The sequence below is a fragment of the Achromobacter sp. genome (assembly GCF_050285565.1).
In the GTDB taxonomy this organism is placed as follows: Bacteria; Pseudomonadota; Gammaproteobacteria; order Burkholderiales; family Burkholderiaceae_B; genus Achromobacter.
In genome coordinates this window covers 170,883-226,646 of record NZ_JBLZXG010000007.1, presented here as the reverse complement: position 1 = coordinate 226,646, position 55,764 = coordinate 170,883, and the positions used below count along the sequence as shown (strand labels likewise).

At 68.6% G+C, this 55,764-nt stretch carries 52 protein-coding genes (2 of these 52 running past the window's edge); 17 read left to right on the top strand and 35 right to left on the bottom strand.

All coding sequences use genetic code 11. The features are described 5' to 3' along the window. From prmC to ACN6O8_RS16605, 3 genes are all read left to right on the top strand, one after another. Positions 1-665: the 3' portion of a peptide chain release factor N(5)-glutamine methyltransferase gene (gene prmC, locus ACN6O8_RS16615; RefSeq protein ID WP_427992127.1), read on the top strand. 163 nt of this gene lie to the left of the window's left edge; the window shows 665 of its 828 coding nt (coding positions 164-828); the start codon falls outside the window, past its left edge; the stop codon is at positions 663-665. Positions 666-804: 139 nt separating this feature from the next. After that, positions 805-1,131, top strand: a complete 327-nt coding sequence (gene grxD / locus ACN6O8_RS16610) for a Grx4 family monothiol glutaredoxin (protein WP_020926055.1) — start codon at positions 805-807, stop codon at positions 1,129-1,131. A 4-nt stretch (positions 1,132-1,135) separates the two neighbouring features. After that, on the top strand, positions 1,136-1,699 hold the full coding sequence (locus ACN6O8_RS16605; protein ID WP_427992126.1) for a UbiX family flavin prenyltransferase: 564 nt from the start codon (positions 1,136-1,138) through the stop codon (positions 1,697-1,699). A 122-nt stretch (positions 1,700-1,821) separates the two neighbouring features. Here ACN6O8_RS16605 and ACN6O8_RS16600 read toward each other — a convergent pair whose 3' ends face one another. Further along, complete coding sequence (locus tag ACN6O8_RS16600) at positions 1,822-2,895, bottom strand: DUF6817 domain-containing protein (RefSeq protein ID WP_427992125.1); 1,074 nt, start codon at positions 2,893-2,895, stop codon at positions 1,822-1,824. Positions 2,896-3,075: 180 nt separating this feature from the next. On the opposite strand from ACN6O8_RS16600, the gene ACN6O8_RS16595 reads away from it, so the two are divergent. Next, the gene (locus tag ACN6O8_RS16595; protein WP_427992124.1) at positions 3,076-3,873 is read left to right on the top strand and encodes a MetQ/NlpA family ABC transporter substrate-binding protein; all 798 of its coding nucleotides are present in this window, start codon (positions 3,076-3,078) and stop codon (positions 3,871-3,873) included. Positions 3,874-3,876: 3 nt separating this feature from the next. Then, positions 3,877-4,416, top strand: coding sequence for a 1,2-dihydroxy-3-keto-5-methylthiopentene dioxygenase (locus ACN6O8_RS16590; RefSeq protein ID WP_427992123.1), 540 nt, complete (start codon positions 3,877-3,879; stop codon positions 4,414-4,416). A gap of 103 nt (positions 4,417-4,519) precedes the next feature. Here the strand turns inward: ACN6O8_RS16590 and ACN6O8_RS16585 are convergent, their stop codons facing one another. The 4 genes from ACN6O8_RS16585 to ACN6O8_RS16570 are packed head-to-tail and all read right to left on the bottom strand — an operon-like array spanning position 4,520 to position 8,623. Beyond that, positions 4,520-5,335: an SDR family NAD(P)-dependent oxidoreductase gene (locus tag ACN6O8_RS16585; protein WP_427992122.1), complete on the bottom strand. Its 816-nt coding sequence runs from the start codon at positions 5,333-5,335 to the stop codon at positions 4,520-4,522. Then, the gene (locus ACN6O8_RS16580) at positions 5,332-6,120 is read right to left on the bottom strand and encodes a citryl-CoA lyase (RefSeq protein ID WP_427992121.1); all 789 of its coding nucleotides are present in this window, start codon (positions 6,118-6,120) and stop codon (positions 5,332-5,334) included. Before ACN6O8_RS16580 ends, ACN6O8_RS16585 begins: the two co-directional genes overlap by 4 nt. Further along, positions 6,117-7,622, bottom strand: a complete 1,506-nt coding sequence (locus ACN6O8_RS16575; protein WP_427992120.1) for a class I adenylate-forming enzyme family protein — start codon at positions 7,620-7,622, stop codon at positions 6,117-6,119. The genes ACN6O8_RS16580 and ACN6O8_RS16575 overlap by 4 nt, the downstream gene beginning before the upstream one ends. An 11-nt stretch (positions 7,623-7,633) precedes the next feature. After that, positions 7,634-8,623 (bottom strand): Bug family tripartite tricarboxylate transporter substrate binding protein, encoded by a 990-nt coding sequence (locus ACN6O8_RS16570; protein WP_427992119.1) that lies wholly within the window; start codon positions 8,621-8,623, stop codon positions 7,634-7,636. Between the two features lie 102 nt (positions 8,624-8,725). Here ACN6O8_RS16570 and ACN6O8_RS16565 point away from each other — a divergent pair, with 102 nt between their 5' ends. Further along, entirely contained in the window at positions 8,726-9,520 is a 795-nt protein-coding gene (locus ACN6O8_RS16565) for an IclR family transcriptional regulator (protein ID WP_427992118.1), read from the top strand. A gap of 50 nt (positions 9,521-9,570) precedes the next feature. Here ACN6O8_RS16565 and ACN6O8_RS16560 read toward each other — a convergent pair whose 3' ends face one another. The 4 genes from ACN6O8_RS16560 to ACN6O8_RS16545 form a co-directional block, all read right to left on the bottom strand. Further along, positions 9,571-10,110, bottom strand: a complete 540-nt coding sequence (locus tag ACN6O8_RS16560; RefSeq protein WP_427992117.1) for a DUF934 domain-containing protein — start codon at positions 10,108-10,110, stop codon at positions 9,571-9,573. Beyond that, positions 10,103-11,842, bottom strand: coding sequence for a nitrite/sulfite reductase (locus tag ACN6O8_RS16555; protein WP_427992116.1), 1,740 nt, complete (start codon positions 11,840-11,842; stop codon positions 10,103-10,105). The genes ACN6O8_RS16560 and ACN6O8_RS16555 overlap by 8 nt, the downstream gene beginning before the upstream one ends. A gap of 258 nt (positions 11,843-12,100) precedes the next feature. After that, a complete protein-coding gene (locus tag ACN6O8_RS16550) occupies positions 12,101-12,292 on the bottom strand; it encodes a DUF2970 domain-containing protein (RefSeq protein WP_006390012.1) in 192 nt (63 codons plus the stop codon). 86 nt (positions 12,293-12,378) lie between these two features. Beyond that, positions 12,379-13,299 (bottom strand): LysR family transcriptional regulator, encoded by a 921-nt coding sequence (locus tag ACN6O8_RS16545; RefSeq protein WP_427992115.1) that lies wholly within the window; start codon positions 13,297-13,299, stop codon positions 12,379-12,381. 227 nt (positions 13,300-13,526) lie between these two features. On the opposite strand from ACN6O8_RS16545, the gene ACN6O8_RS16540 reads away from it, so the two are divergent. Beyond that, entirely contained in the window at positions 13,527-14,864 is a 1,338-nt protein-coding gene (locus ACN6O8_RS16540; protein ID WP_427992114.1) for a DUF3100 domain-containing protein, read from the top strand. Between the two features lie 72 nt (positions 14,865-14,936). Here the strand turns inward: ACN6O8_RS16540 and ACN6O8_RS16535 are convergent, their stop codons facing one another. The 11 genes from ACN6O8_RS16535 to ACN6O8_RS16485 form a co-directional block, all read right to left on the bottom strand. Beyond that, complete coding sequence (locus tag ACN6O8_RS16535; protein ID WP_427992113.1) at positions 14,937-15,521, bottom strand: hypothetical protein; 585 nt, start codon at positions 15,519-15,521, stop codon at positions 14,937-14,939. A 231-nt stretch (positions 15,522-15,752) separates the two neighbouring features. Beyond that, a complete protein-coding gene (locus ACN6O8_RS16530) occupies positions 15,753-16,358 on the bottom strand; it encodes a glutathione S-transferase (protein ID WP_427992112.1) in 606 nt (201 codons plus the stop codon). 25 nt (positions 16,359-16,383) lie between these two features. Next, complete coding sequence (locus ACN6O8_RS16525; RefSeq protein WP_427992111.1) at positions 16,384-18,090, bottom strand: FAD-dependent oxidoreductase; 1,707 nt, start codon at positions 18,088-18,090, stop codon at positions 16,384-16,386. A gap of 5 nt (positions 18,091-18,095) precedes the next feature. Then, positions 18,096-18,836 carry an SDR family NAD(P)-dependent oxidoreductase gene (locus tag ACN6O8_RS16520; protein ID WP_427992110.1) on the bottom strand — a complete coding sequence of 247 codons (741 nt, stop codon included), beginning with the start codon at positions 18,834-18,836 and terminating at the stop codon, positions 18,096-18,098. A gap of 8 nt (positions 18,837-18,844) precedes the next feature. Beyond that, positions 18,845-19,597 (bottom strand): SDR family NAD(P)-dependent oxidoreductase, encoded by a 753-nt coding sequence (locus tag ACN6O8_RS16515; RefSeq protein WP_427992109.1) that lies wholly within the window; start codon positions 19,595-19,597, stop codon positions 18,845-18,847. A 10-nt stretch (positions 19,598-19,607) separates the two neighbouring features. Continuing rightward, complete coding sequence (locus ACN6O8_RS16510) at positions 19,608-20,327, bottom strand: ABC transporter ATP-binding protein (protein WP_427992108.1); 720 nt, start codon at positions 20,325-20,327, stop codon at positions 19,608-19,610. Next, positions 20,320-21,084, bottom strand: a complete 765-nt coding sequence (locus ACN6O8_RS16505; RefSeq protein ID WP_427992107.1) for an ABC transporter ATP-binding protein — start codon at positions 21,082-21,084, stop codon at positions 20,320-20,322. Before ACN6O8_RS16505 ends, ACN6O8_RS16510 begins: the two co-directional genes overlap by 8 nt. After that, positions 21,081-22,085, bottom strand: a complete 1,005-nt coding sequence (locus ACN6O8_RS16500) for a branched-chain amino acid ABC transporter permease (protein ID WP_427992106.1) — start codon at positions 22,083-22,085, stop codon at positions 21,081-21,083. Before ACN6O8_RS16500 ends, ACN6O8_RS16505 begins: the two co-directional genes overlap by 4 nt. After that, complete coding sequence (locus ACN6O8_RS16495) at positions 22,082-22,984, bottom strand: branched-chain amino acid ABC transporter permease (protein ID WP_427992105.1); 903 nt, start codon at positions 22,982-22,984, stop codon at positions 22,082-22,084. The genes ACN6O8_RS16500 and ACN6O8_RS16495 overlap by 4 nt, the downstream gene beginning before the upstream one ends. Positions 22,985-23,045: 61 nt before the next feature. Next, positions 23,046-24,257 carry an ABC transporter substrate-binding protein gene (locus ACN6O8_RS16490; RefSeq protein WP_427992104.1) on the bottom strand — a complete coding sequence of 404 codons (1,212 nt, stop codon included), beginning with the start codon at positions 24,255-24,257 and terminating at the stop codon, positions 23,046-23,048. A 78-nt stretch (positions 24,258-24,335) separates the two neighbouring features. Continuing rightward, positions 24,336-25,127, bottom strand: a complete 792-nt coding sequence (locus ACN6O8_RS16485) for an SDR family NAD(P)-dependent oxidoreductase (protein ID WP_427992103.1) — start codon at positions 25,125-25,127, stop codon at positions 24,336-24,338. A 226-nt stretch (positions 25,128-25,353) separates the two neighbouring features. Between ACN6O8_RS16485 and ACN6O8_RS16480 the strand changes: the two genes are divergently transcribed. After that, positions 25,354-26,010: a GntR family transcriptional regulator gene (locus tag ACN6O8_RS16480; RefSeq protein ID WP_427992102.1), complete on the top strand. Its 657-nt coding sequence runs from the start codon at positions 25,354-25,356 to the stop codon at positions 26,008-26,010. A 321-nt stretch (positions 26,011-26,331) separates the two neighbouring features. Here the strand turns inward: ACN6O8_RS16480 and ACN6O8_RS16475 are convergent, their stop codons facing one another. Both ACN6O8_RS16475 and ACN6O8_RS16470 read right to left on the bottom strand, forming a co-directional pair. Beyond that, positions 26,332-26,982, bottom strand: a complete 651-nt coding sequence (locus ACN6O8_RS16475; protein ID WP_427992101.1) for a carbonic anhydrase — start codon at positions 26,980-26,982, stop codon at positions 26,332-26,334. 206 nt (positions 26,983-27,188) lie between these two features. Beyond that, on the bottom strand, positions 27,189-27,524 hold the full coding sequence (locus ACN6O8_RS16470) for an FxLYD domain-containing protein (RefSeq protein WP_427992100.1): 336 nt from the start codon (positions 27,522-27,524) through the stop codon (positions 27,189-27,191). Positions 27,525-28,002: 478 nt separating this feature from the next. Here ACN6O8_RS16470 and ACN6O8_RS16465 point away from each other — a divergent pair, with 478 nt between their 5' ends. After that, the gene (locus tag ACN6O8_RS16465) at positions 28,003-28,371 is read left to right on the top strand and encodes a PsiF family protein (RefSeq protein ID WP_427992099.1); all 369 of its coding nucleotides are present in this window, start codon (positions 28,003-28,005) and stop codon (positions 28,369-28,371) included. 72 nt (positions 28,372-28,443) lie between these two features. On the opposite strand, the gene ACN6O8_RS16460 is transcribed toward ACN6O8_RS16465, so the two are convergent. Genes ACN6O8_RS16460 through ACN6O8_RS16435 form a run of 6 tightly spaced genes read right to left on the bottom strand, consistent with a single transcriptional unit; the run spans position 28,444 to position 31,460 of the window. After that, the gene (locus tag ACN6O8_RS16460) at positions 28,444-28,653 is read right to left on the bottom strand and encodes a hypothetical protein (RefSeq protein WP_427992098.1); all 210 of its coding nucleotides are present in this window, start codon (positions 28,651-28,653) and stop codon (positions 28,444-28,446) included. Positions 28,654-28,656: 3 nt separating this feature from the next. Then, positions 28,657-29,436, bottom strand: a complete 780-nt coding sequence (gene pcaD, locus ACN6O8_RS16455; RefSeq protein WP_427992097.1) for a 3-oxoadipate enol-lactonase — start codon at positions 29,434-29,436, stop codon at positions 28,657-28,659. 55 nt (positions 29,437-29,491) lie between these two features. Next, on the bottom strand, positions 29,492-29,788 hold the full coding sequence (locus ACN6O8_RS16450) for a YciI family protein (RefSeq protein ID WP_427992096.1): 297 nt from the start codon (positions 29,786-29,788) through the stop codon (positions 29,492-29,494). 12 nt (positions 29,789-29,800) lie between these two features. After that, entirely contained in the window at positions 29,801-30,076 is a 276-nt protein-coding gene (gene catC, locus ACN6O8_RS16445) for a muconolactone Delta-isomerase (RefSeq protein WP_054429400.1), read from the bottom strand. Between the two features lie 53 nt (positions 30,077-30,129). Beyond that, positions 30,130-30,774 carry a 3-oxoacid CoA-transferase subunit B gene (locus ACN6O8_RS16440; protein ID WP_020926099.1) on the bottom strand — a complete coding sequence of 215 codons (645 nt, stop codon included), beginning with the start codon at positions 30,772-30,774 and terminating at the stop codon, positions 30,130-30,132. Beyond that, positions 30,771-31,460: a 3-oxoacid CoA-transferase subunit A gene (locus ACN6O8_RS16435; protein ID WP_006390038.1), complete on the bottom strand. Its 690-nt coding sequence runs from the start codon at positions 31,458-31,460 to the stop codon at positions 30,771-30,773. Before ACN6O8_RS16435 ends, ACN6O8_RS16440 begins: the two co-directional genes overlap by 4 nt. 170 nt (positions 31,461-31,630) lie before the next feature. Between ACN6O8_RS16435 and ACN6O8_RS16430 the strand changes: the two genes are divergently transcribed. Beyond that, positions 31,631-32,413, top strand: a complete 783-nt coding sequence (locus ACN6O8_RS16430; RefSeq protein ID WP_427992095.1) for an IclR family transcriptional regulator — start codon at positions 31,631-31,633, stop codon at positions 32,411-32,413. A gap of 50 nt (positions 32,414-32,463) precedes the next feature. On the opposite strand, the gene ACN6O8_RS16425 is transcribed toward ACN6O8_RS16430, so the two are convergent. The 4 genes from ACN6O8_RS16425 to ppc all read right to left on the bottom strand — a co-directional run bounded on the left by ACN6O8_RS16425 (position 32,464) and on the right by ppc (position 39,032). After that, complete coding sequence (locus ACN6O8_RS16425; RefSeq protein ID WP_427992094.1) at positions 32,464-33,192, bottom strand: SDR family NAD(P)-dependent oxidoreductase; 729 nt, start codon at positions 33,190-33,192, stop codon at positions 32,464-32,466. A gap of 219 nt (positions 33,193-33,411) precedes the next feature. Continuing rightward, entirely contained in the window at positions 33,412-34,752 is a 1,341-nt protein-coding gene (locus ACN6O8_RS16420; protein ID WP_427992093.1) for a short-chain fatty acid transporter, read from the bottom strand. A gap of 185 nt (positions 34,753-34,937) precedes the next feature. Then, a complete protein-coding gene (locus ACN6O8_RS16415) occupies positions 34,938-35,873 on the bottom strand; it encodes a 3-hydroxyacyl-CoA dehydrogenase family protein (RefSeq protein WP_427992092.1) in 936 nt (311 codons plus the stop codon). Positions 35,874-36,185: 312 nt separating this feature from the next. Further along, the gene (ppc, locus tag ACN6O8_RS16410; protein WP_427992091.1) at positions 36,186-39,032 is read right to left on the bottom strand and encodes a phosphoenolpyruvate carboxylase; all 2,847 of its coding nucleotides are present in this window, start codon (positions 39,030-39,032) and stop codon (positions 36,186-36,188) included. A gap of 171 nt (positions 39,033-39,203) precedes the next feature. Here ppc and queC point away from each other — a divergent pair, with 171 nt between their 5' ends. Continuing rightward, positions 39,204-39,917, top strand: a complete 714-nt coding sequence (gene queC / locus ACN6O8_RS16405; protein ID WP_427992090.1) for a 7-cyano-7-deazaguanine synthase QueC — start codon at positions 39,204-39,206, stop codon at positions 39,915-39,917. Between the two features lie 344 nt (positions 39,918-40,261). Continuing rightward, positions 40,262-41,866 (top strand): EAL domain-containing protein, encoded by a 1,605-nt coding sequence (locus ACN6O8_RS16400; RefSeq protein ID WP_427992089.1) that lies wholly within the window; start codon positions 40,262-40,264, stop codon positions 41,864-41,866. Here ACN6O8_RS16400 and ACN6O8_RS16395 read toward each other — a convergent pair. Beyond that, positions 41,844-43,025: an MFS transporter gene (locus ACN6O8_RS16395; RefSeq protein ID WP_427992088.1), complete on the bottom strand. Its 1,182-nt coding sequence runs from the start codon at positions 43,023-43,025 to the stop codon at positions 41,844-41,846. The genes ACN6O8_RS16400 and ACN6O8_RS16395 overlap by 23 nt on opposite strands. Beyond that, positions 43,022-43,570 carry an N-acetyltransferase family protein gene (locus ACN6O8_RS16390; RefSeq protein WP_427992087.1) on the bottom strand — a complete coding sequence of 183 codons (549 nt, stop codon included), beginning with the start codon at positions 43,568-43,570 and terminating at the stop codon, positions 43,022-43,024. Before ACN6O8_RS16390 ends, ACN6O8_RS16395 begins: the two co-directional genes overlap by 4 nt. Before the next feature lie 134 nt (positions 43,571-43,704). Between ACN6O8_RS16390 and ACN6O8_RS16385 the strand changes: the two genes are divergently transcribed. Continuing rightward, positions 43,705-44,595 (top strand): LysR family transcriptional regulator, encoded by an 891-nt coding sequence (locus tag ACN6O8_RS16385; protein WP_427992086.1) that lies wholly within the window; start codon positions 43,705-43,707, stop codon positions 44,593-44,595. On the opposite strand, the gene ACN6O8_RS16380 is transcribed toward ACN6O8_RS16385, so the two are convergent. Further along, complete coding sequence (locus ACN6O8_RS16380; RefSeq protein WP_427992085.1) at positions 44,543-45,580, bottom strand: 2-isopropylmalate synthase; 1,038 nt, start codon at positions 45,578-45,580, stop codon at positions 44,543-44,545. The two genes, ACN6O8_RS16385 and ACN6O8_RS16380, sit on opposite strands and share 53 nt — an antisense overlap. A 346-nt stretch (positions 45,581-45,926) precedes the next feature. Here ACN6O8_RS16380 and ACN6O8_RS16375 point away from each other — a divergent pair, with 346 nt between their 5' ends. The 4 genes from ACN6O8_RS16375 to ACN6O8_RS16360 form a co-directional block, all read left to right on the top strand. After that, on the top strand, positions 45,927-46,769 hold the full coding sequence (locus ACN6O8_RS16375; RefSeq protein WP_427992084.1) for an AraC family transcriptional regulator: 843 nt from the start codon (positions 45,927-45,929) through the stop codon (positions 46,767-46,769). A 112-nt stretch (positions 46,770-46,881) separates the two neighbouring features. Continuing rightward, the gene (ilvD, locus tag ACN6O8_RS16370; protein WP_427992083.1) at positions 46,882-48,747 is read left to right on the top strand and encodes a dihydroxy-acid dehydratase; all 1,866 of its coding nucleotides are present in this window, start codon (positions 46,882-46,884) and stop codon (positions 48,745-48,747) included. Between the two features lie 123 nt (positions 48,748-48,870). After that, the gene (locus ACN6O8_RS16365) at positions 48,871-49,752 is read left to right on the top strand and encodes a LysR substrate-binding domain-containing protein (RefSeq protein ID WP_427992082.1); all 882 of its coding nucleotides are present in this window, start codon (positions 48,871-48,873) and stop codon (positions 49,750-49,752) included. Between the two features lie 511 nt (positions 49,753-50,263). Then, positions 50,264-55,764, top strand: the 5' portion of a protein-coding gene (locus ACN6O8_RS16360; protein WP_427992081.1) for an autotransporter outer membrane beta-barrel domain-containing protein. Its footprint extends 460 nt past the window's final position; the window shows 5,501 of its 5,961 coding nt (coding positions 1-5,501); the start codon lies at positions 50,264-50,266; its stop codon lies beyond the right edge, outside the window.

Genomic DNA, 55,764 nt, shown 5'->3' with positions numbered 1-55,764 from the left:
AGCGCCGCCTGGCCGGCGAGCCGATGGCCTATCTGCTGGGGCGGCGCGAGTTCATGGGGCATGCGTTCCGCGTGACGCCCGACGTGCTGATCCCGCGCCCGGACACCGAGGTGCTGGTGGAAACGGCGCTGGAATGCGTGGCCGCGCTGGCCGCGCCCGCCGTGCTGGACCTGGGCACCGGCAGCGGCGCCATCGCCATTTCGATTGCCCTGGCGCGGCGCGACGCGCGCGTGATGGCCGGTGACGTCAGCGCCGCGGCGCTGGCCGTGGCCGCGGGCAATGCGTGGGAATTGGCGGCGTCGGTGCGTTTCGTCGAAGGCAACTGGTACGACGCGGTGCCGGCCGGCGAGGGCTTCGACCTGATCGTGTCCAACCCGCCGTATGTCGCCAGCGACGACCCGCACCTGGGGCAGGGCGACGTGCGCTTCGAGCCGCGCGGCGCGCTGACCGATGGCGCCGACGGCCTGCAAGACCTGCGCCGCATCGTGGCCGGCGCCCCTCGCCACTTGAAGCCGGGCGGGGCATTGTGGATGGAACATGGCTGGGATCAGGCCGAGGCGGTGCGCGGCCTGCTGGCCGCCGCCGGTTTCACCGACATTCACAGCCGGCGCGACCTGGCCGGCATCGAGCGCATTTCCGGCGGCCGCTGGCCGGGGCGCGGCTGACGCCAGTCCGGCGATTTGTAACCGGCCGCCGCGCCGCCGCCGGCCGATTCCCCGGGGCGGCTCCGGGGAATCCGGGACGAATTCCCGCCTGTACCTATAATTGGCGTATTCCGTTATGCCTCCTGTCCAAGAGACCACCATGAGCGACGTTCAAGAATTCATCCGCGAAACCGTGACCCAGCACCCCGTTGTGCTGTTCATGAAGGGCACTGCCCAGTTCCCGCAGTGCGGCTTTTCCGGCAAGGCGATCCAGATCCTCAAGAGCTGTGGCGTCAAGAAGCTGGTGACCGTGAACGTGCTGGAGGACGACGAAGTCCGCCAGGGCATCAAGGAATTCTCGAACTGGCCGACGATTCCGCAGCTGTACGTGGCCGGCGAGTTCATCGGCGGTTCGGACATCATGAACGAGATGAACGAATCGGGCGAACTGAAGACCCTGCTGGAGCAATCCGGCGCCACGGCCTGATCCCGTGCGGCGACTGGTCATCGGCATCACGGGGGCCACCGGCTCCCTGTACGCGGTGCGCATGCTGCAGGCGCTGCGCGGCGTGGACGATGTCGAGACGCACCTGGTGGTGTCGGCCTCGGGCGTGCTGAACATCAAGCACGAGCTCGACGTCAGCCGCCATGACGTCTATGCGCTGGCCGACCATGTGCACAACGTGCGCGACGTCGGCGCCACGCTGGCCAGCGGCGCGTTCCAGACGGCCGGCATGGTGATCGTGCCGTGCTCGATGCGCACGCTGGCGGCCGTGGCTCACGGCCTGTCCGACAACCTCATCACGCGCGCGGCCGACGTCACCCTCAAGGAACGCCGCCGCCTGGTGATGCTGGTGCGCGAAACGCCCTTCAATCTGGCGCACCTGCGCAACATGACCGCCGTCACCGAGATGGGCGGCATCGTGTTCCCGCCGCTGCCGGCGTTCTATCACCGTCCGGCCAGCATCGAGGAAATGGTGGATCACACCGTGGCCCGGGTGCTGGAGCTGTTCGACATCCATGTGCCCGGTCCGCACTGGGAAGGCATGAAATAAGCGCCGTCGCGGCTCCTGGGCCGCGACGGTGAACGCCCCGGGGATCAACCGATCCCCGGGGCGTTCTCGTTTCGGCGCGCGCGTTGCGGCAGGCGGTCAAGCCGCCGCAGGCCGGGCGGCGATCATTCCACCAGCCCCAGCCCGTTGAGCGCAGCCAGGTTTTCCGGCCAGCGGCGGGCGCGGGCGTTCTGCAGTTCGATGCGGGCCCAGGCCATCCAGCCGGCCCATTCGATGCGCTTGTCCCAGGCGGTGCCCCAGGCCTGCAGCGCGGCCAGGCCGGCGGCGGCGTGGGCCTCGGCGGCCTCGAAGTCGCCCGCGGTCAGCGCCAGTTGCGCCAGCAGCAGGCGCGGCTCGCCGACCCACGGGTTGTGCGCCACCGCGGCGTCCAGCATGTGGCGCGCGGTGTCCATTTCGGTCTGCGGGTGCATGCGCGTGACGACCTGCCAGTACAAGGCGCTGGCGGCGGCTTCGTCACGCGGGCTGAGGGTGGCGCGGCAGTGGTCGAACGCGGGCGGCACGGGGATGCCGGTATCGGCCGGCAGCGCCGGCAGCGGCGCCAGCAGGCGCGACAGCATCGACAGGATGTTCGACGGCGGCTTCAGCGGCCCGGGCCACAGCGACGCGGCCCAGTGCGATTTGAGGTCGCGGCGCTGTTGCTGCGGATAGCCGGCGAAGATCTCGTCCTGCCAACTGTGCCATTGTTCGCCGATGTCGGCGGCCGATACCACGATGAAGGCGGCGACCTGGCGCGGCGTGAAGGTGTAGACCTGGCCGTCGGCGCCGGCCAGCGTCAGGCCCTCGGGGCCTTGGCCCTGGCCTTGCAGGATGGCCTGCACGAAGCGGGTGCGCGGCATGGCGCAGAACAGGCTGACCCATTCCTCGGCCTCCTCGCCCAGCGCCTCGCGCAGCGTGTTGCGTTCGCGCTCGCGGTCGAACAGCGTCAGGTCGACGTATTCGTTGCCGTACACGCTGTGGAACAGGCCCAGCAACCGCACTTCGCGCGGCTGGTTCCACAGCGTCAGGGTGCGGTAGACGCCCAACAGGTGGTGCTTGAAGGTGCCGGCCTTGTGCCAGTCTTCGCCGGCGCTGCGGGCAAAGAGCAGGTCGAGCAGGGCGGGCAGGTCGGCATCGACGGCGGCATAGTGGTCGGCCAACAGGGCGCGCGCGTGGGGATGCAGTTCGTTGGGGGTGGACATGGCAATGACGACAAGGTGTTGGAATCCAGCCGCTATTGTGTCGCGCTGGCGCGGGCTTGTCATGGCGACGGGCTTTATACGGAAATGCGCATATCAATATGAAAATTCATCGCTTCCGGTTTTGAGGGACGCTCACTAGAATCCGGGGCTTCCCTTCCCTGTTCGATTGCCGAGATTCCCATGCGTCTACGCCACACCCTGGCCGTCCTTGCCACCCTGATCGGATTCGCCGCCGCCGCGCCGGCCATGGCGCAGGACGCCGAACTGAAAGTCGGCGTGACCGTCGGCCCGCACGCCCAGATCGGCGAGGTGGTGCAGCAGGTCGCGGCCAGGCAGGGCCTGAAGGTCAAGCTGGTCGAGTTCAGCGACTTCATCCAGCCCAACGCCGCGCTCGATGCCAAGGAACTGGACCTGAATATCTACCAGCACAAGCCCTTCCTCGAATCGCAGAACAAGGCGCGCGGCTACAAGCTGGTGCCGGTGGCCACGGCCGTGGTGCAGCAGATGGGCATCTACTCCAAGCGCGTGAAGTCGCTGGACGATCTGCCGCAAGGCGCCAAGGTGGCGATCCCCAACGACCCCACCAACGGCGCCCGCGCGCTGCTGGTGCTGCAGGCCGCCAAATTGATCAAGCTGAAGGACGGCGTGACCGTGACGGCTTCGTTGTTCGACGTGGTCGACAATCCCAAGAAACTCAAGTTCGTCGAGATCGAGGCCGCGCAACTGCCGCATTCGCTGGCCGACGTCGACGCCGCCGCCGTGAACTCGGCCTATGCCATCCCGGCCGGCCTGTCGCCCGCCAAGGACGCGCTGGTGCTGGAAAGCAAGGACGCGCCGTTCGCCGCCGTGGTGATCGCCGCGCGCGAGGACAACAAGAACGACCCGCGCATCGCGCGCTTCATCAAGGCCTACCAGTCCGATGAGGTGAAGGCCTTCGTGGCGCAGAAGTTCCCCGGCGCCTACTCCACGTCCTGGTAAGCCATGTCGACGCTGACGGTCTATCCGCAGGACGATCCCGCCGCCGGCCGCTGCCTCGACGATGCGGATGCGATCCGGCGCGAGCTGGCGGCCATCGGCGTGACCTTCGAGCGCTGGCGGGCGCGGGCGCCGGTGGCGCCGGGCGCGGCGCCGGCCGAGGTACTGGCGGCGTATCGGCCCGAGATCGACCGGCTGGTGGCCGAGCGCGGCTACCGCAGCGTCGACGTGGTCAGCCTGGATCCGGCGCATCCGGAGCGCGCGGCGTTGCGCCGCAAGTTCCTGGCCGAGCATACCCACGCTGACGACGAGGTGCGCTTCTTCGTCGCCGGTAGCGGCCTGTTCACGCTGCATGCCGCCGGCCGCGTTTACGCGGTGCTGTGCGAGCAGGACGACCTGATCTCGGTGCCGGCCGGCATGCCGCACTGGTTCGACATGGGCTCGGCGCCGGCCTTCACCTGTATCCGGCTATTCAATGATCCGGCGGGTTGGGTGGCGCAGTTCACCGGCGATGAGATCGCCACGCGTTTTCCGGCGTTGCCGTAACGACGCTGGAGCGGGGACGGGCGGGGCCTGATCGCGCCTGCCGCAACACCCGGGCTAGACCCGCGCCAGGGCCGCGCCGCCGCGTTCCGCCTAGCGGTGCGCCTCACGCATATTTGCCCGTCAGCCCCCCATCCACCAGCAGTTCCGTGCCGGTGATGTAAGAGGCTTCGTCCGAGGCCAGGAACGCCACCGCGTTCGCCACTTCCCAGGGCGTACCCATGCGGCCCATCGGCACCTGCCGGTCGCGGGCGGCGCGCGCCGCCGCCAGATCATCCTTGGCGAACATGGCGGCCACGTTCCTGGCCACGCGCGGCGTATCGATCAGTCCCGGAATCACGGTATTCACGCGGATGCCGTCGGCCGCATACTGCTGCGCCGCCATGCGCGCGAAGTGGATCACCGCCGCCTTGCTGACGCTGTAGGCCAGGTGGGGATAGCCGGTGTAGCGGATGCCGGCGATCGACGACACGGTGACGATGGCGCCGCCGCCCCGCGCCCGCATCACCGGCGCCAGCAGGCGCGTGACGATCAGCAGGCTGGTGACGTTGACGCGCTGGATGCGGTCCCAGTCGGCCAGGTCGATGTCTTCCGGGCCGCCGACCTTGCCGATGCCGGCGTTGGCCTGCAAGACGTCGATGCGGCCATAGTGGCCGAGCGCCGCGTCCACGGCGGCCTGCATGGCGTCGGCGTCGGCCACGTCGGCTTGTAGCGGCAGCGCCTTGCCGCCGGCCTGTTCGACTTCATGGGCCGCGTCCTCGGCGGCCGCCAGGTCGGCGTCCAGCGCGATGATGGCCGCGCCCTGGCGCGCCAGCGTCACGCAACTGGCTTTGCCGATGCTCCAGCCGGCGGCCGACGAGCCGGCGCCGGCCACCAGCGCCACCTTGCCCGCCAGCCGCGCGCCGGGCGCGGGCGGGATCACGACGTTCCCCCGTCGCGCTGGTGTGACTTGCCCTTGCCGACGTAGGGAATGGCGTGGTCGATGGTCTCCCAGATGAAGCGGCCGCTCGGGCTCTGCTGTTCCTCGGCCACGTGCGACACCAGCCCGGCGGCGCGCGAGATGACGGCGAAGCCGCGCATCAGCGCCGTGGGCACGCCGATCTCGCTGAGCAGCGCGGCGACCGCGCCGGTGGCGTTGATGGTGATGTGCTTGCCGTAGGTCTCGTCGATCGCCGCCGCCAGCAGGCGCAATGCCTTGAGCGAATCGCCGGGCAGATCCGCTTCGGCCTCGGCCAGCGCCAGCAGCTTGATCGAGCGCGGGTCGTCGGGCTTGTGCAGATGATGGCCGAAGCCCGGCAGCGCCTGGCGGCTGGCGCGGAATTCCTGCGCGATCGCCAGCGCCTCGGCGCGGCCGTCGGCGGCCTGGCGGATGCGGTCCAGCAGGCGCGAGCAGTTTTCCATGGTGCCGACGAACTGGCTGCCGACCGCCATCAGGCCGGACGCCACCGCGCCCTGCAGGTTCTCGGGCGCGCTCATGTAGATCAGGCGGGTGGCGATGGCGCTGGGCGTCAGGCCGTGCTCCATCAGTGTCACCAGCACGGCGTCGACGATGCGCATGTCCACCGGGCGCGCCTCGCGGCCCAGGATCTGCATGATCATGACTTCGGTGAAGGTCTTCTTGCCGATCAGGTCTTCCACCAGGTCGACGTCGCGGTACGACATGCCGGTCAGGTGATGGGCGCAGAGACGGGTTTCGGGGGTGTTCATGAGGATTCCTTGAGGGCCGCATCGCGCACGGCGTTCTTGAGCACCTTGCCGACGGGCGAGCGCGGCAGGCTGTCATGGATATGGATCTGCTTGGGCGTGGCGACCGGGCCGAGCAGGCCGCGCACATGCGCCTTCAGGGCATCGGCGTCGGCCGCCACACCGGGATGCAGTTGCACCGCGGCATGGACGGCCTCGCCCCATTTGTCGTCGGGCAGACCGAACACCGAGCATTCGTAGACGGCCGGATGCGACGACAACGCGTTCTCGACATCGACGGGATAGACGTTGAAGCCGCCGCTGATGATGACGTCGCGCAGGCGGTCCTTCAGGAACAGGAAGCCGCGCGCGTCGATCAGGCCGGTGTCGCCGGTGTGCAGCCAGCCGTCGACGATGGTTTCTGCGGTCTTTTCCGGCAGGCGCCAGTAGCCTGACATCACCAGGTCGCCGCGCACCACCACTTCGCCGATCGCGCCGCGCGGCAGCAGGGCGCCGGCCGCATCCATGATGGCGACCTCAGACAGCCAGGTGACGCGGCCGACCGAGGCGCGGTTGTCGGGCGATTCGAGGTCGGCGGGGCGCAGCACCGTGACGATCTGCGGCGCTTCGGTCTGGCCGTAGGTGGTGCCCAGCACCGGGCCGAAGAAGGCGCGGGCGCGTTCGATCTTCTCGGGCGGCATCGGCGCGCCGCCATAGATCAGGTTGCGCAGCTTGGGGAAGTCGGCGCGCGATACGCCCGGCTGCGCCATGATCATGTAGATCAGCGTCGGCGGCATGAAGCTCAGGGTGCCGCCGCGCTCGCGGAAGGCGGCGGTGATGGCGGCCGGCGTGGCGCTGTCGAGCAGCACATGGGCGCCGCCGCGCGCCAGCACCGGCAAGAGGTAGGTGCCGGTGCCGTGCGTCACCGGGGCGGCGACCACGTAGCGATCCTCGTGTGTCAGGCCCCAACTGTGGATCTGGTTGATGATGGCGGCGTTCCAGGCATGGTAGGGCTGCATCACGCCCTTGGGCAGGCCGGTGGTGCCGCCGGTGAACTTGATGGCCTGGGTGGCGTCGCGTGGCAGCGCGTGGCGTAGCGGCTCGCGGCCGGCGCCGCGCGCAAGCAACGCTTCGACGGCCAGGCCGGCGATGTCGGGGGCCAGGCGGATACGGTGCGGCGCGCCCGCCGCCACCAGGGCGTCGCCGGCGTCATCGACGATGACGATGGACGGCTCGGTGGCATCCAGGATGCGCCCGATCTCGCGCGCCGTGCTGCGGGTGTTCAGCGGCACCCAGACCTTGCCGCTGGCCAGCACCGCCAGCAGCGCCAGGATGTGGCGGCTGGTGTTGCCGGCGCACAGCGCCACGCGGGTCTGCGGCGCCGGGTCCAGGTCCTGCAACGCGGCCGCCAGCGCGCGCACGTCCGCGGCCAGCCGCGCGTACGTCACCTGGCCCTCGGGCGCGTCCAGCGCCACGCGGTCCGGGTATTGCTCGGCGGCGCGGAAAAAGAAATCTATCGGGTACACCCTGGTGCTCCTCAGTTGGCTTTGATGTCGGCGCGCTTGACCACGGCGCTCCACTTGTCGATTTCGCTGGCGATCTTCTTGGCGAAGGTCTCGGGCGTATTGGGCGGTTGCGGCGCGTAGAAGCCCGATTGCTTGTAGGAGGCCACCAGCGCGGGGTCGGCCAGCGCCTTGTTCAGGGCCTGGTTCAGGCGGTCGATGACGGGCTGCGGCGTGCCGGCGGGCGCCATCAGCCCGAACCACGATTCCACGTCGAAGCCGGGCAGGCCGGACTCGGCCAGCGTCGGCACGTCGGGCACGGCCGGCAGGCGCTGCGGCGAGGTGACGCCGATGGCGCGCAGCTTGCCGGCCTGCACGTGCGGCAGCGAGGAGGGCAGGTTGTCGAACATCGAATCGACCTGGCCGCCCAGCAGGTCGGCCACCGCCGGGCCGCTGCCGCGATAGGGCACGTGCAGGATGTCGGTGCCGGTCTGCATCTTGAACAGCTCGCACGACAGGTGGATCGATGAACCGCTGCCCGACGAGGCGCAGGTCAGCTTGCCCGGGTGTGCCTTGGCGTAGGCCAGGTATTCGGGCACTGTCTTGACCGGCAGCTTGGGGTTGACCACCAGGATGTTGGGAATGGTCGCCAGCAGGCCGATCGGCTTGAAGTCCTTGACGAAGTCGTAGTTGAGCTTGCTGTAAAGCGTGCGGTTGATGGTGTTGGCGATCGAGCCGACGTACAGCGTGTAGCCATCGGCGGCGGCGCGCGAGACGATTTCGGCGCCGATGTTGCTGTTGGCGCCGGTCTTGTTTTCCACCACGATGGTCTGGCCCAGTTCCTCTGTCAGGGCCTTGGCCACCAGCCGCGCGACGATGTCGGTGGCGCCGCCGGCGGCATAGCCGACCACCAGGGTCACCGGGCGCTCGGGATAGGGCTTGGCGGCCCAGCCGGGCGCGCTCAAGGCGAGGGCGCCCGCCAGGGCCGCGACGCTGGCGGCCAGCCGCTTGCTGAATGTCTGCATGGTTGTCTCCGTCCTGTTTGTCTAATATCTGGACAGATCTGTGCCTGCCCGACTTCATATTGGGCTTTGATAGGCGCCTCATCAACGCAAGGTGTCCAGAAAATGAACAAACCGGAAAGCGACGACGGCGGGCCGCGGATATTGCGGCGCGGGCTGCGGGTGCTGGGGGTGCTGCGCCAGGCGGGCGCGGCCGGCATGCATGTGACCGACATCGCGCGCGCGGCCGGCATGCAGCGCTCCACCGTGTACCGCTACCTGGACGTGCTGGCGCAGGAAGGCTATGCGCTGCGCGCGCCGGACGCGCCGCATTGGCGCATGGCGGAACTGGGCGTGATGCTGGCCGGCGATCCGCACGCCGAGGCGGTGCGCGGCCTGCGGCCGGTGTTGCGGCAGATCAGCGATGTCAGCGGCGATTCGGCGTTTCTGATCTGCCGTGCCGGCGGGGATTCGCTCTGCCTGCACCGGGAGGTGGGCAATTATCCGGTGCAGGTACTGGCGGTGACGATCGGCCATCGCCAGCCGCTGGGCGTGGGCGCGGCCGGCCTGGCGTTGCTGGGCGCGCTGCCGCCGGCCGAGGCCGATGAGGTGATCGCGCACAACGAGCGGGCGCTGCGCGCCTATGGCGGCATGACGGTGGCGCACATGCGGCGGCTGGCCGGCAACACCCGTGATCGCGGCTGGGCCGTGGTCGGCAATGCCGCCGTGCCGGGCGTGCTGGGGGTGGGCGTGGCGTTATGCGATGCCGGCGGCTATCCGCGTTTGGCGGTCAGCGTGTCGAGCCTGATCGACCGCATGCAGGCGCCGCGCCAGCGCGCCATCGCCGAGTTGATTCGCAGCCAACTGGCGCAGGATGAGGTCAGGCGCCAGCGGTGGAGCCTGCCCGGCGAGGCGGACTGAACGGCGGGCCAGCGCGCCGGCCTCGATGACCGCGGGGCCGGCGGCGCGGATCAGGCCGTCGCGGGCGCGCGGTAGGTCTTCTGGTAATGCACCGTGAAGGTCTTGAACGCGTCCAGCGCCTTGCGCGGATCGTGGCCCGGCTTGACCAGGAAACTGTCGAAACCGACGCGCGCCTGGTAGTGGATGGTGTCGATCATCACGTCGCCGACGGCGCGCAGCTCGCCGCGCCACTGGTAGCGGGTGCGCAGCAGTTGCGCCAGCGAATAGCCGCGGCCATCGGTATAGACCGGGAAGTCCACCGCGATGAAGGCGATGCCGGCGGGGTCGAGCGTGCCATCGGCTTCCAGCAGGTCGCGCAGGTCGGCGTCCGGTTCCAGCCGCACCGCGACCGGATGGCGGTGGCGGCGCAGCGTGGCGCGCGAGGCCTTCCAGGTGGCCAGCGGCACGATCCAGCCGGGTTGGTCGGGGGGCACCTGGCCTTCGGCCGCCACTTCGGGGTCGGGCACGAAGGGCCGGGCGTCGTCGGCTTCCAGCCGGCCGTTGCGGATCAGGTGCGGGCCGGGGGCGTCATGGGCGTAGGGCTCAGACATGGGCGGCCTCCTGCGCCTGGGGTTTGGCGAAGGCCGGGTCGGCATACACGTCGTGCTTGAAGGGGTCGATGCCGACGCGATCCACCACATCGATAAAGCGTTCTTCTTCGCTATCGCGCAGGCCCAGGTAGGTGCGGATCAGGCGCTCGACCACGCCCGGCACCTGGTCGCGGGCGAACGAGGGGCCGATGATGCGGCCGATGGCGGCGCCGCCGCCCTTCGTGGATTCGATGTCGGGCAGCGGCTTGGCGGCGCCGTTCTGGCGGCCGCCGATGGTGACCTGGTACCACTCCTCGCCGGCCTTATCCACGCCCAGGATGCCGATGTGGCCGACGTGGTGGTGGCCGCAGGAGTTGATGCAGCCGGAGATGTTCAGATCCAGCTCGCCGATCTCGAACAGGTAGTCGAGGTTGTCGAACTGGCGCTGGATGGCTTCGGCCACGGGGATCGACACGGCGTTGGCGAGCGCGCAGAAATCCCCGCCCGGACAGGCGATGATGTTGGTCAGCAGGCCGACGTTGGGCGTGGCCAGGTTCAACGCTTGCAGCTTGCCCCACAGCTCGTGCAGGCGCGCGCGGCGCACGTCGGCCAGGATCAGGTTCTGCTCGTGCGACACGCGCAGTTCGCCGAAGCCGTATTCATCGGCCAGCGCGGCCACCGCGTCCATCTGATCGGCGGTGATGTCGCCCGGCGGCACGCCGGTGGCCTTGAGCGAGACGGTCACGGCGGCGTAGCCCGGCGCCTTGTGGGCATGCACGTTGGTGCGGAGCCAGCGCGCGAAGCGCGGGTCGGCCGCGGCCAGCGCGGCGGTGTTGTCGGCGTCGTGGGCGGCGTCGGCATCGTATTGCGGCCAGATGAAGCGCGCGGCGATGGTGTCGACGAATTCCTGGGTGATGGTGTCCGGGCCGCCCTTGATCAGCTGCCACTGTTCATCGACCTGCTGCGCGTAGACTTCCGGCGTCAGGTCCTTCACCAGGATCTTGATGCGCGCTTTGTACTTGTTGTCGCGGCGGCCATGCAGGTTGTAGACGCGCAGCGCGGCCTGCAGGTAGGTCAGCAGGTCCTGCCATTGGACGAAGGGATTGATCAGCTTGCCGACGATCGGCGTGCGGCCCATGCCGCCGCCGACCCAGACGCGGAAACCCAGTTTGCCGTCGCGCTCGACCGCCTGCAGGCCGATGTCATGCACGCCGACCGCCGCGCGGTCCTGCACGGCGCCGCTGACGGCGATCTTGAACTTGCGCGGCAGGAAGGCGAATTCGGGGTGCAGCGTGGACCACTGGCGGATGATCTCGCACCACACCAGCGGGTTGATCAGCTCGTCCGGCGCGACGCCGGCGAAGTGGTCGGTGGTGGTGTTGCGGATACAGTTGCCGCTGGTCTGGATGGCGTGCATCTGCACCGTGGCCAGCTCGGCCAGGATGTCCGGCACGTCTTCCAGCCTGGGCCAGTTGAACTGGATGTTCTGGCGCGTGCTGAAGTGGCCGTAGCCGCGGTCCCACTTGCGCGCTATGTGCGCCAGGGTGCGCAGCTGGCGCGAGGCCAGGATGCCGTAGGGAATGGCCACCCGCAGCATCGGCGCGTGGCGCTGGATGTACAGCCCGTTCTGCAGGCGCAGGACGCGGAATTCGTCTTCGGTGAGCTGGCCGTCGAGAAAGCGGCGCGTCTGGTCGGCGAACTGCGCCACGCGCTGCTCGACGAGCTGCTGGTCGACGGGGTCATACACGTACATGTCTACTGCCCTTGAGGTCTTCTCGGTCTGGTCCCCGCAAGCGTGGCCCGCCGTGGGCGGGGACTGGGGATTCATAACCGTAACAGGCAGCCGCTTCGACCGTCTAAGTCATTCTGGTAATAACGGTATGCCCCCACGCGGGGAGTGGACACCCGCGCGCGATGCGCCGGTTCGCCGCCGCCGGGAGGACGGGTGGGGCACGGTGGGCCAGGCGTCCAGGTCGTGGCCATTTCGCGCAGATCGTTCCTCGATTGGCGCCTACAGCGCGGCGTTCACCGCCCAGCGCGCCACCAGCACCAGGATCACGACCAGGCAGGCGGCCATCAACAGGCCGGTGAGGATCAGCGGGGCGGGTTTGTTGTGGGCGATGTCGGCGTCGTAGCCGCGGCCGCGGCGCACGCCGAAAAAGCCCCACAGGACGGATTTGACCGTGCGCAGGAAGCTGAGCATGGAGAGGGTCTCCTGACAGGGGATGCGGCCACTGTAGCCGCCCCGCTGCGGCCGGGGCAGATGCAGATTCGTGCCAGGCGACCGTATCAGATGGCGTCGGCGGGCGTGCCGATGCCGCGCACGATGTGGTCAAGAAGTTCGCGCGCGGCCGGCGAGATGTGGCGGCCGGCGCGGCTGAGCACATGCAGGCTGCCCTGGTTGAGGATGGGGTTGGCCAGCGGCAGGCTGGCCAGCCGCAGCGCCGCCATGTCGGCGGTGACGGCGATGGGCGGCGTCAGGGCGTAGCCGATGCCGGTGGCGGCGAACTGCCACAGCGCCTTGAAGGACGAGGTGGTCAGCACGTTGCGCAGGCTCACCTGTTCGCTGATCTCGGCGGCCTGGATGTGCTGGCGCACGCCGAAGCCTTCCTGCATCGAGGCGCCGGGGTAGTCGACCAGGTCGGTCAGCAGCAGCGGGCGCTGTAGCCTGGTCAGCGGATGCTCCTGGCGCACGATGGCGCGGATCGGCTCCGGCCGCGCATAGTGTGTGCGCAAGCGCGCGTCGTTGGGCGGCTGGAACACCAGTCCGATGTAGGCCTGGTCGTCGACGATGCGCTGCGCGATCTCGGAGGTGCGCGCCACATCGATGTCCAGCGTCACCTCGGGATGGCTGCGCCAATAGCCGGGCAGCACGCGGTCGAACATCAGCTCGACGAACCCTTCGCCCAGCACCAGGTCGATGTGGCCGCGTTCGGCCTTGCGCAGGCTGTCGATTTCCGAGAAGAAGCTCTCCTGGATGTTCTGCTGGCGCTTCACGTAGCGCGCCAGGATGTGGCCGGCATCGGTCGGCACCACGCCGCGGCCGCGCCGCTCGAACAGGGCCATGCCACAGTCGCGTTCCAGTGCGGCGATGGCGCGGCTGACGGCGGACGGATCCATATTGAGGACTTCGGCGGCGCCGCGCACCGACCCCCGGCTCATGACCTGCATGAAGTAATGGGTGCGGCGGGCATCGAGTTTTTCGTCCATGGGGGCGCTCCGTGGCGCAAAGGCGTCGGTTCGGTCTGCAACAAATAGAGGGTTTACCCTAATATATTGCCGGCTCTTGCAAAAAATTCCCTGCCAAGGGGCGGCTGTTGCATTTTACGCAACACAATTGCGCCGGGGATGTCATGGTTGGCGTGGCGCCCCCCGGGCGAAAATCGCTCCGGCCGCCCGCCCGCGCCGATACCTACTCACGTACTCAGGGGAATCCGATGTCTCATGCCAGCGCCAGCCTGGCCATGCCCGCCATGCCGCTGTCCAGCCGCATCCGCATGCTTGTCGCCATCTTGCTGGTGGTGCTCGTGTCCGAAGCGATCGGCAGCATCACCTTCGCGGTGGGCCCGGGCAAGATCGTTCTGCAGCCCATGCTCTGGGCCATCTTCATCGGCGCGGTCGTGGCCGCCTGCGGCCAGCGCCTGCCGGCCGGCGCCGGCATCGACAGGGCCATGCAGACCCGCATCAGCGGCTATCTGCAATACGCGCTGCTGCCGTTCCTGGCCAAGCTCGGCCTGATGGTCGGCGGTTCGCTGCCGCAGGTGCGCGAGGCCGGCTGGGCCCTGGTGTTCCAGGAATTCGGCCACTTCTTCGGCACCATGGCCATCGGCCTGCCGCTGGCGCTGTTGCTGGGCATCAAGCGCGAAGCCATCGGCGCGACGTTCTCGGTGGGCCGCGAGCCCAGCCTGGCGATCATCGGCGAGCGCTACGGCATGAATTCGCCCGAAGGCCGCGGCGTGATGGCCGAGTACATCACCGGCACCGTGATCGGCGCGCTGTTCGTGGCGCTGATGGCCGGCTTCATCACCAGCCTGAACATCTTCGATCCGCGTTCGCTGGCCATGGGCGCCGGCGTGGGCTCGGGCAGCATGATGGCCGCCGGCGTGGGCGCGATCGCCTCGCAGCAGACGCCGGAAGTGGCGCACCAGGTGGCCGCGCTGGCCGCCGCCGCCAACCTGCTGACCACGGTGGTGGGCGTGTACTTCACGTTGTTCATCTCGCTGCCGACCACGGTCTTCCTGTATGGCAAGCTGGAGCCGGTGCTGGGCCGTTTCGCGCGCGGCAAGGCCGCCTCCGCCGCCGCCGAGACCCCGGCCGCCACCGATGCGCCGTCGCACGCCGTCAAGATGGGTTTTGGCGACCGCCTGACCGCCTATGCCGTGTGCGGCCTGTTCGCGCTGGTCGGCAACCAGTTCGGCTACAAGGTGCCGATCCTGGACGCGCTGCCCGGCATGCTCATCATCATCCTGCTGGTGGTGATCGCCGACCTGCTGCTGCGCGTGGTGCCCAAGCTGCCGGCCGTGGCGGTGCTGTCGCTGATCGCGATGACGGTGGGCTGCCCCGGCGCGGTGCCGTACTCGGATCAGATCATTGCCGCCGTTGGCAAGGTCAACTTCCTGCCGTTCACGACGGTGATCCTGGCGATGGCCGGCCTGTCGATCCTGAAAGACCTGCCGGCCTTCCGCAAGCTGGGCTGGAAGATCGTGGTGGTGTCGCTCGCGGCCAACGCCGGCACCTTCCTGGGCGCGACGATGATCGCCGAGTTTTTCCACTGATCGGACGCCTTGCCGTCCGGCCAGCAGAAGCCGCCCACGGGGCGGCTTTTTGCTGGCCGGCGTCGGCGCGGTTCAGGTGCGGGCGTCGGGCCGGTAGCGGGCGTTGTCGGTGGCGTTCTCGGTGGGGCCGATGTTCTCGACCTTGGGAATGCCCAGTCCGCTGGCCTTCATGGCCACGGCGGTCTGCAATTCCTGCACCTGCGGATTGCCCATGGCGACGCGGTAGGGTTGCAGCGGCGTCAGGCCCTCGATGGTGCCGAGGTCATTGGCGTGGCCAGCGCGCAGCGCGGCCGGATCGGGACGCGCCGCGAATTCCTCGACCGCGCGGCGCAGGCGGGCGTCGGCGTACAGGTCCCGCAACTGGTCGACGTTGACGCTGGTCGGCGCGGCGGCCGCGAGGGCAACCGCTTGGGATGGCTTGTTCTTGACGACGCGACCGGCATCGGCGTTGTCGGCCTGGGACGGGACGGCGGCCCGGGCGATGCGCTGGGCCTGCCAGGCGGCCTGCGCCTGATCGCTGCGCCGGGCCTGACGCGTAGCGGCATTGCGGGCGGCCCACTCGGCCTCCCACACGGGGCGGGTATCGTCCAGCAGCGGAATGCGCGCGGCATACGGCGCGGCCACTCGGGCGATGGGGGAGACGGCGGACACGTTCATGCGTGGACTCCCGATTCGATGAGGGTTACAGGTTGGTCTGGCCGGTATCTCGAAAGTTCAATATAGACGGCGCCACCGCCGCCGGCATTTCCATCTGTAAGAAAAAAACGCCCCTGGCAAGCACCAGGGGCGAGCGACGGGTCCAAGGGGACGCGCCGTACCAGGCCAGCGCCCGGCCCACGGCCCGGCGGGATCCGCGGGCGTGGCGCCGGCCCAAACCGGGCCGGGGGGTCAGGCGGGCGGCAGCGTGGCCTGCATCGACGCACGCTGGTTGAACGCCTTGAACCAGGCGGCGACGGCGGGGTGGCCGGCGCGCCAGTCGAAATCGGGATAGCGGAAGTCCAGGTAGCCCAGGGCGCAACCGATGGTGATGGTGCCGATGTCGAGGCGGCCTTCGAGGCTGGCGGCGGTTTTTTCCAGCAGCGCCAGGCCGTCGCGCACCTTGCCCATCTGGCCTTCGTACCAGCCGTCCCAGCGCAGCGGCTCGGGCCGCAGCACGGTTTCGTAGCGCGCCAGCAGCGCCGCGCCCAGCATGCCATCGCCCAGCGATTGCTCGGTCAGCGCGCGCCAGCGGGCGGTGCCGGTCGGGAACAGCGCGCCCTGGCCCAGGTCGTTCAGGTATTCGCAGATGACGCGGCTGTCGAACAGGCGCTGGCCGTCGTCGGTGATCAGCGTCGGCACCTGGCCCAGCGGGTTGTCGGGGATGATGGTCTGGTCGCGCGCCACCGGGCCGGCGGCGCTGGGCAGCTTTTCGATGCGGTCGGCCAGCCCCAGTTCGTGGGCGATGACCATGCATTTGCGCACGAAGGGCGAGGCGGGCGAGAAGTAGATTTTCATGGGTGTCCTTGTCGGTGGGGGAGCGTCAGTGTTGGCCATGGGCCAGGTGTTGTCCAGCGACCCAGCCGAAAGTCAGGGCGGGGCCGAGCGTGATGCCGGGCGCGGGGTAGGCGCCGCCCATGACCGAATGCATGTCGTTGCCGGCCACGTAGAGGCCGGGGATCGGCTGGCCGTCGCCGTCCAGGGCTTGGGCGTTGCTATTGGCGGCGATGCCGCAGGCGGTGCCGATGTCGCCGGCATAGACTTTGACCGCGTAGTACGGGCCGGCGCCGAGCGGCGCCAGGCAGGGGTTGGGCTGGTGTTCCGGATCGCCCAGGTAGCGGTTGTAGGCGGTGCCGCCCTTGCCGAAGTCCGGGTCCAGGCCCTGCGCCGCGTGTTCGTTGTAGCGCGCCACGGTGGCGCGCAGCGCGTCGGGCGGCACGCCCAGCTTCTGCGCCAGCGCTTGCAGCGTCGGCGCCTGCAGCAGGTAACCGGCGTCGATCAGGTGCTGGCGCGGGCGACCGCCCGGCAGCGCCAGGCCCAGGCCCCAGGTGTCGATGAAGCGCTGGTCGCACAGCAGGAAGGCCGGCATGGTCGGCACCTGTTCGTGGCTGCGGTACATGGCCTGCACGAAGGCGTGGTACGAGGTCGATTCGTTGACGAAGCGGCGGCCGGCGCCGTTGACGGCGATCAGGCCGGGCTTGGCGCGGTCCCATACCAGGTGCGGGTAGTGCAGCCGCTTGCCGCCGGGCTGCTCCAGGATCGAGACCGGGGCCCAGAAGGCGGGGCTGGAATAGCCCTGGCCCAGCGTCGCGCCGGCGGCTTCGGCCAGGCGGATGCCGTCGCCGGTATTGTCGCGCGGCGCCATCGACCAGTCGCCGGTGGGATGCGGGTAGGTCTGGCGGCGGCGTGTGGAATCCCAGGGAAAGCCGCCGGTGGCCATGACCACGCCGCGCCGGGCGCGAATGTTCATGCGCCGGCCGTCATGCTCGACCGTGGCGCCCAGCACCGCGCCGTTGGCGTCGCGCAGCAGCGCCACCGCCGGCGTGTTCAACCAGTAGGGGATCTTGCGCGTCAGCATGGCGTGGAACAACTGCGCGGCCAGTGCGTTGCCCAGCAGCAGGCGGGTGCCGCGATGGTAGCCGCGCAGGCGGTCGGCGCCGTAGCGCAGCACCAGCTTCATGGCGTGGCGCCACGAGGCCAGCGCGCGGGTGGCGCGCAGCAGGTGGCGCACGTCGGTGATGCTGACCATCATGCCGCCCAGCACCGTGAATTCCTTGAGCGGATCGCGCAGCGTCTTGAAATGGCGGCCCAGCTTGCGGCCGTCGAATTCCAGCGGATCGAGCGAGCGGCCGCCCATGGCCGCGCCGGGCAGGTCGGGGTAATAGTCGGGCGAGGCAGTGCGCGCGGCCACTTGCAGGAAGCCGCGCCGCACCAGGTCATCCATCATGCGCGGGCCGGCGTCGAGATAGGCGCGCTTCATGTCGTCGCAGGCCGCGTCGCCGACGGTTTCCCGCAGATAGGTCCAGACCTTCTCGAAGCTGTCAGGATGGCCGGCGGCCTCGGTCTGGGCGTTCAGCGGTATCCACAGCGCGCCGCCGGAAATGGCGGTCGAGCCGCCGATGCGGTCGGTCTTTTCGATGAGCAATACGTCCAGCCCCGCCACGCTGGCGGTCAGGGCGGCGCTCATGCCGCCGGCGCCCGAGCCGACCACGAGCGCGTCGACTTCCTTGTCCCACTTGATGCTGTCCATGCTGCCTATGCTCCCGACCCGCCCAGCGATTTGCCGCCGTCCACGAAGATCACCTGGCCGGTGATGAAGTCCATTCGCGGCGAGGCCAGGAATGCCACCGCGTTGGCCACGTCTTGCGGCCGGCCGGCACGGCCCGTGGGTTGCAACGCCAACTGCGCCGCCAGGCGCTCGGCGCTCAGGTTGCGCAGCAGCGGCGTGTCGATCAGCCCGGGGGCGATGGCGTTGACCAGGATGCCGCGCGGCGCCAGTTCCATGGCCGAGGCGCGGGTGTAGCCCACCAGCGCGGCCTTCGAGGCCACGTAGTGGGGGTGATTGCGCGCGCCAAGATAGGCGCGCGAGGCGATGTTGACGATCCTGCCGCCGGCGGGCATGTCGCGCGCGGCCTCCTGCGTCAGCGTGGCGACAGCCAGCAGGTTGACGTCGTACATGCGGCGGTAGTCGTCGCTGGTGACGTCGAAGAACTTGCGCTCGTCGAACAGGCCGGCGTTGTTGACCAGCGCCGCCAGCGGCGCCAGTTCGCGCACCAGGGCGCGGGTGGCGTGTTCGTCGGCCAGGTCGACCACGCGGTAGTCCACCTCAAGGCCCTGAGCGCGCAGGGTCTGGGTTTCCTTTTCGGCCAGGGCCGCGTTGCGGTCGGCCATGACGACGCGAAAGCCATCGCGCGCCAGGCGTTCGACGATCGCCAGGCCCATGCCGCTTGCGCCGCCGGTGACCAGCGCGGTGCCGGGGGAGGTAAGGGGTTCCATATCGATTCCTATACGGCCAGGTAGCCGCCGTCCACCGGCAGCACCACGCCATTGACGTAGCTGGCCATGTCCGAGGCCAGGAACAGCACGGGGCCGACGATCTCGTCGGCGCGTCCGGCCCGCGCCATGGGCGCGCGCCGCAGGTACCAGTCGGTGCCGTGGGCCTGGGCGCGCTGGCCGGCGGTCATCTCGGTTTCCATCAGGCCGGGGGCGACGGCGTTGACGCGCACGCCATGCGGCGCCAGGTCGCGCGCCAGCACTTCGGTGAACGAGCGCACGCCGCCCTTGGACACCACGTAGCCGGCGGTCGAGATGCCGCAGCCGTACGCCACGATCGAGCACAGGTTGACGATGGCGCCACGGCTGGCCTTGAGCTGTTCGACAAAGGCGTGGGTGACGTTGAAGGTGCCCTGCAGGTTCACGTTCATCACGCGTTCCCAGATCTGCGGGGTCTGCGGATCGTCGAACGGCGCGCGCGCCGAGATGCCGGCATTGTTGACCAGCACGTCGATGGCGCCATGACGCGCCTCGCATTCGGCGGCGAAGGCGCGCACCGCCTGCGCATCGGTGACGTCCAGCGCCGCGTCGATGGCGCGGCCGCCCGCCGTGGCGATGGCCTGGGCGCTGGCGCGGGCCAGCGCGGGGTCCAGGTCGGCCACGATCACCGTGGCGCCTTCGCGGGCGAAGCCCTGCGCGATGGTGGCGCCCAGGCCGCGCCCGGCGCCGGTGACGAGGACTCGCTTGTCTTGCATCATGCCCATGGTTTTCTCCCTAGCCGCCCAGATAGGCGCGCTGCACGCCCTCGTCGCTGGCCAGCGCGGCCGATTCGCCTTGCAGCGCGATCTCGCCGTTCTCCAGGATGTAGGCGTAGCTGGACACCGACAGCGCCAGCTTCACGTTCTGTTCCACCAGCAGGATGGTGATGCCCTGTTCGCGGTTCAGGCGCAGCACGATGTCGAAGATCTGCTCCACCACCAGCGGCGACAGGCCCATGGACGGTTCATCCAGCAGGATCATGCGCGGGCGCGCCATCATGGCGCGGCCGGTGGCCAGCATCTGCTGCTCGCCGCCCGAGAGCGTGGCGGCCTTCTGTTCGAAGCGCTCGCGCAGGCGCGGGAAGGTGTCGCAGACCATGTCCAGGTCGGCCTTGACGGCCTGGCGGTCCTGGCGCAGGTAGGCGCCCATCTCCAGGTTCTCGCGCACGCTCATGTCGCGGAAGATCTCGCGGCCTTCCGGCACCTGCACGATGCCGCGGCCGACGATGGCGTCTGCGGACTGGCGGTGGATGGCCTCGCCGGCAAAGCGCACGCTGCCCGCGGTGGGCGTCACCAGGCGCGAGATCACGTTGAGCGTGGTGGACTTGCCGGCGCCGTTGGCGCCCAGCAGCGCGACGATGGCGCCTTGCGGCACTTTCAGCGACACGTCCTGCAGGGCGCGGATGTTGCCGTAGGCGGCGCTGACCGATTCGACTTCAAGCAGGTTCTCAGCCACCGGCGGCTCCCTTGCCCAGATAGGCTTCGATGACGCGGGGGTTGCTGCGCACCTCCGCGGGTGTGCCTTCGGCGATCTTCTCGCCGAACGACATGACGGTGATGCGATCTGAGATCGACATCACCAACTGCATCACGTGCTCGACCAGCAGCACCGTGATGCCGTCGCGTTCGCACAGGTCGGTCAGGATGCGGTCGAGGGTCTCGATTTCGCGGTTGCGCAGGCCGGCGGCGGGCTCGTCCAGCAACAGCAGCTTGGGCGAGATGGCCAGCGCGCGCGCCAGTTCCAGCATTTTCTGGCGGCCGAAGTCCAGGCTGCACGCGGGCGTGTCGAGGAAGTCGGCCAGGCCGACGCGCTCCAGCAGATGTTCGACGCGCTCGCGCGCCTCGGCATTGGCCGGGCGCAGCAGCCGCGAGGCCGTGCTGGCGCCGTGCGCGTAGGTGCCCAGCAGCGCGTTCTCGCGCACGGTCAATGCGCTGAACAGCTCCAGGTTCTGGAAGGTGCGGGCCACGCCCAGCGCGGCCATCTCGTGCGGCTTCTTCTTGGTGATGTCGATGCCGTCAAAGACAATGCGGCCCTGCGTCGGCCGGTAGTAGCGCGAAACGCAGTTGAAAGTGGTCGACTTGCCGGCGCCGTTGGGGCCGATCAGCGCATGAATGCGGCCGCGCTCGACCTGCATCGACAGGCCATTGATGGCGGTCAGGCCGCCGAACTTCACCGTCAGGCCCTGGACGTCGAGGTAGGGTTGGGCGCTCATGCCGCGCTCCTTTGCGTGGGTTTGGCGGTGGCGCCTGGGGCGCCCTGGCGCGCGGGCAGCGGCGCGGCCGGCGGCGGGGCGCGGCGGCTGGCCTCGCGGCCGGCGAACAGGCCCTTGGGCGCGAACATCATGAAGCCCATCAGGATCACGCCGTAGATGATTTCCTGGAACGACAGCGCCTGGCGCAGCAGTTCCGAGATCAGGCCGAAGCCGAGCGCGCCGACGATGGCGCCGCGCACCGAGCCGATGCCGCCCACCACCACCATGGTGAGGATCAGGATGGTGGTCTGGAAGCCCAGGCTTTCGGGGTGGATGAACGAGGCGAACGTGGTGTACATGCCCCCGGCGATGCCGGCATAGGCGGCCGACAGCGTGAAGGCGGTGCGCTTGATGGCGTTGACGTTCACGCCCATGGCCTGCGCCGCCACGTCGCTTTCGCGCACGGCGCGAAAGGCCGAGCCCAGTTGCGAGCGTGACAGCGCCACGGTGAGCCACAACAGCAGCGCGGCGATCGCGACCACGAACGGGTAGGCCTTGATGTCCGACACCAGCTCATAGCCGAACAGCGTGGCCGGCGAGATGCGAAACCCGTTCGAGCCGTTGGTCACCGACTGCCAGTTCAGGAACACCCACTGCATCGCCTCGCCGAAGGCGAAGGTCGACAGCGCCAGGTAGATGTCGCGCATGCGCAGCGCCAGCGCGCCGATGAGGTAGCCGAGCGCGGCGGCCAGCAGCCCGCCCGCCACGATCGAGACGAAGAAGGGCGGATGCCACAAGTTGTTGATCAGGCCGGCGGTGTAGATGCCGACGCCGTAGAAGGCGGCGTGCGACAGCGCGAACTGCCCGGTTTCGCCGATGACGATGTGCAAGCCCAGGGCCAGCACCATGAACACCATCAGCAGGTTGACGACGTAGATCACATAGCCGCTGGCCACGAACGGCAGGGCCGCCAGCGCCACGGCCATCAGCGCCAGCAGGGCGCGGTCGGTGTTGGATTTCATACTTTTTTCACCTGCAATTTGCCGCCCAGCAGGCCTTGCGGACGCAGCAGCAGCACCACCATGATGGCGACGAAGGGCGCCACCACGATGGCGTTGGTCGAAATGAACAGACCCACCAGGTTCTCGGCCACGCCGATCACGAAGCCGCCGACCACCGCGCCGGGCAGGCTGGTGATGCCGCCGACGATGGCGGCCGCGTAGGCCAGGATGGCGATGTGGCCGATGTCCGGCGTGATCAGGATCTTGGGCGTGATGAGCAGCGCGGCCACGGCCGAAATCAGCCCCGACAGCGCCCACACCATCATGCGGATGCGCGTCAGGTTCACGCCCACCAGGCGCGCGGCCTTGGGGTTCATGCCGACGGCGCGCATGGCCTTGCCCACGCGGGTATGGGTGAACATCACGTACAGCAGCAGCATCACGCCCACGGCCACGGCGAAGATCACCAGATCCAGCTGCGTCAGCACGGCGTCGCCGATGATGATGGCGTCGGTCGGGGCCAGCGGCGGCAGCGAGCGCGGCGTGTCGCCCAGCCCGGTCTGGCGCACCAGCCCTTTAAGGGCGTAGGCCAGGCCCAGCGTGGCGATCACCATCTGCACCCCCACCCCCTTGGAAGCGATGACGCGCTCCATGACGACGCGCTGGAACAGGCCGGAGACCGCCGCCACCACCAGCAGCGTGACCGGAATCACGACCAGGTAGGGCCAGCCCAGCACCAGGGTCAGGAACAGGGCGATGTAGCCCCCGACCATGAAGATCTCGCCCTGGGCGAAATTGGGCACGTCGGTGGTCTTGAAGATAATGACGACGGCGACCGCCAGCAGCGCGTAGACGCTGCCCGTCACCAGTCCCGACAGCACCCCCTGCTGCAGGAACAACCAGATATCGGTAAAGCTCATGATGGTCTCCGGCGGTCCGCGCGGCGCTGCGCCGCGGCGCGGACCTGGCCTGTGGCGGCGGTTACGGCTGGTACTGCCAGACGCTCTTGAAGGCACCCGGCACGAGCGCCATGTTGGTGCCATCGAACTTGATGTAGATGGCCGATTCCTGCGCGGCGCGGTCGTTCGGGCCGAATTCGATCGGGCCGGCCATGACGCCGGAGTCGAACTTCATGGTCTCCAGCGCGGCCAGCACCTTCTCGCGGGTGGGCTGCGGGCCGGCGGCCTTGAGCGCGTTGACCACCGCCATGGCCGGTGGCAGGCCATAGGGCATGTAGGTCTGCGGATGGCCGGGCTTGGCGGCCAGCTCCGGATAGGCCTGTTTGTACATGTCGTAGACCCAGGTCAGCTTGGGGCCGCCCGGCATGTCGCTCAGCACTTCCTGGATGTAGACGTTCTTGAAGGCGTCCTTGTTGCCGACGTTCTCGACCAGTTGCTTCAGATCCGCGGTGCCGTTGACGGCCAGCACGATGGGCTTGTTCCAGCCCAGTTCCTGCGCCTTCTTGATGATCAGCGCGGCCGGGCGGGCATACGTCGTCAGCAGCAGCACGTCGGGGTTGCCGGCGCGGATCTTCAGCATCGGCGCGGTGACGTCGGTGATGTTGGGATTGACCGACTGCACTTGCAGGTTGACGCCGCCCAACTGCTTGGCCTGGGCCTGCGCGGCCTCCAGGTTCCAGCCGCCGTAGGCATCGTCGTGGTTGATGTAGCCGATCTTCTTGCCCTTGAGGTGCTCGGCGGCGAACTGCACCATCGAGCCGCCCACGGCGTGCTGCGAGATCGAGAAGGCGCCGTAGATGTACTTGGACGGCGGATACAGCGCGCCGTCGCCGGAGGCGTTCAGCATGACCAGCGGCATCTTTTCGCGTTCGACGTATTCGCGCGCGGCCACCACGGCGGCCGAGCATGAGCCGCCGTTCAGCAGGAACACCTTGTCCTGCTCGGTCAGCTTCTTGACCGCGGCCACCAGGTCGTTGGCGTTGCAGCGGTCGTCCTCGATCACCAGTTCGATCTGGCGGCCGTTGATGCCGCCTTCCTTGTTGACCTTGGCGTACCACATCTTGGCGGCATTGAGCACGTCAAAACCATAGGCCATGCCGCTGCCCGAGAGCGGCGCGAACAGGCCGATCCTGATGGTCTTGTCGGTGATGCCGGGTTCCTGCTGGGCCTGGGCGGAGGCGCCCAGGGCGAGGGCGCATAGCGCGGCGGCCGCGTGGCGGCGGAGGTGCTTCATGGTTTGTCTCCCGTTTTTTGAGTGCGCGCCTTTATCCATGGCGCGTTGCTGCGAGGGCGGCGAGGCCGCCGGATTGGTTCACTGCATGCGGTAGCCGCCGTTGACGTCGATGACGCTGCCGGTGATGTAGCCCGCTTCTTCCGAGGCCAGGAAGCGTACGGCGGCGGCCACGTCGTCCACCGTGCCGATGCGGCCCAGCGGAATCGCCTGCGCCGCGGCTGCCAGCGCGCCGCTGCTGGTGACGGTGCTGCGCAGCATGTCGGTGTCGATCAGCCCCGGCGCGATGCCGTTGACGGTGATGCCCAGGTGCGCGGATTCGCGCGCCATGGCCTTGGTCAGGCCCAGCACGGCCGATTTGGCGGCGATATACGAGGCGCTGGAGCGGTAGCCGCCCAACTGCGCGGCGACCGAGGTGAAGGTGACGATGCGGCCGTGCTGGAGCGGCGCGGCTTCGCGCCGGCGCAGGTAGGCGCGGCCGCACAGGAACACGCCGCGCGCGTTGACGGCGAAGCTGCGTTCCCAGATGTCGAGCGGGGTGTCCTTGATCAGCGGGCGTTCGCCGTTGGGCTGGAACAGCAGCAGGCCGGCGGCGCTGACCAGCACGGCGATGGGGCCGTGGGCCTGTTCGATCTGGTCGAACGCGGTTTCGACGGCGTTTTCGTCGCTGACGTCGAAGGCGTGGGCGCTGTGCGGCGCGCCCAGTTCGTCGGCCACGCGGCCGGCGCGCCGGGCGTCCACGTCGGATACCACCACGCGGTAGCCGGCGCGGGCCAGTTCCTGGCAGATGGTGGCGCCGATGCCGCCACCACCGCCGGTGACGAGCGCGAGCCGCGCGGCCGGGCCCGCGGCCGGCGTGGATACATTGGACATGCTGTCTCCTGTTGCACGGATTCGCCTGCCTTGGGAGAGGCGTCCGCTGATCTGAATTTTTTGCGATTATGTATACATGAAGAGGCCGCAGGTATAGGGGGTTTCCCGTAGTTAGTCTGAAACTTTGAGGGTCTTCATTGGGGAAAGCCCTAGCGGCGTGGTAAGGGGCGGTGTCGCATGTATTCTTCATGTATACAATGCAGACATGGATACGCTATCTCAACACGTGACCGATACGCTGCGGGACTGGGTGCTGCATGGCAAGTTCAGCCCCGGGGCCCGCCTGGAGGAAATTCCGCTGGCCGAGAAGCTGGGGGTGTCGCGCACGCCGGTGCGGGCGGCGCTGGCGACGCTGGGCAATGAGGGGCTGCTGGAGCATTTGCCCAAGCGTGGCTATACGGTGCGGGCCTATGACCTGGCCGAGATCGTGGCGGCTTATGAGGTGCGCGCGGCGCTCGAAGGCCTGGCCTGCCGGCAGGCGGCGTTGCGCGGGCTATCGAACGACGCGGTGGCGGTGCTGAAGAATTGCCTGGACGAAGGCGATCGGATTCTCGGCAAGGGGGTGTTGCTGGGGGAGGATCATCTGCCTTACCAGCAGGTCAACATCACTTTGCATAATGCGATCCTGGAGGCGGCGGGCAACCCGTGGGTGAAGCGGTTCGCGACGCAGGCGCAGGCGATTCCGTATGCGTCGGATCGGATCATCCTGTGGGAGGATCATGGGATCATCCTGCGGTCGCATGATGATCATCATCGGATCGTCAATGCCATCATTGCGCGGGATGGGGCGCGGGCCGAGGATCTGATGCGCGAGCATGTCTATTACGCGGGGATCATTCTCAAGGGGAATTATGAGAGGTTGGCGCAGGCCTATCGGGTTTGAGGGGGATTGTTGTCGCTGTGGGCGGGGCTGTTGGGTTCTTTAGGCGCGGGTGACGGGGCCGGCGGGGGATGGCGGGGCTACGATTGCGGTCCGGAGCCTTCGCTCCGGACTGCCCCGTCGTCATCTTCGTCACAGCCTTCGGCTGTTCCTTCAGATTCCCTCGGGCGCATCTACACGCCCCGCCATCCCCCGCCGGCCCCGTCACCCGCTCGCGATGAGACTTAACGGCGGCCGCTGGGGCGGCCTTCTTTGGCGTTTGGGGGGGCTGGCGTCGGGGCGGTGGCGCTGCGCGCTGGCCGCGCCGCCGCGTTCGCGGAGCGCTCAGCCGGGCAGGCCGGTTTCCAGGCAGGGGCTGAATTCGCCGGTGGCGGGGTCGCGCAGGAACAGGACGCCGGTGGCGACGCCGAAGTAGGTGCCGTGCAGCTCCAGGTCGCCGTTTTCGACGCGGCGGCGGATGGAGGGGAACGTCATCAGGTTGTTCAGGCTGTGGCCGATGACGGCGAGTTCCAGGCGCTTGAGGTTGGCGGCGCGGTCTTCGCCGCCGGGGCCGAGTTCTTCGGCGACGGGGGCGATCTGGGACATCCATTTGCCGATGAAATCGCCCTTGGTGAGCGGCTTGGCGTCATCGAAGAAGGCGCGGATGCCGCCGCAGGAGGCGTGGCCGAGGACGACGATGTGCTTGACGTTCAGGCCGTTGACGGCGAATTCGATGGCGGCGCTGGTGCCGTGGTACGAGGATTCGGAGTCGGGATCACAGGGCGGGACCAGGTTGGCGACGTTGCGCACGACGAACATTTCGCCGGGGCCGGCGTCGAAGATGGCTTCGGGCGAGACGCGCGAGTCGCAACAGCCGATGATCAGGATTTCCGGGCTTTGCCCAGTTTCGGCCAGTTTTTCGTAGCGGCTGCGTTCGGAGTGGAAGCGGCCGGCGAGAAAGGACTGATAGCCTTCGGTGAGTCTTTTGGGAAACATGATCTTTTCACTTCCTTGGTAACGAGGCCGGGCATGCCGGCGTGCCGGCGGACGCAACAAGGGGCTTCGTGTGGAAGCCCCTATTGTCGAGTCGGCTGCCGAATTTTCCCACATCTGATCCTACGTCTGCCTGACTAAACCCTATCCAGATAAGGGTTTTTTCGATGTCGAAGCGCATTTTTCAGGCGCGCGCGGCGCCGGGTTCATCAGCGGGCGCGGATGTCCAGGGCGGTGACCTTGGCGAATTGCAGGGGCGTGATGGCGCGGATCGTCTTGATCTGCCCCGGCGCCAGCGGGCCGATGTCGTCGTCGCGCACGCGGCCGATCTCGCGGCCCTGGTCGTCGTACAGCACGAAGGTCAGCATGACGTAGTTGACGGCGCGGGCGGATTGGTTGGCGAGCGAGCCGGTGATGGTCGAGACGTTTTCGTTGGTGTCGCGGACGGCCTGGATGTTGCCCAGGGTAATGCCGTACAGGCTTTGCGCGTTGGCGGCACCGGTCAGGCCGGCCAGCAATGCGAGGGAGGCTAGGGCGGTTTTCATGACGGTCTCCTGGGGTTCCCCGGCTGCCGGGGCGTCCGCGCCGCGGTCTTGGCGCCGCGTATCGTGGACATGCGCCTATCTCACACCTTTCCGGGGAGCCGCACAACGGCCCAAAGGGATGAATGGGTAACAGGTTGCAGGGGATCGCCGCAGATTCCTGTGTGGATGCCACAAGTGCATCGGAATGTCTCCGACTTGTGGGTATTTCCGGGTATTGCGGCGGCTTTTTCGTGCCGCCGGTGGGCGGCGCAGCGGAAACCGGCAGCTTGCCGGGGGGCGGGAGCGGCGGCGCGGGTGTGCCGGGCCGCGCCTTTACGCAAGCTGAATGATCGCAGCGAAGTTAGCATTTGTTGTCCTTTCGGCGCTTGCGAAGCGTGCGGCTTTGTCCGATGATGACTTCGCCGGCAACTTGGCCGGCGGATCTTGCGGCCCGGGTGTGCGCCAGGATGGCGCCGGCGGGCGCCCAAGGGAGGAACTCATGCTTTCCCGTACTAGCCAATTGGCTTCGGCCATCGTGTTGTCCGCCAGCTGTCTGGGCGCCGTCTACGCCCAGACACCCGCCGCCACGCCCGCACCCGCCAAGACCCCCGCGCCCGCGGCCACGCCGGCCAAGACGCCCACCGCGCAGCAGCAGCGCATGGCCGACTGCAACAAGTCGGCCGAAGGCAAGAAGGGCGACGAGCGCAAGGCATACATGAGCGCCTGTCTCAAGGGCGAGGCGCCGCCGCCCGCCAAGCAGTTGACGCCGCAACAGCAGAAGATGAAGGATTGCAACGCCAAGGCCAGCGAGCAGAAGCTGACCGGCGACAAGCGCAAGACCTTCATGAGCACCTGCCTGAAGGGCTGAGCGCCGCGTTGCATTCGCGCATGTGAAAAGCGCCGGCCGTTGAACGGACCGGCGCTTTTTCATGCGCGTTGCCTAGGCCGTGGCGATCGGCGTGACCGGCGAGCCGATCGCGTGCGGCAGGCCCAGCTTGAACAGGCAGGTGCCATAGTGGCGCGCCAGGTTCAGCAGCAGGCCGCGGCCCTGCATGTCTTTCCGCGCCAGATTTTCCAGGCCAGGCTCGAGCGCGGCCGAGGGGCCGCCGCGGGTTGAGCACCTTGCCGCCGGGCTGGTCCAGCGCTGCATGGCCTACGCCGTGAGGAAGTCGGCCACCGCGCGGGTGAAGGCTTCCGGTTGTTCCCAGTTGGAGATGTGGGAGGTGTTCAGTTCGAGGTAGCGCGCGCCCGCGATGGCGCTGGCCAGTTCCTTGCCTTGCGCGGGCGTGGCGGCCAGGTCGTGGGTGCCGCTGATGACCAGCGTCGGCGCTTTGATGGCCGCCACCTGTTCGCGGAAATCGGCGTCGCGCAGCGCGGCGCAGTTGCCCGAGTAGCCGGCGTCCGAGGTGCGGCGCAGCATGTCCACCAGCACTTGCGTCAGGCCCGGCTCGGCGGCGCGGTAGCCGTCGGTGAGCCAGCGCTCGACCAGGGTGGGGGCCATTTTCTCCAGCGTCTGTTCGGCCACGGCGGCGATGCGGGCGCTCCAGCCTTCGGCCGAGCCGATGCGCGCGGCGGTATTGCACAGGATCAGCTTGCCGATCAGCTCGGGGCGGTTCAGCGCCAGCCACAGGCCGGTGGGGCCGCCCATCGACAGGCCGCAGAAGTGGGCGCGCTGGATGTTCAGGTGCGCCAGCAGTTCGGCGACGTCGTTGCCCAATTGGGCAAAGGTGTATTCGCCCTCGGGGATCGAGGATTTGCCATGGCCGCGGGTGTCGTAGCGCAGCACGCGCAAGTGCTTGCTCAGCGCGGGAATCTGGCGCGCCCACATGTCGGCGCAGGTGCCCAGCGAATTGGAGAGCACCAGCACCGGCGCGTCGGCGGGGCCATCGATGACGTAGTACAGCCGTGCCTGGCTGAGATCGGCGTAAGACATGCGGGAAATCCTCGGGGAATGAAGCCGCGGCCGCCCGCGGGCGGCCGCGTGGCGATTACAGGTGGCAGGTGCCGTCGACGTAGGCCTTGCGCCAGCGCGTGATGGTCACGCGCTGGAACAGTTGCGCCTGGGCGAAGGGATCGGCGTCGATGAACTGCTGCGCGGCTTCGCGCGTGTCCAGGTCGACGAGGTACAGGCCGCCGCCCAGGTCCGTGCCGTCATCCTGCAGCTTGGCGCCGCAGGCCAGCAGCAGGTGCTTGTTGGCGTCCAGGTATTCCAGGTGCGCGGCGCGGTGCTGCTGGCGCACGGCCTGGTGGTCCGGCTTGTCGAAGGTTTCGATGATGTAGGGCATGGGCGGCTCCGTTCAGATGGCCGAGGGATGGCGCGCCAGCGCCGTCACCTGGATGTCCATGTAGGGGAACAGCGGCAGCGACGACAGCAGCGTGTGCAGTTCGTCGTTGTCCTGCACGTCGAAAATGCTGACGTTGGCGTAGCGGCCGACGACGCGCCACAGGCTCTTCCACTTGCCGTCGCGTTGCAGTTGCTGCGCCAGGGCCTTTTCGTCGGCCTTGAGCTTGTCGGCTTGCGCGGCCGGCATGTCGACGGGCAGATTGACCTGCATTTGAACCATGAACAACATGATGGGGGTCTCCAGGAAAGCGGCCCCGGCACGGCCGGGGCGCGGGGAAAGGATCAGTTGGAAAACTTCAGCGGCAGGCCGGTCAGGCGCAGCAGCTCGTCGGCGGTGGTTTCGCCGAACATGTCGATCACCGTGACGCCGTCGGCGCGGATGTCGAACACGGCCACATCGGTGTACACGCGCGACACGCAGCGCACGCCGGTCAGCGGATAGGTGCAGGCGTCGACCAGCTTGCTCTGGCCTTCGCGCGTCTGCAATTCCATCATCACGAAGACATCCTTGGCGCCGATGGCCAGGTCCATCGCGCCGCCGACGGCGGGGATGGCGTCGGGCGCGCCGGTGTGCCAGTTGGCCAGGTCGCCGTGTTGCGACACCTGGAAGGCGCCCAGCACGCAGATGTCCAGGTGGCCGCCGCGCATCATCGCGAACGAGTCGGCGTGGTGGAAGAACGAGCAGCCGGGCAGTTCGGTGACGGGCTGCTTGCCGGCGTTGATCAGGTCGTAGTCTTCCTCGCCCTTGGCCGGCGCCGGGCCCATGCCCAGCATGCCGTTCTCGGTGTGCAGGATGACTTCGCGGTCGGCCGGCAGGTGGTTGGCCACCAGCGTCGGCAGGCCGATGCCGAGGTTGACGTAGGCGCCTTCAGGGATGTCCTGGGCGACGCGGGCGGCGATCTGGTCGCGGGTCAGTTTGGTGCTCATTGCTGCTCCTTGGCGGCCTGGGCGGCGTCGATCTGCACGACGCGCTGCACGAAGATGCCGGGGGTGACGACGGTTTCCGGATCGAGCGCGCCCAGCTCGACGACTTCACGCACCTGGGCCACGGCCACGCGCGCGGCGCTGGCCATGATGGGGCCGAAGTTGCGCGCGGTCTTGCGGTACACCAGGTTGCCCCAGCGGTCGCCGCGCTCGGCCTTGATCAGCGCGTAGTCGGCGTGCAGCGGATATTCCAGCACGTACTGGCGGCCGTTGATCTCGCGGGTTTCCTTGCCGTCGGCCAGCGGGGTGCCGTAGCCGGTGGGCGAGTAGAAGGCGCCGATGCCGGCGCCGGCGGCGCGGATGCGCTCGGCCAGGTTGCCCTGCGGCACCAGTTCGAGCTCGATCTTGCCGCTGCGGTACAGGCCGTCGAAGATCTGCGAGTCCACCTGGCGCGGGAACGAGCAGATGATCTTGCGCACGCGGTTGGCGCCCAGCAGGGCGGCCAGGCCGGTGGTGCCGTTGCCGGCGTTGTTGTTGATGATGACCAGGTCCTTGGCGCCTTGTTCGAGCAGGGCGTCGATCAGTTCCATGGGCTGGCCGGCGGTGCCGAAGCCGCCGATCATGACGGTGGCGCCGTCGGGGACGTCGGCGAGGGCGGCCGCCGCGCTTGCAACAAGCTTAGAAATCATGGTGTTCGCTCATAGGTGGCGTGTCATAATTTGTTCTTAATTAGAACTTTCGTTCTTCTGAAGAACATCGTTTCATGGGGATGGTCGACCGTCAAGGCAAGCCGGCGCGGTGCGATCCTCCCCGTTTCAGGGTTGCCGGCAGCGGCAACGTTTTTTCTCGCGGTAGACGGATGGCCGAGCAAGCAACCCAGCAACCCAGCGACAGCTACGTTCAATCCTTTGCGCGCGGCCTGTCCGTGATCCGGGCGTTCGGCCCGGATCGTTCCCAGATGACGCTGTCCGAGGTCGCGGCCGTCACCGGCCTGACCCGCGCCGGCGCGCGCCGCATCCTGCTGACGCTGGAACACCTGGGCTACGTCACGGTCGAGGATCGCAAGTTCGCGCTGACCCCGCGCATCCTCGAACTGGGCTACGCCTACCTGTCGGGCACGCCGCTGTGGAACCTGGCGCTGCCCTACATGGAGGAAGTGGCCGAGCTGACGCGCGAGTCGTGCTCGGTGTCGGTGCTGGAAGGCGCCGACATCGTCTACATCCTGCGGCTGTCGACGCACAAGGTCATGACCATCAACCTGGCCGTGGGCAGCCGCCTGCCGGCCTGGGTGACGTCGATGGGCCGGGTGCTGCTGGCCGGTCTGCCCGAGGCGGAACTGAACCGGGTGCTGGCGGTGAGCCAGATCCAGGCCTATACCAAGGACACCGTTACCGATATCGCCGCGCTCAAGGCCATCCTGGCCGGCGTGCGCGCCGATGGCTACGCCTGCGTGGCGCAGGAGCTGGAACCCGGCCTGCAGTCCGTGGCGGTGCCGATCGTCGACCGCAGCGGCCGCGTGATCGCGGCGATGAACGTCAGCGGCCACGCCAACCGCTTCTCGCGCGAGGAAATGCTGGCGGTCTTCCTGCCGCCGCTGCGCCACGCCGCCGACCAGATCAACCACGCGCTGCTGCGCCGTTAGGCGGCGCGGGCGGGTGGGGGCGACCAAGCGGGTGGACATGGCGGCGGGCCTCAGATCGGGGCGACGCCCAGCGTCGTGCCGCCGCAGACATACAGCATCTGGCCGGTGACGAAGCCGTTGTCGGGCGACAGGAAGAACATGGCGGCGCGCGCCACGTCCTCGGGCGTGCCCAGGCGCTTGACCACGATGCTGTTGATGATGCGTTCGGTCTGCGGCGCGCCGGCCGGATTGCTCTTGGTGAACAGGTCCGTGGCGATGGGGCCCGGGCCGATGGCGTTGACGGTGATGCCGTCGCCGCCCAACTCCATTGCCAGCGTGCGCGTCAGGCCGACCAGGCCGGCCTTGGTGGCCGAATAGACCACGCGGTCCGGCTTGCCCAGTGCGGCGCGCGACGACATGTTGACGATGCGGCCGAAGCCGGCCGCGCGCATCGCCGGCAGCGCGGCCTGCACCAGGATCAGCGCGGTGCGCAGGTGCAGGTTGACCACGTAGTCCAGGTCGGCCAGCGTGGCGGTGTCGGCGGTGCCCGGGCGCGTGGCGCCGGCGTTGTTGACCAGGCCGACGATGTCGTAGGCGGCGGTCACTTCGGCGGCCACTTGCTTGGTGCGCGCTTCGTCGGTCAGGTCGGCCTGGTACGACACCAGCCCCGCCGGCGGATGCTCGGGCAGGCGGTAGTCGATGTTGACCACCTTGTGCCCGGCATCCAGCAGCATGCGGATGATGGCGGCGCCGATCCCGGCGCTGCCGCCCGTCACCAGATACGCGGTAGGTTTGCTCATCTCAGCTCCCAATTCAGTTCTCAATCGCGACGTCCTCAAGAACACCGCCTCTCAACATTCCATCTGCCTCCCCAGCGAGGACACCGCCAGATCCGGCTCTGCCGGTCTGCAGGTGTCGCCCCCTTGAGAGGGCGCGCGCGAGCGCGTACGGGGTGGATCTCGTTCTCCGGTCTGCAGGTGTCGCCCCCTGGGGGGGCGCGCAAGCGCGTACGGGGGGGCTTAATGCGTCAGATAACCCCACGCCAGCACGGCGGTGATGTGGATCACGCCGACCCACAGCATCATGATGACCGTGTAGCCCATCACGTCGCGCAGCTTGAGCTTGGACAGCGCCAGCGCCGGCAGGATCCAGAAGGGCTGCACCAGGTCGTTCCAGGCGTTGCCCAGCATCACGGCCATGGTGGTCTGGTTGAGCGCGCTGCCGATCTCGCGGGCGGCGTCGATCATGAACGGGCCCTGGATGACCCAGTGGCCGCCGGCCGAGGGCGCGAAGAAGTTGATGACGAACGAGCTGATCAGGCCCCAGAAGGGCAGCGAGGCCGGCGTGGCGACGTCGACGAACACCTTGGAGATCGTGGTCACCAGGCCCGAGGCGGCCATGATGGCCATGATGCCGGCGTAGAACGGGTACTGCAGGATGATCCCGGAGATCGTCTTGATGCCTTCGGTCAGCTTGGCCACGTAGGCGGCCGGCGTGCCCAGCAGGATGATGCCCAGGAACAGGATGATGAAGTTGATCAGGTTCAGGTCGAGCGAGCCGCCGTCCATGAAGTGGAAGGCAACGTAGGCCACGCCGAGCGCGCCGATCAACAGGCTGAGGATGCGGCTGTTGTTCAGCCGGGAGGCGAGGGTGCCTTTCTCCAGCAGGTCTTCGGCCGCGTTGGACGCGTTGGCGTCGCGGTCGATGGCCGGGTCCACTTCGACGATCTTCTCGCCCTTCTTGGGATGCAGCCAGGCGTTCAGCAGCGGCAGCGTCACGATGATCACCAGGCTGGTGATCAGCATTGGCACCGAGAAGATGGTTTCCGTCAGGGGGATGATGCCCATCTGCTTGGCGGTGGGGTGGCCGGGGGTGGCCACCAGTACCGGGATGCTGGCCGACAGGCCCAGGCCGTACATGGTGAAGCCGCTATAGGCCGCGGCGATGATCAGCGGGTAGTGCACGCCCTTGACCTTGAGCGCCAGCTTCTTGGCGACGATGCCGCCGATGACCAGGCCGAAGCCCCAGTTCAGGTAGCTGCCGATGCCGCCCACCAGCGTGGCGACGATGATGGCGGTGTGCGGCTTGTGCACGTGGCTGACGATGCGGTTGAGCAGGCGGTCGGTCAGCGGCGCGGTGGCCAGCACGTAGCCCATGGCCAGGATCACGGCCATCTGCGTGGTGAAGGCCAGCAGGCTCCAGAAGCCCTTGCCCCAGGCGCGGGTCACGTCGCCGATGCCCTGGCCTTCGATGCCCATGGCCAGCAGCACGGTGAGCAGGGTCAGCGCGATCGCGAAGACAAAGGGATCGGGCAGATACTTGCGCATCAGCTCAGTGAAAAAAGATGCCAATTTATTCATGGTGCCTCCTACGAACTCCGGTAAGGCGTATTGCTCTTGTGTCTTGCGCCGCCGTGCGCCGGATGTAGGCGCGTGGCGGATGGGACGGTCGGTTTCTTTGTGTGGTTGGGCTCGTGGCCCGCTGGCGCGTCGGACGGATCGCCGCGCGCCTTATGGTGTAGGTATTCGGTCCTGCGGTTGCCGCGTCAGGAATCGCCGGCCTTGGCGTTGAGCCACGCGGCCAGCTCGCCCAGCGCCGCGCTCTTGTCGCGCAGCACCCGTTCGCGGCGCTCGGGGCTCCAGGTGTAGAACCCCTGGCCGCTCTTGGCGCCCAGTTGGCCGTTCTCGACCTTGCTCTTGAGCAGCTCGGACGGTTCGGTGCGGTTTTCCAGGTCTTTATAGAGATAGCTGGCGATGGCGTAGTGGACGTCGATGCCGTTCATGTCGCGCTGCTCCAGCGGCCCCGACAGCGCCAGCCGGATGCCCAGGCTCCACTTGACCACTTCATCGATGTCCTCGGCGCTGGCCACGCCCTTTTCCAGCAGCGAGATGGCCTCGCGCGCCAGGGCGTGCTGGATGCGGTTGGCGATGAAGCCGGGGATGTCCTGGCGCACCAGCACCGGGCGCTTGCCGCCCAGCCGCAGCGTCGCCATGACGCGCGCCACGGTCTCTTCCGAGGTGGCGTCGTTGCGCACCACTTCGACCAGCGGGATGACGTCGGCGGGGGTGAAGAAGTGCGTGCCGACGAAGCGGTCGCGGCGCGTGACAGCACTGGCGATGGCGTTGATCGACAGGCCCGAGGTGTTGGTGGCGAAGATGGCTTCGGGCTTGCACAGCGCGTCGAGTTGGGCGAACAGGCCGCGCTTGAGTTCCAGGTTCTCGGGCACCGCCTCGATGACGAGGTCACAGGCGGCCGCGGCCTCCAGGCCGGACGCCATGCGGATGCGTTGCATCACGGCGTCGACCTGGCCGGGCGCGTACACATTCAACTGGCGTTCGATGACGGCGCGGGCGCGATCCAGGGCGCCTTCCATCGGGTCGACCAGTACCACGTTCAATCCCTTCGAGGCGAAGAGCGCGGCGATGCCGCTGCCCATGGCGCCGGCGCCGATGACGGCCAGGTTCTGCAGGGGAGTATCCATGAGGGTTCGCTTGCCTTACAGGGCGCGCGCGGCGGGCGGCACAGGCGGAACCAGGGAACTGCGATCTGTCTCTTCCGTCGGTGTCTTCCTGTGCACGGGCCAGAAAAATCGTTGTGTTCTATATGTGAACATTTGTGCGTATATAGAATTTCTGACGAAGATAGTACTAAAAGTTGCCGGGGGTGGACAAATGGGCGTTTTTGGGTGTTCGTCTGGTGGACGCATTGGTGGGTAACGCGCCGACGTCGGCGCGGATGCCCCAACGGGCCGCGGGCAGGCGCGGCCGGGCAGCGCGCCCGGCCGCGCCGGTCTTCAACCCGAATTGCGCAGGCCGGCGGCGATGCCGTTGATGGTCAGGTGGATCGCGCGCTGCACGCGTTCGTCGGCCTCGGCGGCGGGCGACTTCTGCGCCGCGCGGTGGCGGCGGATCAACTCGACCTGCAGGTAGTTGAGTGGGTCGATGTAGGCGAAACGTTCGCGCAGCGAGGCTTGCAGCGCGGGGTTGTCGGCCAGCAGCTCGCGCCGCGTCAGCAGCTTCAGCATGGCCACGGTGCGGGCGTGCTCGGCGCTGATCATGCCGAAGATCTTCTCGCGCAGCGCGCGCTGCGGCACCAACTGCGCGTAGCGCGCGGCGATGGCCAGGTCGGACTTGGCCAGCACCATCTCCATGTTGGACAGCAGTGTGCGGAAGGCCGGCCAGTCCCGCGCCATTTCGCGCAGTTGCGCCAGGCGGCCGCGCCGCGAGCGCGGCGCCTGCGGCGCGCCGGCTTCCAGGTAGGCCTCGATGGCCGAGCCCATGCCGTACCAGCCCGTCAGCATCAGGCGGCACTGGGCCCAGGAAAAGCCCCACGGGATGGCGCGCAGGTCTTCGATGCGCTGGCCCTTCTTGCGCGAGGCCGGGCGCGAGCCGATGTTCAGGCCGGCGATCTCGGCGATGGGGGTGGCGGCAAAGAAGTATTCGGCAAAGCGCGGCGTGTCGTAGACCAGGCCACGGTAGCTGCGCTGCGCGGTGTCGGACATGAATGACATGGCCGGGCCATGCTGGGCCATGTGCGCGTCTTCGGCGCTGGTGGCCTCGGCGCGCGGCGCCAGGCTGGATTCGAGCGTGGCGGCCACCAGCAGTTCCAGGTGCCAGCGGCCGACCTCGGCGTCCTTGTATTTGCTCTGGATGACCTCGCCCTGTTCGGTCAGGCGGATCTGGCCGGCCACGGTGCCTGGCGGCTGCGCCAGGATGGCGTCGAAGCTGGAACCGCCGCCGCGCCCCACCGAGCCGCCGCGGCCGTGGAACAGGCGCAGCCGCACGTGGCGGCTGGAGAATACGTCGACCAGCGCGCGCTCGGCCTGGTACAGCGACCAGTTGGAGGTGAGGAAACCGCCGTCCTTGTTGCTGTCGGAATAACCCAGCATGACTTCCTGGGCGCCGTTCTGGGCGCGCTTCACGCGCTCTCGGATCTCGGGCAGGTCGAGCCAGGCGGCCATGATGTCGGCGCCGCGCTCCAGGTCGGGGATGGTCTCGAACAGCGGCACCACCATCAGGCCGTCTTCCGGCGCGATGTCCTGGCCCGGGGGCGCGATCAGGCCCGCCTCCTTTTGCAGCACCATCACTTCCAGCAGGTCGCTGAGGGTTTCGGTGTGCGAGACGATGGTCTGGCGCACGGCCTGCTTGCCGTAGCGCTGGCGGCCGGCGGCGGCGGCGCGCAGCACCGCCAGTTCGCGCGTGGTGTCTTCGCTGTAGGCGATCCAGGGCGAGGCCAGCGGCCGCGCCTGCGCCAGCTCGGCGCGCAGCAGGGCCACGCGCGCCGCTTCGTCCAGGGCCAGATAGTCCAGCGGCTGGCCCTCATGGAGGACGCCGGCGCGGCTGAACAGTTCGGCCAGCGCGCGCTCGTGCACGTCGGAGCTTTGGCGCAGGTCGACCGTGGCGAGGTGAAAGCCGAACACTTCGACCGCCTGCTGCAATCCGGCCAGCCGCAGCCGGGCGACGGGCGCGCCGTGGTGCGCGGCCAGCGAGGCGGCGATGACGGCCAGATCGGCGGACAATTCCTGCGGCGTGTCGTAGGGTTGCGCCGCGACGGTGCTGCGGCGGGCCAGGTCCTGGCCCGTGAGGCGCAGCGCGGTGGCGGCCAGGCGCGCGTAGACCCCGACCAGCGCGCGCCGGTAGGGCTCGTCGCTGCGATGCGGCGAGTCGTCGCCGCTGTGCTCGGCCAGCGCCAGTAGCGCGGGGTCGACCGCGATCAGCAGCGTGGTGATGGACAGCTCGGCGCCGAGCGCGTGCACTTCCTGCAGGTAGTGTTCGAACAGCACGGTGGCCTGGCGCAACAGGGCGCGTTCCAGCGTGCCGGCGTCCACGTTCGGGTTGCCGTCGCGGTCGCCGCCGATCCAGCTACCCATGCGCAGGAACGGCTCCAGCGGCGCGGGCGGAGCGCCGAACGGCTTGGCGTCGCGGTTGAGCAGCTTGGACAGGTCGCCGTAGACGCGGGGAATGACCTGCAGGAAGGTGCTGCGGTAGTACGACAGCGCGTTCTCGATCTCGTCGGCCACTGTCAGGCGGGTGTAGCGCAGCATGCGCGTCTGCCACAACGTGGCCACGCGGCCGAGCAGGGCGGCGTCGAGCTCGGCCAGTTCTTCCGGCGTCAGCGGGTTGTCGCGCTGGGCCAGCGCGGCGGCGATTTCGCGGTGCACATCCAGCGTGCTCTTGCGCTGCACTTCGGTGGGGTGGGCGGTCAGCACCGGCATGACGCAGGCCTCGGCCAGCAGGCGGCGGATGCGCGCCGGCGTCACGCCGTGGCGGCCCAGGGTCTGCACCGCATCGCGCAGGCTGCCGCGCGCGGGCGCTTCGCCGGCCAGGGCGCGGGCGCGCTGGCTGCGGTTCTGGTCGCGATCCTCGGCGATGTTGGACAGGTGCAGGAAATAGCTGAAGGCGCGCGCCACTGAGTTGGGGTCGCTGCCTTGCAGGCGCTGGACGCGCTGTTCCAGTAGCTTGCCGTCGGCGGCGTTGCCTTCGCGGCGGAACTTGACGGCGGTGCGGCGCAGGGTCTCGATGGTGTCGAAGACGCGCTTGCCTTCGCATTCGGCGATGACTTCGCCCAGCAATCGGCCTAACAGCCGGATATCGTGACGCAAGGGTTCTGTTGAATCGGACTGCGGGCGGCTGGCATTCATCGGGCGGGAGATCCGTCGGGCTGCTGAAGGGGGGAAGGGGTCAGGTGATGCGCACTGCGGGTAAACCGTAAACGAGAACGGCACCGATTTTACGCAGGCTTCCTTACGGATAAGGCCGGCGGCTGCGGTAAAGTCTGCCCTATCCCTTTGTCTTTGCAGAACCCTCCTTTTATGCTGAATCACCAACGTCGCGCGCTCGTGCTGTTTTCGGGCGGCCAGGATTCCACCACCTGCCTGGCCTGGGCGCTGGAGCGCTATGCCCATGTGGAAACCGTGGCGTTCGATTATGGCCAGCGCCACCGCATCGAGCTGGATGCGCGCCTGAACGTGCTGCGCGACATCCGCGCGCGCTTTCCGCAATGGGCGCCACGCCTGGGCGCAGACCATCTGCTGGATCTGAAGGTGCTGGGCCAGGTGGGCGACACCGCCATGACCAGCGACCGCGCCATCGAGATGCAGGCCAACGGCCTGCCCAACACCTTCGTGCCCGGGCGCAACCTGCTGTTCCTGACGCTGGCGGCCGCCCTGGGCTACCGGCGCCAGCTCGACGTGCTGGTGGGCGGCATGTGCGAAACCGATTTCTCGGGCTATCCCGATTGCCGCGACGACACCATCAAGGCGCAGCAGGTGGCGCTGGGGTTGGGCCTGGGCAGCCGCGTCACCATCGAGACGCCGCTGATGTGGATCGACAAGTCGGAAACCTGGGCGCTGGCCAGGCAACTGGGCGGCGACGCGCTGGTCGAGACCATCGTCGAGGAAAGCCACACCTGTTACCTGGGCGAGCGCGGCGCGCGCCATGCCTGGGGTTATGGCTGCGGCGAGTGCCCGGCCTGCAAGCTGCGCCGGGCCGGCTGGGACAAGTGGCAGGCGCGGGGCGGCGCCTGAGCGATCCGCCGGCGCGGATCGCCGCGTCTCGGCATCTCCTGGATTTTTCCTTCCGTCCGGCGGCACCGCCGCTGGCGTTGCCCATCCACGCCACAATCGCGTCGGAACGTGGATGGATGGTATTGGCGCGCGTGTCGCTACGTTTCGCCGATCGGTGAATTTTATTTCGATATATTGAATTCCATTCATTTAAAAATGAATGGAATTCAATTATTTGCGACATTGCCCCGCGCCGCGAAGGATAGTGCGCCCAAATTTTGCGACCCTGTTCCAGGTATGGAGATGCTAATAAACATTTCAATACCGTGCGATGGAAAGGCGTTTTTTCTCAGGGCTCAATCATCATGAATCGGTCGCGCATTATCCTTATTTTCGACAACGAATTCGCCAAGCAAGGGATCTCTGATTCGCTCGAGCAGATCGGTTTCGTCCTGAATCCCGTGTCGCTGCAGGAACCGGCGCGCCATGCCGGAGAGATCCAGGTGCACCTGTGCCTGCCACGGGATCTGGACATCACCATCGGTCAACTGCGCGCGCGGTTCACCCATTCGACCATCATCGCCATCCGCCACATCGAAAGTCCGGCGGTGCGCATCAATGCACTGCTGGCCGGCGCCGACAGTTGCTATGGCGCCAACATCAGCTACAGCGAGGTGGCGGCGGCGATCCAGTCGGCGCAGCGCAAGCTGACCCTGTGCCAGCCGAGCGCGCCGCGCCGGCCGGACCCGGCGGCCGAGCCGGCCGTGGCCGAGAAGGGCTGGCGCCTGTGCGACAACGAATGGACGCTGGTGTCACCCACCGGCCGGGCCGTCAGCCTCACGCCGATGGAACGCGCGGTGCTCAAGGGCATGCACGGGCATCCCGAGCGGCTCATCCGCCGCGCCGACTTCGCGGTGGCCAACATCGACCTGCCGGGCAACGGCCGGGCGCTCGACCTGACCATCAGCCGCCTCAAGCGCAAGGGCGCCGCCAGCGGCGTGTCCATTCCGATCCGCAGCCTGCGCGGCAAGGGGTATTCGTTCTCGGCGGTGTTGACGCAGGACTGCGGCGGCGATGGCCGCGAGCCGGCCGTGATCCGCAAGGAAGGGCCGGTATCGCCGCTGCTGGCGGCGATCCAGGGCGATCGCCTGCAGTTCCACTACCAGCCTATCGTGGCCGCCTCGGATCTGGAGATCGTCGGCGCCGAGGCGCTGTTGCGCTGGCGCGCCGCCGGCGGCGAGACGCTCGGCATCGACGGCCTGTTGCGCGAAGCGGGGGCGCCCGAGGTGGCGCAGGCGCTGATCAGTTGGGGCTTGCGCGCCATCGCCAGCGACCAGGCGCGCTGGCGCCAGGCCGCGCACGGGCCGGGGCTGCCGGTCAACATCAACATTTCGCCGCAGAGTTTCGCCCGCCGCGACGTGGTCGGCGTGATCCTGCGCGATCTTGCCGCGTGTGGCCTGGGGTCGGGCGATATCCGCATCGAACTGACCGAAGAGGCCGCCCTGCATGCCGGGGCCACCGACATCCGTGCCATGCTGGAAGAGTTCACCAGCCGCGGCATTCCGGTCTGGCTCGACAATTTCGGCAACGGCTACAACAACCTCGAATGGCTGTCGACGTTGCCGCTGGCGGGCCTGAAACTGGACCAGTCGATCATCTGGAACGCCGCGCGGCAGGCCGATGCGCAGAAGGTGCTGACCTCGATCTGTCGGTTGGCGCGGGATCTGGACATCGTTACGGTGGCCAAGGGCATCGAGACCGAGGCGCATTGCCGCGCCGCGCGCGAAGCCGGCTGCGATCTGCTGCAGGGCTTTCTGTTCTTTCGGCCCGGCACCAGCGACGAGCTGGCCGCCGCCCTGACCGAGCAGCGTTGGCGCCCGGGCGGCATGGCGCGCGGCCGTGATCGCATCGCGGCGGCGGCGGTGGTGCGCGAGGGCGGCGCGCCGCTCAGCCCCGCGTCCGGGCAATGAAACGCCCGCGCAGCGCCAGCGCCGCGGCCAGGATGGCCGTGGCCAGCCCGGCCGACAGCGCCATCGCCGCGTGCGCGCCGTGCCGCTGCACCACATACGCGTACGCGACCGGCGCGGCCGCGGTCAGCAGGAAGCTGGGGATCAACAGGGCGCCGACCAGCGCGCCATAGCTGCGGAAATCGAACAGCGCCAGCGGCAGGGTGCCGCGCGCGATCGTCAGCAGGCCGTTGCAGGCGCCGTACAACAGCGCGTAGGCGGCCAGGGCGAACACGTGGCCGCCCGACAGCGGCGCCAGCAGAAAGCCCAGCGGCAGCAGGGCGGCCACCGCCAGGGTCAGGGTCAGCGGATGCAGGCGCGACCCCAGCGCCACGTCGGCCAGCCGCGCGGCGAACTGGCCGATGCCCCACAGCGCGGCCACGTTGACCGCCAGCGCCTTGGCCAGGCCCAGGCCCGCCAGCAGCGGGATCAGGTGGGCGGCGTTGCCCGCCGCCAGGAAGTTGGTGAGCATGGCGATTGCCGCGTACAGCAGGCCGGCCAGGCGCCGTTCGGAGGCGTTGCGCGCCAGGCCGGCGCCGCCCGGATGGCCCGCCGGGCCGGACGCGGCGTAGCGGGTGCGCGGCAGCGCCAGATAGAGCGGCACCGTCGCCAGCGCCAGCGCACCGTAGGCCAGCACCGCGCCGCGCCATCCGAGCCAGCCCGACAAGGCATGGCCCACCGGCCACATGACGGTCGAGGCAAGCCCGCCGAACAGCGTGATTTGCGCCATTGGCCGGCGCGCCGTCGGGCCGGCGGCGCGCGCCAGCGAGGCGAACGCCGCATCGTACAGGCACAGCCGCATGCCGATGCCCAGCAGCGCCCAGGCGGCAAAGTACGTTGCCACGCCATGCGCGGCGGCCAGCGCCGCGCAGCCGGCGGCCGCCAGCGTGGCGCCGGCGGGCATGACGCGATGCCCGCCCCATTGGTCGACCGCGCGGCCGGCCAGCGGCGACACCAGCGCCATGACCACGATGGCACAGGAAAAACCGCCGTAGATCGTGGCCGGATCCCAGCCCAGCCCGGCGGCCATGTCCGGCCCCAGCGCGCCGATCAGGTAGAAGGTCACGCCCCAGCCGACCAGTTGCGTCAGCCCCAGGCAGACCACCGCGCGCGGCGCGATCATGGGCGTTGCGGCGGCGTGTGGTCGCCCTCGCCCAAGGCGCGTTGCATCAGCACGGTGTCGCGCCATTCGCCATGCTTGTGGCCCACCGAGCGCAGCGTGCCGACCGGATGGAAGCCCTGGCGGGCATGCACCGCCAGCGAGGCGGCGTTGCGGCTGTCGCCCACCACCGCCAGCATCTGGCGCCAGCCGGCCGCCGTACAGCGTTCGACCAGCGCGGCCAGCAGCCTGCCGCCGATGCCCAGGCCGGCGCGGCCGGCCTTGACGTAGACCGAGTCCTCGACCGTGTGGCGGTAGGCCGGGCGCGGGCGATAGGGCGTGACGTAGGCGTAGCCCACCACTTCGCCGTTGATCTCGGCCACCAGGTAGGGCATGTCTTTTTCCAGCACGCCGGCGCGTCGCTGGCGCATCTCCTGGATCGATGGCGGCTCCAGTTCGAACGAGGCGGTGCCGTGCTCGACGTGATGCGCGTAGATGGCCTTGATGGCGGGCAGGTCGGCATCCACGCTGTCGCGGATCAGGATGGTGGGGGCGGCGGGTTGCGGCATGGCGAGGTTTGCGTTGGAACGATGGGGTGGGTGAAAAACCAGCCGCCAGTGTGGCGCAAGGCCATGCATAAATGAAGCTTTGGTCTATTATGATTTTTATAAGTAAAACTTTGGATAAGACGGGGCGAGACCTCATGCGCGGACTCAATCTGGACGCCCTGCGCACCTTTGCGCAAGTGATCGAACTAGGCAGTTTCTCGGCCGCCGCCGAACGCGGCGGCATTACCCAGCCGGCGGTCAGCCTGCAAGTGCGCCAGCTCGAGCGCCGCTTCGGCCTGAAGCTGGTCGAGCGGGTCGGCCGCCGCGCGGGGCCGACCGCCGCCGGGCTGGAACTGCTGACCTACATCCGCGCCATCGACACCGCGCTGGCGCAGGCCGAGCAGGCCATGACGGCGCATGCCTCGCAGGTGACCGGCCGCGTGCGCCTGGGCACGGGCGCCACCGCCTGCACCTATCTGCTGCCGCCGCTGCTGGCCGGCCTGCGGCGGCGCTTTCCGGCGCTGGACGTGGTGGCCAGTACCGGCAATACCGCCGACATGCTGCGCGGGCTGGAGAACAACACGTTGGACATCGGCCTGGTGACGCTGCCGGCGCCGGGCCGCATGTTCGAGGCCACGCCGGTGCTGGACGACGAGTTCGTGGCCATCTTCCCGGCGCGCGGCCCGCTGGGCATGCCCGATCCCGTGACGCCGCAGGCGCTGGCGGCGCTGCCGCTGGTGTTGTTCGAGCCGGGCGCGCGCACCCGCCGGCTGGTGGACGACTGGTTCGAGCAGGCCGGGGTGGCGGCCAAGCCAGTGATGGAACTGGGCAGCACCGAGGCCATGAAGGAAATCGTGGCCGCCGGCCTGGCCTGCGCGGTGCTGCCACGGCTGGCGGTCAGCGGCGCGGGCCAGCGCGCCAGCCTGACGGTGCGTTCGCTGACGCCGCGCCTGGCGCGCACGCTGGCCGTGGTGGTGCGCCGCGACAAGCCGCTCAGCCGCGGGCTGCGGCACCTGCAGGAAGCGTTGCTGGCGTTGCGGACGTGAACGCGTAGGGGTGGAACACATCCACCGGCAACTGGTTGCAGGCCTGGACACATTCGCGCACGGCCGCCATGTCGGAAAAGTCCAGGCCGCTGGCGATGCCCTGTCGGTCCAGGTTCAGCGCCAGCGTCACCAGATCGACATTGCCGGTGCGCTCGCCGTTGCCGAACAGGCAGCCTTCGACGCGGTCGGCGCCCGCCAGCACCGCCAGTTCCGCCGAGGCCACGGCGGTGCCGCGGTCGTTGTGCGGGTGCACGCTCAGCACGATGCTGTCGCGTCGCGCCAGGTGGCGGTGCATCCATTCGATCTGGTCGGCATAGACGTTGGCGCTGGTGCACTCCACCGTCGACGGCAGGTTGATGATCATCTTGCGTTCGGGCGTGGGGCGCCAGATGGCGCTGACCGCATCGCATACCTCCAGCGCGAAATCCAGCTCGGCCAGGCTGAAGGTCTCGGGCGAGTACTCGTAGATCCATTCCGTTTCGGGATGCGCATCGGCCAGGGCGCGGATCTGGCGTGTGCCGGCCAGCGCTATTTCCTTGATCTCGGCGCGGCTCATGCCGAACACGATGCGGCGCCATTGCGGCGCGATCGGGTTGTACAGGTGCACGATGGCGCGCGGCGCGCCGCGCAGCGACTCGAAGGTGCGCGCGATCAGGTCGGGCCGCGACTGGGTCAGCACTTCGATGGTGACGTCGGCGGGGATGCGGCGTTCCTCGATCAGCTTGCGCACGAAATTGAAATCGGTGTCGGACGCCGACGGGAACGCCACTTCGATCTCCTTCAGGCCCACCGCCACCAACTGTTCGAAAAAGCGCAGCTTGCGGGCCGCGTCCATGGGATCGATCAGCGCCTGGTTGCCGTCGCGCATGTCGGTGCTCATCCAGATGGGCGGCGCGCTCGGACGGCGGGATGGCCATTGGCGTTCGGCGTAGTCGCGCGAAAAGGGCTGGACGGGGCGGTATTTGTGTTGGGGATGGTCGAGCATGAAAACCTCCGGCCGCGCGGCGCGCGGCGTCTGGTGCCGCCGGTCTGCGGCGGCGGGCGGGCAAGGGAGGTGGCGGACGGGCCCGTCAGAGGGCCCGGGGCTGCCGGGCGGCCACGGGGCGCAAGGCCCGGCAACCGCGCGCTAGTCGTAGCGTGTGCGGCACGGCGCGCGCGGTGGTGAAGGCGTCCGAATTCCCGGCCGCGCGCGCATGCCGGTCGCGCAGGGCGGCGCAGGCGGCGAGAGAACGGGCGGGAAGAGGCATGATCGGAACGCGGAAAACCGGGAAATCGACGGCAGTGCAGGCAGGATAGGTACACTGGGAAAGACCGTCTACCGCCAGTTGGACATGAATCGTCGAGAAATGGACAGATCCAAATCGTCGTCACCCCCCTCCGGATCGCGCACGCCCGCCGATCTGGATCTGTTCCCCTACGAATCCTCGCGGCGCCCGGTGGCGGCGCTGGCGGTGGACTACGAGGACGGGCATCGCGTGCGCCGCCACCGGCACCGCCGCTCGCAACTGGTGTACGCCATCTCGGGCGTGATGGTGGTGGACACCGACGCCGGCATCTGGGTGGTGCCGCCCACGCGCGGCGTGTGGGTGCCGGCCTGGGTCTCGCACGCCATCCGCATGAGCGGCGAGCCGCGCATGCGCACCGTGTTCGTCGAACCCGGCGCGGCCGCGCACCTGCCCGCCGAATGCTGCGTGCTGTCGATTTCGCCGCTGCTGCGCGAGCTGATGGTGGCGGCCGCCGAGGTGCCGCTGGACTGGAAGCCGGGCACCCGCGACGGCCGGCTGATGCTGCTGCTGCTGGACGAACTGAAGCAGGAGCCGGTGCTGCCGCTGCACCTGCCGCAGCCGTCCGAGCCGCGCCTGGCGCGCATCTGTCGCGCCATCGTGCGCCACCCCGAGCGCCAGGCGGGCGCGGCCGACTGGGCGCGGGAATTGGGGGTGGATCCCAAGACGGTGCATCGCCTGTTCCTGCGCCACACCGGCATGACCTTCGGCCGCTGGCGCCAGCAGGCGCGGCTGCTGGCGGCGATGGAGCGGCTGGCGCGCGGCGAGCGGGTGCTGGATGTGGCCCTGGATCTGGGCTACGAGAGCCCCAGCGCGTTCGCGGCCATGTTCCGCAAGGCCTTGGGCGAGCCGCCCAGCGCCTTCGCGGCGCGCGGCGCGGCGTCCGCCTGATGGCCACGCGGCGGCCTTGGGGCGGCCTGGGCGCGGCCCGCGGCCGCTGCGCGCCGGAACCAGCGTATTATTTACCGTTTTGCCGCCCACGCTAATAGCCTGAGACAAGATCATGCCGCACTACCGTTCCCGCACCTCGACCCACGGCCGCAACATGGCCGGCGCCCGCGCCCTGTGGCGCGCCACCGGCATGAAGGACGGAGACTTCGGCAAGCCGATCATCGCGGTGGTCAACTCGTTCACGCAGTTCGTGCCGGGCCACGTGCACCTGCGCGACCTGGGCGCGCTGGTCGCCAAGGAAATCGAGGCCGCCGGCGGCGTCGCCAAGGAATTCAACACCATCGCGGTCGATGACGGCATCGCCATGGGCCACGGCGGCATGCTGTATTCGCTGCCCTCGCGCGAACTGATCGCCGACTCGGTCGAGTACATGGTCAACGCGCACTGCGCCGACGCCATGGTCTGCATCTCGAACTGCGACAAGATCACCCCGGGGATGCTGATGGCCGCGATGCGCCTGAACATCCCGGTCGTGTTCGTGTCCGGCGGCCCGATGGAAGCGGGCAAGGTCAAGTCGCCCACCGATGGCAAGGTCGTCGCCAAGATCGACCTGATCGACGCCATGATCAAGGCCGCCGATCCCAACGTGTCGGACGCCGACGTGGCCGAAGTCGAGCGCAGCGCCTGCCCGACCTGCGGCTCCTGTTCCGGCATGTTCACCGCCAACTCGATGAACTGCCTGACCGAGGCCATCGGCCTGGCGCTGCCGGGCAACGGCACCATCGTCGCCACGCACGCCTGGCGCAAGGGTTTGTTCGAGCAGGCCGGCCGCCTGGTGGTGGACCTGTGCCGCCGCTATTACGTCGAGGAAGATGCCTCGGTGCTGCCGCGCAGCATCGCCACCAAGAGCGCGTTCGAGAACGCCATGGCGCTGGATGTGGCCATGGGCGGCTCCACCAACACCGTGCTGCACCTGCTGGCCGCGGCGCAGGAAGCCGGCGTCGACTTCACCATGGCCGACATCGACCGCATCTCGCGCAAGGTGCCGTGCCTGTGCAAGGCCGCGCCGGCCACCGACAAGTACCACATCGAAGACGTGCACCGCGCCGGCGGCATCCTCGGCATCCTGGGCGAGCTGGCGCGCGCCGATTTGCTCGACCTGTCCTGCGGCAACGTGCACAGCGGCACGCTGGGCAACGCCATCGCGCAATGGGACGTGGCCGGCGGCGCCGGCGAGGCGGCGCAGAAGTTCTACCGCGCGGCGCCCGGCGGCATTCCCACCACCGTGGCCTTCAGCCAGGACGCGACCTTCCTGACGCTGGACACCGACCGCAAGACCGGCTGCATCCGCAGCAAGGAAAACGCCTACTCCAAGGATGGCGGCCTGGCCGTGCTGTACGGCAACCTGGCCGAGAAGGGCTGCATCGTCAAGACCGCGGGCGTGGATGAATCGCAGTGGGTCTTCACCGGCCGCGCGCGCGTGTTCGAAAGCCAGGACGACGCCGTCGAAGGCATCCTGGGCGACAAGGTGGTGCCGGGCGACGTGGTGGTGATTCGCTACGAAGGCCCCAAGGGCGGCCCCGGCATGCAGGAAATGCTGTACCCCACGTCGTACCTGAAGTCCAAGGGCCTGGGCAAGACCTGCGCGCTGTTCACCGACGGCCGCTTCTCGGGCGGCTCGTCGGGCCTGGTGATCGGCCATGCCTCGCCCGAAGCGGCCGAGGGCGGCACCATCGGCCTGGTGCAAGACGGCGACACCATCGAGATCGACATCCCCAACCGCAAGATGCACCTGGCCGTGTCGGACGAGGAACTGGCCCGCCGCCGCACCGCGATGAACGCGCGCGCCGATGGCGGCTGGCAGCCGGTGGACCGCGAGCGCGTGGTGTCGCAGGCCCTGCAGGCCTATGCGGCGCTGGCCACTTCGGCCGACCGCGGCGCGGTGCGCGACCTGTCGCAGCTCAAGCAGAAGCGTTGATCGCCAGTCGGTCGATGGCATGAAAAAAGCGGCGCCGCGTGCGCCGCTTTTCTTTTGCCCGGGGTGATCGATTGCCACGGTCCTGCGCTATAAAATCCCAATACTTGTGATCAGGAGTCATGGATGGCGCTCAATTCCGAGGCCCTGCGGCTGTTCCTGGGGGTGGTCGACGCCGGCTCGATGAGCGCCGCCGCCGAGATGCTGGGCCAGACCGCGTCCGGCGTCAGCCGCGGCCTGTCGCGCCTGGAGGAAGACCTGGGCGTGACGCTGCTGACCCGCACCACGCGGCGCATGGAGCTGACCGCCGAGGGCGCGCACTTCCTGCAGAAGGCGCGCCAGATCGTGCAGTCGCTGGAAGAGGCCGAGGAATGCATGCGCATCGTGCACCAGCAGCCGGCGGGCCGCCTGCGCGTGGATGCCTCGGTGCCGGTGATGCTGCATTGCGTGGTGCCGCACGTGGCCGATTTCCGCCGCGAGTATCCGGCGATCTCGCTGGAGCTGACCAGCAACGACCGCATCGTCGACCTGATCGAACACCGCACCGACGTGGCCTTGCGCATGGGGCCGTTGAACGATTCCACGCTGCATGCGCGGCCGATGCGGCCGCGTCCGCGCTGGCTGATGGCCAGCCCGGACTACCTGGCGCGGCGCGGCGTGCCGCAAACCGTCGAGGACCTGGCTGGCCATGAACTGCTGGGCTTCACCCAGCCCGAAAGCCTGAACGTCTGGCCGCTGCGCCACGCCGGCGGCTCGACCTATCTGGCCACGCCCACGCTGGCCACCTCCAGCGGCGAAACCCAGCGCCACCTGGCGCTGCGCGGCGTGGGCATCGCCTGTCTGTCGGACTTCGTGTCGCGCGATGACCTGGAGGAAGGGCGGCTGGTGCGCATCATGCAAGACCTGCACACCGACTATCTGCAACCCATGCATGCGGTGTACTACCGCAACACGCCGCTGTCGCGGCGGATCGCCTGCTTCCTGGATTTCTTTTCCAGCCGCTTGTAGCAGCGGCGCGCATGCGCGCCCGTGTCCTCGACCGCATGGCGGGGCGCGCTGAACCTGGCGATTTCCGATAGGTTTAATTTTGCGTCGAGGCGTATTGCCCCGGCCGCTAGGCAATTAAAACGCAAAATATACACAGATTTTGCGCTATTGCTATTCGCGGCCGCATGCCGATAGGCCATCTGCCCATCGTTGCATTGCCGCGCCGTGCTTTTTCTCTCCCTCTCCTCGTGTTCTGCTGGACGTTCGCGGCCTGCCTTGCCGGGCCTCGCTTGTGCGAGCAATCGCGGCAGGAAGGGGCGCCACGCCACGCCGCGTCTGGCACTGCGCATTGCCGTTTGCATCCCACAAGTGTCCAGTCGTCGTGACAACGTTCAAACCGTCCCTTCCTCCCACCGCCCCTCGAATCACACGCCCGTCCGCCACGGCCGTTTCCGGCTCCGTCCAAGCCGCCGAGGCGCCAGAGGTTTCCCGTCCGATCAGCCACGGCCCGCGCGCGCCGCTGCCGGCGGGCATGCAAGCCGCCGCTGTCTGCGCCGTGCTGGCGCTGTCCGGCGCCGGCGCTGCCATGGCCGCGCCGGGCATGGCGGCCGATGCCCCCGGGGGGGCGCCGGTTGCCCTGACGGCTCCAGACCCGCTCGCCGCGCCGATCGTGGGAAGCGCCGGCAATAGCGGAAACGACGGTGGCAGGGGCGCCGACGCCCCGTCGGGCAGAGGCGGCAGTGGCGGCAATGGCACTGTAGGCGAGGAGGGCGGCAGCGCGTTTCAGGGTGGCAACCAAGACGTCACGAACCCGGGCGCCATGCAGGGCGGGGCCGGCGGCCGTGGGGGCAATGGCGGGCAGGGCGGCCACGGACTCTCCTCCAACGGTTTCGGGGGATACGGCGGCAACGGCAATAGCGGGGGCAGTGGCGGCAGCGCAATCCGGGGCGACATGCTGGACGTGACGAACCCGGGCAGCCTCTTGGGCGGCACCGGCGGCACCGGCGGCACCGGCGGGCGCGGCGGTAACAGCGATAGGGGCGACGCCGGTCGGGGCGGCACGGGCGGCGGCGGCGGTCATGCGGTCCAGGGCAGCGGCCTGCGTATCGTGAACCAGGGTGAAATTCAAGGCGGCAAGGGTGGCGCCGGGGGCAATGGCGGTATCGGCGGCGATTGCACCAATTGCTCGTTCTTCTCCGGGCGTGGCGGCGCCGGCGGCAACGGCGGCGTTGGCGGAGACGCCATCCAGGGCGGCGACCTGACCATCGAGAACACCGGCCGCATCACCCATGGCGCCCCGGGGGCAGGCGCGCCAGCGGGGCGCGGAGGGAAATTCGACGAAGGGATCCACGGGCCAAACGGCACGGCGGGCGCCAATGGCGCCGCGATTCGCCTGACCGGCGGCGCGAATCGCCTCATCCTGGATACCGGGTCGAATATCGATGGCGACATCGTCGTGGCGCGTCAGGCCGCCGGCCCGGGGGCAACCAGGCTGTCGGTGGTGAGCAAGGCCGCGACCGCGATCACGGGCAGCCTGGTTGCCCAACAAGGCACCCATGTGGCGCTTTCCGGCGCGCCGCTGACGCTGGATGGCACGCTGGACCTGAGGAACAATGCAACGCTGTCCATCATGGATGCCGGAGTCGGCGATCCCGTTGCGGAACGGCTGCTGGCCAATACGGCGCAGCTCGGCGCCGGCAGCGTCTTCAACCTGTCCGGCGTCACCGACGCTAGCGCCACGGACAAAGCGTTGTTCGGCACGACGACCGGCGCCATCGCCAGCAATTTCGCCAACGTCGTCATCGGCGGCATCGCGGCCGAAAGCGACCCTGGAGATCCTGCCCGGCGGACAACCGATTACCTGACGTTGAGCACGCAAAAGGCGGCCGACCAGAAGAGCTTTCGCGCGACGTATCAGTTGACCTGGTTTGACGCCGGGGCGAACGCGCATGGCGATTTCACGATCGGGGAAGGCGGGGAATTCACCGTCGGCAAGATGCTGGACGATCAGCCGGAAAACGCGGTCTGGAACGGCGCGAGCCTGACCAAGAAGGGCGCCGGCACCCTGATACTGACCGCCGACAACACCTACAGCGGCGGCACCGCCATCGAAGGCGGCGCCCTCGTGCTGGGCGACGGCGGCACGAAAGGGGCCGTAAGGGGCAACATCGCCAACCACGGCGCGCTGGTGTTCAACCGCGGCGATGACGTCGTGTACGGGGACGTTGTCTCGGGCGCGGGCGATCTTGTCCAGGCCGGCACGGGCGCGCTGATACTCGACAACCGGAATACCTACAGCGGCGGTACGACCTTGCGCGCCGGCACGATCAAGACCGGCGTGGCGGACGCGTTTGCCAATACCTCCCGCGTCACGCTGGCGCGAGGCGCCACGTTGGATCTGGACGGCAAGCCGCAGATGGTGGGCGCGGGCGCGGCGCTCGACAACGCCGGCAGCATCCTGACGGGCGGCGCCGCCATCCGCGGCAGCGCCCTGGCCATCACCAACGGCGGCAGCATCATCGGCGGCGCGGGCGACGTGCTGCGCATGACGGGCGGCGCGAATACGCTCAGGCTCGATCCTGGATCGGTGATCACGGGCGACGTGGCGCTGTCCGATGCCGGTGAATCGGTCGAAAACCTGCTGGCCATCATCAATACCATCCATGACGGCGTGGCCACCCTGACAGGCAATCTGTTGGCGGGGGCCGGCACCGGCGTGACGCTTTCCGGCGACCCGCTCACCGTCACTGGGAGGGCCGATTTCGATCGCCTCGCGGCGCTTACGCTGAAGGCCGGCAGCGGCCTGAGCGCGGCCGCCCTGCGTTTCGCGCCGGGCGCGCGGCTGTCCATGGAAGGCGTTGCCGCCGATGGCGCCGTCAACCTGACGGCGGACACGGTGAGCATCGGCCAGGATGCCTCCTTCGAGCTATCGGGCCTTGCCGACAAGGCGCAGATCGCCGGCGCTGAAGGCCGCGTGCTGTTCAGCGCGGCGCACGCCATCGAAGGGGATTTCACCCACGTCACCGTGCATGGATTCGTCGGCGATGTGGACTATCTGACGCTGCAGACCAGGAAGTCCGAGGACGGCAAGCGTTACCTGGCCCGCTACGGCCTGAGCTGGCTGGCGCACAACAACCTGGCCAACGGCACCTTCACGCTCGATGCCGGCGCGCGCGAAACCCTGGACGCCGCACTGGCCGACGTCGGCGCCAACCCGGATCTGGCCTGGGATGGCAAGCGCCTGACCAAGAACGGCGATGGCGCGTTGATCCTGACCGGCGACGCTACCTATAGCGGCGGCACGCTCATCGCGGGCGGCACGCTTGCGTTGGGCGATGGCGGTACGACAGGCTCCCTGACGGGCAACATCGTCAATAACGCCGCGCTGGTCTTCGACCGCGGCGATGATGTGGCATTCGGCGGCGACATCTCCGGCACGGGAACGCTCACCAAGCAAGGGGCCGGCGCCTTGACCCTGGCCGGCGGCCATGCCTACGGCGGCGATACCATCGTGCGCGCCGGAACGCTGCGATTCGGCGATGGCGCCACGACCGCCGTGAATACGCTGGGCGGCAATATCCAGGTGGCGAACGCCGCGACGCTGTCCGTGCAGACACCGGCCGTCGTCCACGTCGCCGGGCGGCTGGCCCTGGAGGACGGGGCCAGCCTGTCCCTGCGGGAGACGCGCGAAAGCGGACCGCAGGCCGAAAGCCTGACGGCGGACACGGTGACCATCGGCAATGATGTCGCCTTCAACCTGTCTGGCGTGCGTCAGCAATCCGTGCAAGAGCGGGTGCTGTTCAGCGCCGCCAACGGCATCGTCGGCGACTTCGCCCGCGTTACCGTGGGTGGCTTTTCCACCACGGTGGATTATCTGACGCTGAGGACCCGCAAGTCCGCGGACGCCAAGCGCTATCTGGCCGAGTATGGCTTGAACTGGTTCGACGCCAACGGCCAGGCGCACGGCGCCTTCACGCTCGATGACGGCGCGTCCTTCACCGTTGACACGGCGCTGGGGGATATGACGGCCAATCCCGCCAACGGCTGGGACGGCGAGCGCCTGACCAAGAAAGGCGACGGCGTCTTGATCCTTGGCGCCGACAACACCTACAGCGGCGGCACGGTCATCGAAGGCGGCACCCTGCAAGTCGGCGCCGGCGGTGCCGCCGGCGCGGTGCAAGGGGATATCGCCAACGGCGGCGCGCTGATTTTCGACCGTGGCGATGCGGTGGCATACGGCGGCGTGATTTCCGGCCCGGGCTCGGTCGCCAAACAAGGAGGCGGCACGCTGACCCTGACCGGGGACAACACCTACCTTGGCGGCACCACGATTACGGGCGGCACGCTGGCAGTGGGCGATGGCGGCGCCAGCGGCTCCCTGACGGGCGACATCGCCAACGCGGGCACACTGGTTTTCCATCGCAGCGATGCGGTCGCATACGGCGGCGCCGTGTCGGGCACGGGCGCGCTCGTCCAGCGCGGCACCGGAACCCTGGTCCTGACCGGCGACCACACTTACACCGGCGGTACCGTCATCGAGAGCGGCGCGCTGAATCTGGGTAACGGCGGCGGCGCCGGCCTGGTGCGGGGAGACATCGTCAACAACGGAACGCTGGCCTTCGACCGCGGCGACGATGTGCAATTCGGCGGTGTCATTTCCGGCGCGGGCGGGGTCGACAAGTACGGGGAAAACACCCTGACCCTGACCGGCGACAGCACCTACACCGGCGCCACCGTCATCCGTGGCGAGTTCCGGTTGGGCAACGGTGGCGTCAGCGGCTCCGTGCAGTCGGATATCGTCAACGGCGGCTCGGTGACCTTCGACCGCGGCGATGATGTGGAATACCGCGGCGTCATTTCGGGCGACGGCGACGTCCGCCAGCAAGGCGCCGGCACCCTGATCCTGGCCGGCGCCAACACCTACCGTGGCAACACTCTCATCGCCGCGGGCACGCTCAAGACCGGCGTGGCGCACGCCATCGCGGCCACCTCCGGCGTGCAAGTGAAGGAAGGCGCCACGCTCAATCTGAACGGGCGCGATCAGACCTTCGCCATGCTGCGCAACAGCGGCGTTCTGCTGATCAACGACCTCGGCGCGCCCGCCCTGGCGGGAAGCGTCACGGTGACAGGCAACATCGAGAACCGCGGCAGGCTGGTGCTGGACAACTGCGCCGGCTGCGCCGGCCAGACATATGTGCAGCAGGGCGACTGGGTGGGCGACAACGGCACCGTCTCTTTCGGCACGGTGCTGGGCGGCGATGGCAGCGCGACCGACCGGCTCAGAATCACCGGCGCGGCGACGGGCACCACCTATGTCGAAGTGCGCAACGAAGGCGGCGCGGGGGCGCAGACGCTGGAAGGGATCGAGTTGATCCAAACCGCAAGTTCCACCGACGATGCCTTTGTGCAGAAGGGCCGCATCACCGTCGGCGCGTACGACTATCACCTGCAAAAAGGATCGGCGTCGGGGAACAATCAAAGCTCCTGGTATCTCACCAGCGAAGGGCGGCAGCGGCCGGAGTTGGGCAGTTACGCCAGCAACCAGGCGGCCACGACGCTGTTCAACACCCGGCTGAGCGAGCGCCAGCGCGGCGATTTCCTCAACCCGATCACCGGTCAGCCCTATCGCCACAGCCTCTGGGTGAGAGCGGCGGGCGGGCGCGGTCAGGCGCGCCTGAGCGGGGGGCAATCGCGGTTCACGGCCGATCGCACGGTGTTCCAGATCGGCGCGGAGATACGGGCCGGCAGCTTCGGCGCGCAGGACGCCTGGCACCTGGGCGTCATGGCCGGCAACGGCCGACAGCGCAGCACGACGCGCAGCAGCCAGACGGGCTACCAATCCCGTGGCAGTGTCGATGGGTATGGCGCCGGCCTGTACGGCACCTGGTACCGCAACGCGCAAACGCATGCCGGGCTGTATGTGGACGGCTGGGCGCTCTACAACCAGTTCGACAATACCGTGCAGGGCGACGGCCGGCCGCGCGAAACGTACCGGAGCCGGGGTATCAGCGCATCGGTGGAATCGGGGTTCGT

Coding starts and splice junctions, on each gene's coding strand:
- ACN6O8_RS16555 (WP_427992116.1), bottom strand. CDS start 11,842: ATGTACGTGTATGACCCCGTCGACCAGCAGCTCGTCGAGCAGCGCGTG.
- catC (WP_054429400.1), bottom strand. CDS start 30,076: ATGTTGTTCATGGTTCAAATGCAGGTCAATCTGCCCGTCGACATGCCG.
- ACN6O8_RS16550 (WP_006390012.1), bottom strand. CDS start 12,292: ATGCTCAGCTTCCTGCGCACGGTCAAATCCGTCCTGTGGGGCTTTTTC.
- ACN6O8_RS16440 (WP_020926099.1), bottom strand. CDS start 30,774: ATGAGCACCAAACTGACCCGCGACCAGATCGCCGCCCGCGTCGCCCAG.
- queC (WP_427992090.1), top strand. CDS start 39,204: ATGCTGAATCACCAACGTCGCGCGCTCGTGCTGTTTTCGGGCGGCCAG.
- ACN6O8_RS16450 (WP_427992096.1), bottom strand. CDS start 29,788: ATGCCCTACATCATCGAAACCTTCGACAAGCCGGACCACCAGGCCGTG.
- ACN6O8_RS16515 (WP_427992109.1), bottom strand. CDS start 19,597: ATGGGCATGATGCAAGACAAGCGAGTCCTCGTCACCGGCGCCGGGCGC.
- ACN6O8_RS16460 (WP_427992098.1), bottom strand. CDS start 28,653: ATGCAGCGCTGGACCAGCCCGGCGGCAAGGTGCTCAACCCGCGGCGGC.
- ACN6O8_RS16465 (WP_427992099.1), top strand. CDS start 28,003: ATGCTTTCCCGTACTAGCCAATTGGCTTCGGCCATCGTGTTGTCCGCC.
- ACN6O8_RS16530 (WP_427992112.1), bottom strand. CDS start 16,358: ATGAAAATCTACTTCTCGCCCGCCTCGCCCTTCGTGCGCAAATGCATG.
- ACN6O8_RS16500 (WP_427992106.1), bottom strand. CDS start 22,085: ATGAAATCCAACACCGACCGCGCCCTGCTGGCGCTGATGGCCGTGGCG.
- grxD (WP_020926055.1), top strand. CDS start 805: ATGAGCGACGTTCAAGAATTCATCCGCGAAACCGTGACCCAGCACCCC.
- ACN6O8_RS16580 (WP_427992121.1), bottom strand. CDS start 6,120: ATGAACACCCCCGAAACCCGTCTCTGCGCCCATCACCTGACCGGCATG.
- ACN6O8_RS16390 (WP_427992087.1), bottom strand. CDS start 43,570: ATGCCGCAACCCGCCGCCCCCACCATCCTGATCCGCGACAGCGTGGAT.
- ACN6O8_RS16520 (WP_427992110.1), bottom strand. CDS start 18,836: ATGGAACCCCTTACCTCCCCCGGCACCGCGCTGGTCACCGGCGGCGCA.
- ACN6O8_RS16380 (WP_427992085.1), bottom strand. CDS start 45,580: ATGCTCGACCATCCCCAACACAAATACCGCCCCGTCCAGCCCTTTTCG.
- ppc (WP_427992091.1), bottom strand. CDS start 39,032: ATGAATGCCAGCCGCCCGCAGTCCGATTCAACAGAACCCTTGCGTCAC.
- ACN6O8_RS16430 (WP_427992095.1), top strand. CDS start 31,631: ATGGCCGAGCAAGCAACCCAGCAACCCAGCGACAGCTACGTTCAATCC.
- ACN6O8_RS16545 (WP_427992115.1), bottom strand. CDS start 13,299: ATGGACGAAAAACTCGATGCCCGCCGCACCCATTACTTCATGCAGGTC.
- ACN6O8_RS16560 (WP_427992117.1), bottom strand. CDS start 10,110: ATGTCTGAGCCCTACGCCCATGACGCCCCCGGCCCGCACCTGATCCGC.
- ACN6O8_RS16385 (WP_427992086.1), top strand. CDS start 43,705: ATGCGCGGACTCAATCTGGACGCCCTGCGCACCTTTGCGCAAGTGATC.
- ACN6O8_RS16415 (WP_427992092.1), bottom strand. CDS start 35,873: ATGGATACTCCCCTGCAGAACCTGGCCGTCATCGGCGCCGGCGCCATG.
- ACN6O8_RS16475 (WP_427992101.1), bottom strand. CDS start 26,982: ATGTTTCCCAAAAGACTCACCGAAGGCTATCAGTCCTTTCTCGCCGGC.
- ACN6O8_RS16495 (WP_427992105.1), bottom strand. CDS start 22,984: ATGAGCTTTACCGATATCTGGTTGTTCCTGCAGCAGGGGGTGCTGTCG.
- ACN6O8_RS16600 (WP_427992125.1), bottom strand. CDS start 2,895: ATGTCCACCCCCAACGAACTGCATCCCCACGCGCGCGCCCTGTTGGCC.
- ACN6O8_RS16400 (WP_427992089.1), top strand. CDS start 40,262: ATGAATCGGTCGCGCATTATCCTTATTTTCGACAACGAATTCGCCAAG.
- ACN6O8_RS16505 (WP_427992107.1), bottom strand. CDS start 21,084: ATGAGCGCCCAACCCTACCTCGACGTCCAGGGCCTGACGGTGAAGTTC.
- pcaD (WP_427992097.1), bottom strand. CDS start 29,436: ATGTCTTACGCCGATCTCAGCCAGGCACGGCTGTACTACGTCATCGAT.
- ACN6O8_RS16590 (WP_427992123.1), top strand. CDS start 3,877: ATGTCGACGCTGACGGTCTATCCGCAGGACGATCCCGCCGCCGGCCGC.
- ACN6O8_RS16420 (WP_427992093.1), bottom strand. CDS start 34,752: ATGAATAAATTGGCATCTTTTTTCACTGAGCTGATGCGCAAGTATCTG.
- ACN6O8_RS16470 (WP_427992100.1), bottom strand. CDS start 27,524: ATGAAAACCGCCCTAGCCTCCCTCGCATTGCTGGCCGGCCTGACCGGT.
- ACN6O8_RS16365 (WP_427992082.1), top strand. CDS start 48,871: ATGGCGCTCAATTCCGAGGCCCTGCGGCTGTTCCTGGGGGTGGTCGAC.
- ACN6O8_RS16395 (WP_427992088.1), bottom strand. CDS start 43,025: ATGATCGCGCCGCGCGCGGTGGTCTGCCTGGGGCTGACGCAACTGGTC.
- ACN6O8_RS16425 (WP_427992094.1), bottom strand. CDS start 33,192: ATGAGCAAACCTACCGCGTATCTGGTGACGGGCGGCAGCGCCGGGATC.
- ACN6O8_RS16540 (WP_427992114.1), top strand. CDS start 13,527: ATGTCTCATGCCAGCGCCAGCCTGGCCATGCCCGCCATGCCGCTGTCC.
- ACN6O8_RS16525 (WP_427992111.1), bottom strand. CDS start 18,090: ATGGACAGCATCAAGTGGGACAAGGAAGTCGACGCGCTCGTGGTCGGC.
- ACN6O8_RS16435 (WP_006390038.1), bottom strand. CDS start 31,460: ATGATTTCTAAGCTTGTTGCAAGCGCGGCGGCCGCCCTCGCCGACGTC.
- ACN6O8_RS16375 (WP_427992084.1), top strand. CDS start 45,927: ATGAATCGTCGAGAAATGGACAGATCCAAATCGTCGTCACCCCCCTCC.
- ACN6O8_RS16485 (WP_427992103.1), bottom strand. CDS start 25,127: ATGTCCAATGTATCCACGCCGGCCGCGGGCCCGGCCGCGCGGCTCGCG.
- ilvD (WP_427992083.1), top strand. CDS start 46,882: ATGCCGCACTACCGTTCCCGCACCTCGACCCACGGCCGCAACATGGCC.
- ACN6O8_RS16595 (WP_427992124.1), top strand. CDS start 3,076: ATGCGTCTACGCCACACCCTGGCCGTCCTTGCCACCCTGATCGGATTC.
- ACN6O8_RS16570 (WP_427992119.1), bottom strand. CDS start 8,623: ATGCAGACATTCAGCAAGCGGCTGGCCGCCAGCGTCGCGGCCCTGGCG.
- ACN6O8_RS16535 (WP_427992113.1), bottom strand. CDS start 15,521: ATGAACGTGTCCGCCGTCTCCCCCATCGCCCGAGTGGCCGCGCCGTAT.
- ACN6O8_RS16490 (WP_427992104.1), bottom strand. CDS start 24,257: ATGAAGCACCTCCGCCGCCACGCGGCCGCCGCGCTATGCGCCCTCGCC.
- ACN6O8_RS16565 (WP_427992118.1), top strand. CDS start 8,726: ATGAACAAACCGGAAAGCGACGACGGCGGGCCGCGGATATTGCGGCGC.